This window comes from Dysgonomonas reticulitermitis, assembly GCF_054601275.1.
The window spans coordinates 115343-173013 of sequence record NZ_BAAHWU010000004.1 but is presented as its reverse complement, the minus strand read 5'-3'; the positions used below and the strand labels follow the sequence as shown (position 1 = coordinate 173013).

At 38.8% G+C, this 57671-nt stretch carries 49 protein-coding genes and 2 tRNA genes (2 of these 51 running past the window's edge); 16 read left to right on the top strand and 35 right to left on the bottom strand.

The features are described from left to right. The 17 genes from ACYPZI_RS03805 to ACYPZI_RS03725 form a co-directional block, all read right to left on the bottom strand. Positions 1-1633 carry the 5' portion of a CehA/McbA family metallohydrolase domain-containing protein gene (locus tag ACYPZI_RS03805; RefSeq protein WP_459598759.1) on the bottom strand. It extends 2 nt beyond the left edge of the window, so only the first 1633 of its 1635 coding nucleotides appear in the window; the start codon lies at positions 1631-1633; the stop codon is cut by the window's left edge — 1 of its three bases falls inside, at position 1. Positions 1634-1752: 119 nt separating this feature from the next. After that, positions 1753-3309, bottom strand: a complete 1557-nt coding sequence (locus ACYPZI_RS03800; protein ID WP_459598757.1) for a sulfatase family protein — start codon at positions 3307-3309, stop codon at positions 1753-1755. A 7-nt stretch (positions 3310-3316) separates the two neighbouring features. Beyond that, a complete protein-coding gene (locus ACYPZI_RS03795) occupies positions 3317-4717 on the bottom strand; it encodes a sulfatase family protein (RefSeq protein ID WP_459598755.1) in 1401 nt (466 codons plus the stop codon). After that, a complete protein-coding gene (hepC, locus tag ACYPZI_RS03790; protein ID WP_459598753.1) occupies positions 4714-6663 on the bottom strand; it encodes a heparin-sulfate lyase HepC in 1950 nt (649 codons plus the stop codon). The genes ACYPZI_RS03795 and hepC (ACYPZI_RS03790) overlap by 4 nt, the downstream gene beginning before the upstream one ends. A gap of 170 nt (positions 6664-6833) precedes the next feature. Beyond that, a complete protein-coding gene (locus ACYPZI_RS03785) occupies positions 6834-10904 on the bottom strand; it encodes a hybrid sensor histidine kinase/response regulator transcription factor (RefSeq protein ID WP_459598751.1) in 4071 nt (1356 codons plus the stop codon). Positions 10905-11046: 142 nt separating this feature from the next. Next, positions 11047-12213, bottom strand: coding sequence for a heparin lyase I family protein (locus ACYPZI_RS03780; RefSeq protein ID WP_459598749.1), 1167 nt, complete (start codon positions 12211-12213; stop codon positions 11047-11049). A gap of 44 nt (positions 12214-12257) precedes the next feature. Next, complete coding sequence (locus ACYPZI_RS03775) at positions 12258-14798, bottom strand: DUF4962 domain-containing protein (protein WP_459598747.1); 2541 nt, start codon at positions 14796-14798, stop codon at positions 12258-12260. Between the two features lie 18 nt (positions 14799-14816). After that, positions 14817-16100: a DUF4995 domain-containing protein gene (locus ACYPZI_RS03770; protein WP_459598745.1), complete on the bottom strand. Its 1284-nt coding sequence runs from the start codon at positions 16098-16100 to the stop codon at positions 14817-14819. Between the two features lie 33 nt (positions 16101-16133). Further along, positions 16134-17828 (bottom strand): RagB/SusD family nutrient uptake outer membrane protein, encoded by a 1695-nt coding sequence (locus ACYPZI_RS03765; RefSeq protein ID WP_459598743.1) that lies wholly within the window; start codon positions 17826-17828, stop codon positions 16134-16136. Positions 17829-17846: 18 nt separating this feature from the next. Continuing rightward, positions 17847-20996: a SusC/RagA family TonB-linked outer membrane protein gene (locus tag ACYPZI_RS03760; RefSeq protein ID WP_459598741.1), complete on the bottom strand. Its 3150-nt coding sequence runs from the start codon at positions 20994-20996 to the stop codon at positions 17847-17849. A gap of 14 nt (positions 20997-21010) precedes the next feature. Continuing rightward, entirely contained in the window at positions 21011-23170 is a 2160-nt protein-coding gene (locus tag ACYPZI_RS03755; RefSeq protein ID WP_459598739.1) for a surface glycan-binding family protein, read from the bottom strand. Positions 23171-23196: 26 nt separating this feature from the next. Then, positions 23197-25281 (bottom strand): heparin-sulfate lyase HepC, encoded by a 2085-nt coding sequence (hepC, locus tag ACYPZI_RS03750; protein ID WP_459598737.1) that lies wholly within the window; start codon positions 25279-25281, stop codon positions 23197-23199. A 663-nt stretch (positions 25282-25944) separates the two neighbouring features. Continuing rightward, positions 25945-26211 carry an energy transducer TonB gene (locus tag ACYPZI_RS03745; protein ID WP_459598735.1) on the bottom strand — a complete coding sequence of 89 codons (267 nt, stop codon included), beginning with the start codon at positions 26209-26211 and terminating at the stop codon, positions 25945-25947. Beyond that, positions 26166-26426, bottom strand: a complete 261-nt coding sequence (locus ACYPZI_RS03740; protein WP_459598733.1) for a hypothetical protein — start codon at positions 26424-26426, stop codon at positions 26166-26168. The genes ACYPZI_RS03745 and ACYPZI_RS03740 overlap by 46 nt, the downstream gene beginning before the upstream one ends. A gap of 516 nt (positions 26427-26942) precedes the next feature. Next, positions 26943-27125, bottom strand: coding sequence for a hypothetical protein (locus ACYPZI_RS03735; protein ID WP_459598731.1), 183 nt, complete (start codon positions 27123-27125; stop codon positions 26943-26945). Positions 27126-27147: 22 nt separating this feature from the next. Then, entirely contained in the window at positions 27148-28779 is a 1632-nt protein-coding gene (groL, locus tag ACYPZI_RS03730; protein ID WP_459598729.1) for a chaperonin GroEL, read from the bottom strand. A 103-nt stretch (positions 28780-28882) separates the two neighbouring features. Beyond that, on the bottom strand, positions 28883-29152 hold the full coding sequence (locus ACYPZI_RS03725) for a co-chaperone GroES (protein ID WP_459598727.1): 270 nt from the start codon (positions 29150-29152) through the stop codon (positions 28883-28885). A 151-nt stretch (positions 29153-29303) separates the two neighbouring features. Here ACYPZI_RS03725 and ACYPZI_RS03720 point away from each other — a divergent pair, with 151 nt between their 5' ends. Then, entirely contained in the window at positions 29304-29471 is a 168-nt protein-coding gene (locus ACYPZI_RS03720; protein WP_459598725.1) for a hypothetical protein, read from the top strand. Between the two features lie 40 nt (positions 29472-29511). On the opposite strand, the gene ACYPZI_RS03715 is transcribed toward ACYPZI_RS03720, so the two are convergent. The 4 genes from ACYPZI_RS03715 to ACYPZI_RS03700 form a co-directional block, all read right to left on the bottom strand. Continuing rightward, a complete protein-coding gene (locus ACYPZI_RS03715) occupies positions 29512-29736 on the bottom strand; it encodes a hypothetical protein (RefSeq protein ID WP_459598723.1) in 225 nt (74 codons plus the stop codon). Between the two features lie 102 nt (positions 29737-29838). Beyond that, entirely contained in the window at positions 29839-30066 is a 228-nt protein-coding gene (locus ACYPZI_RS03710) for a hypothetical protein (protein WP_459598721.1), read from the bottom strand. A gap of 166 nt (positions 30067-30232) precedes the next feature. Then, positions 30233-30397 carry a hypothetical protein gene (locus ACYPZI_RS03705; RefSeq protein ID WP_459598719.1) on the bottom strand — a complete coding sequence of 55 codons (165 nt, stop codon included), beginning with the start codon at positions 30395-30397 and terminating at the stop codon, positions 30233-30235. A gap of 336 nt (positions 30398-30733) precedes the next feature. Further along, positions 30734-31984, bottom strand: coding sequence for a DNA recombination protein RmuC (locus tag ACYPZI_RS03700; protein WP_459598717.1), 1251 nt, complete (start codon positions 31982-31984; stop codon positions 30734-30736). Positions 31985-32101: 117 nt separating this feature from the next. Here ACYPZI_RS03700 and ACYPZI_RS03695 point away from each other — a divergent pair, with 117 nt between their 5' ends. From ACYPZI_RS03695 to ACYPZI_RS03685, 3 genes are all read left to right on the top strand, one after another. Beyond that, the gene (locus tag ACYPZI_RS03695) at positions 32102-32437 is read left to right on the top strand and encodes a hypothetical protein (RefSeq protein WP_459598715.1); all 336 of its coding nucleotides are present in this window, start codon (positions 32102-32104) and stop codon (positions 32435-32437) included. Continuing rightward, positions 32434-33366 carry a bifunctional methionine sulfoxide reductase B/A protein gene (locus ACYPZI_RS03690; protein ID WP_459598713.1) on the top strand — a complete coding sequence of 311 codons (933 nt, stop codon included), beginning with the start codon at positions 32434-32436 and terminating at the stop codon, positions 33364-33366. The genes ACYPZI_RS03695 and ACYPZI_RS03690 overlap by 4 nt, the downstream gene beginning before the upstream one ends. 99 nt (positions 33367-33465) lie before the next feature. Then, positions 33466-33885 (top strand): DUF5606 family protein, encoded by a 420-nt coding sequence (locus ACYPZI_RS03685; RefSeq protein WP_459598711.1) that lies wholly within the window; start codon positions 33466-33468, stop codon positions 33883-33885. A gap of 111 nt (positions 33886-33996) precedes the next feature. On the opposite strand, the gene ACYPZI_RS03680 is transcribed toward ACYPZI_RS03685, so the two are convergent. The 7 genes from ACYPZI_RS03680 to ACYPZI_RS03650 form a co-directional block, all read right to left on the bottom strand. Then, positions 33997-35145 carry an OmpA family protein gene (locus ACYPZI_RS03680; RefSeq protein WP_459598709.1) on the bottom strand — a complete coding sequence of 383 codons (1149 nt, stop codon included), beginning with the start codon at positions 35143-35145 and terminating at the stop codon, positions 33997-33999. 40 nt (positions 35146-35185) lie between these two features. Beyond that, positions 35186-36280, bottom strand: coding sequence for a GDP-L-fucose synthase family protein (locus ACYPZI_RS03675; RefSeq protein ID WP_459598707.1), 1095 nt, complete (start codon positions 36278-36280; stop codon positions 35186-35188). 12 nt (positions 36281-36292) lie between these two features. Continuing rightward, on the bottom strand, positions 36293-37444 hold the full coding sequence (gene gmd / locus ACYPZI_RS03670) for a GDP-mannose 4,6-dehydratase (protein WP_459598705.1): 1152 nt from the start codon (positions 37442-37444) through the stop codon (positions 36293-36295). Positions 37445-37750: 306 nt separating this feature from the next. After that, positions 37751-39175, bottom strand: a complete 1425-nt coding sequence (gene cls, locus ACYPZI_RS03665) for a cardiolipin synthase (protein ID WP_459598703.1) — start codon at positions 39173-39175, stop codon at positions 37751-37753. Positions 39176-39293: 118 nt separating this feature from the next. Further along, positions 39294-39686, bottom strand: a complete 393-nt coding sequence (locus ACYPZI_RS03660; RefSeq protein ID WP_459598701.1) for a hypothetical protein — start codon at positions 39684-39686, stop codon at positions 39294-39296. A 12-nt stretch (positions 39687-39698) separates the two neighbouring features. Beyond that, complete coding sequence (gene holA / locus ACYPZI_RS03655; protein ID WP_459598699.1) at positions 39699-40703, bottom strand: DNA polymerase III subunit delta; 1005 nt, start codon at positions 40701-40703, stop codon at positions 39699-39701. Positions 40704-40706: 3 nt separating this feature from the next. Further along, the gene (locus ACYPZI_RS03650) at positions 40707-41477 is read right to left on the bottom strand and encodes an AMP nucleosidase (protein WP_459598697.1); all 771 of its coding nucleotides are present in this window, start codon (positions 41475-41477) and stop codon (positions 40707-40709) included. A gap of 71 nt (positions 41478-41548) precedes the next feature. Here ACYPZI_RS03650 and ACYPZI_RS03645 point away from each other — a divergent pair, with 71 nt between their 5' ends. From ACYPZI_RS03645 to ACYPZI_RS03630, 4 genes are all read left to right on the top strand, one after another. Continuing rightward, entirely contained in the window at positions 41549-42010 is a 462-nt protein-coding gene (locus tag ACYPZI_RS03645) for a type I restriction enzyme HsdR N-terminal domain-containing protein (RefSeq protein WP_459598695.1), read from the top strand. A gap of 256 nt (positions 42011-42266) precedes the next feature. Continuing rightward, positions 42267-42674 (top strand): putative quinol monooxygenase, encoded by a 408-nt coding sequence (locus ACYPZI_RS03640; RefSeq protein ID WP_459598693.1) that lies wholly within the window; start codon positions 42267-42269, stop codon positions 42672-42674. Positions 42675-43290: 616 nt separating this feature from the next. After that, positions 43291-43509 carry a helix-turn-helix domain-containing protein gene (locus ACYPZI_RS03635; protein WP_459598691.1) on the top strand — a complete coding sequence of 73 codons (219 nt, stop codon included), beginning with the start codon at positions 43291-43293 and terminating at the stop codon, positions 43507-43509. A gap of 3 nt (positions 43510-43512) precedes the next feature. Beyond that, positions 43513-44109 (top strand): endonuclease VII domain-containing protein, encoded by a 597-nt coding sequence (locus tag ACYPZI_RS03630; protein ID WP_459598689.1) that lies wholly within the window; start codon positions 43513-43515, stop codon positions 44107-44109. On the opposite strand, the gene ACYPZI_RS03625 is transcribed toward ACYPZI_RS03630, so the two are convergent. Then, a complete protein-coding gene (locus tag ACYPZI_RS03625) occupies positions 44106-44900 on the bottom strand; it encodes a DNA-methyltransferase (protein WP_459598687.1) in 795 nt (264 codons plus the stop codon). The two genes, ACYPZI_RS03630 and ACYPZI_RS03625, sit on opposite strands and share 4 nt — an antisense overlap. Positions 44901-45031: 131 nt before the next feature. On the opposite strand from ACYPZI_RS03625, the gene ACYPZI_RS03620 reads away from it, so the two are divergent. Next, the gene (locus ACYPZI_RS03620) at positions 45032-46126 is read left to right on the top strand and encodes an ISAs1 family transposase (protein ID WP_459598685.1); all 1095 of its coding nucleotides are present in this window, start codon (positions 45032-45034) and stop codon (positions 46124-46126) included. Between the two features lie 120 nt (positions 46127-46246). Here the strand turns inward: ACYPZI_RS03620 and ACYPZI_RS03615 are convergent. Next, positions 46247-46320 (bottom strand) — tRNA-Asn (locus ACYPZI_RS03615). A 31-nt stretch (positions 46321-46351) separates the two neighbouring features. Next, positions 46352-46425, bottom strand: a tRNA-Asn gene (locus tag ACYPZI_RS03610). An 80-nt stretch (positions 46426-46505) separates the two neighbouring features. Here ACYPZI_RS03610 and ACYPZI_RS03605 point away from each other — a divergent pair. Then, a complete protein-coding gene (locus tag ACYPZI_RS03605; RefSeq protein WP_459598683.1) occupies positions 46506-47483 on the top strand; it encodes an adenosine kinase in 978 nt (325 codons plus the stop codon). A gap of 90 nt (positions 47484-47573) precedes the next feature. On the opposite strand, the gene ACYPZI_RS03600 is transcribed toward ACYPZI_RS03605, so the two are convergent. The 3 genes from ACYPZI_RS03600 to ACYPZI_RS03590 all read right to left on the bottom strand — a co-directional run bounded on the left by ACYPZI_RS03600 (position 47574) and on the right by ACYPZI_RS03590 (position 52054). Further along, positions 47574-49166: a hypothetical protein gene (locus tag ACYPZI_RS03600; protein WP_459598681.1), complete on the bottom strand. Its 1593-nt coding sequence runs from the start codon at positions 49164-49166 to the stop codon at positions 47574-47576. Between the two features lie 595 nt (positions 49167-49761). After that, positions 49762-50862 carry a thioredoxin-like domain-containing protein gene (locus ACYPZI_RS03595; protein ID WP_459598679.1) on the bottom strand — a complete coding sequence of 367 codons (1101 nt, stop codon included), beginning with the start codon at positions 50860-50862 and terminating at the stop codon, positions 49762-49764. Positions 50863-50932: 70 nt separating this feature from the next. After that, entirely contained in the window at positions 50933-52054 is a 1122-nt protein-coding gene (locus tag ACYPZI_RS03590) for a redoxin domain-containing protein (RefSeq protein WP_459598677.1), read from the bottom strand. Between the two features lie 276 nt (positions 52055-52330). Here ACYPZI_RS03590 and ACYPZI_RS03585 point away from each other — a divergent pair, with 276 nt between their 5' ends. From ACYPZI_RS03585 to ACYPZI_RS03565, 5 genes are read left to right on the top strand one after another with little or no spacing between them, the layout of a single operon-like run. Beyond that, a complete protein-coding gene (locus ACYPZI_RS03585) occupies positions 52331-53104 on the top strand; it encodes a peptidylprolyl isomerase (RefSeq protein ID WP_459598795.1) in 774 nt (257 codons plus the stop codon). 7 nt (positions 53105-53111) lie between these two features. Next, on the top strand, positions 53112-53672 hold the full coding sequence (locus ACYPZI_RS03580) for an NUDIX hydrolase (RefSeq protein ID WP_459598675.1): 561 nt from the start codon (positions 53112-53114) through the stop codon (positions 53670-53672). A 42-nt stretch (positions 53673-53714) separates the two neighbouring features. Beyond that, complete coding sequence (locus tag ACYPZI_RS03575) at positions 53715-54437, top strand: DsbA family oxidoreductase (RefSeq protein WP_459598673.1); 723 nt, start codon at positions 53715-53717, stop codon at positions 54435-54437. A 13-nt stretch (positions 54438-54450) separates the two neighbouring features. Next, positions 54451-55848 (top strand): choice-of-anchor Q domain-containing protein, encoded by a 1398-nt coding sequence (locus ACYPZI_RS03570; protein ID WP_459598671.1) that lies wholly within the window; start codon positions 54451-54453, stop codon positions 55846-55848. After that, on the top strand, positions 55838-56857 hold the full coding sequence (locus ACYPZI_RS03565) for an endonuclease/exonuclease/phosphatase family protein (protein WP_459598669.1): 1020 nt from the start codon (positions 55838-55840) through the stop codon (positions 56855-56857). The genes ACYPZI_RS03570 and ACYPZI_RS03565 overlap by 11 nt, the downstream gene beginning before the upstream one ends. 4 nt (positions 56858-56861) lie before the next feature. Here the strand turns inward: ACYPZI_RS03565 and ACYPZI_RS03560 are convergent, their stop codons facing one another. Beyond that, a complete protein-coding gene (locus ACYPZI_RS03560) occupies positions 56862-57332 on the bottom strand; it encodes a MarR family winged helix-turn-helix transcriptional regulator (RefSeq protein WP_459598667.1) in 471 nt (156 codons plus the stop codon). A gap of 155 nt (positions 57333-57487) precedes the next feature. On the opposite strand from ACYPZI_RS03560, the gene rpsF reads away from it, so the two are divergent. Next, positions 57488-57671: the 5' portion of a 30S ribosomal protein S6 gene (gene rpsF, locus ACYPZI_RS03555; RefSeq protein WP_459598665.1), read on the top strand. 173 nt of this gene lie beyond the right edge of the window; the window shows 184 of its 357 coding nt (coding positions 1-184); the start codon lies at positions 57488-57490; the stop codon falls past the right edge of the window.

The following is a 57671-nucleotide window of genomic DNA, read 5'->3' as shown; positions in this document are numbered from 1 at the left end:
AGGCTTTCTCTACCCAGATAGGAGAACTCCACGCCCATTGGTTATCTCTTTGCCGAACCCGGATATAATAGTAATCCGTATCTTTTTCAGGCTTATCATCTGTCATAAAATGTTCAAATACAAATGCCGAGACGGGAATTGCCCTGTGGGACTGGATAGCTTCGCTCAGCCATCCATTCATAAAATGGGTTTTTGTACCTACAAACAACTCATTGAGTGTGTATTCAAGACGCTGACCGTTGAAGTCGAGCATCAGTTTACCCCATTTTGGCATCGTTATATCCATTATTACTGCCTGGGTAGATGCAGTGGTGGTATTTGGGTTTTTGGTTGAATACATTTCCAGTTGCACACCTTTTTCATTTTTCTGAAGTATGCGGTTAACCAATGTCGGGCTTTCTTTGATGCCTTTCATCGGGGCTGTATAAGGTGCTCCCCTAAAACAAGGAGTAACTTCGTTTACTGTGCCTTCGCTTACTTTGATAGTTCCTTCCCATTTCACAGGTTCGTCAAAACGGTTCCATCCGAATTCGAACTTAACCTTAGCCCTCACCATATCCTCTGACGGCATTAACGGAATAAGTGGTCCGCTGATACGCCCAATTGTTTGTCCGTTTTTTACGATATCAATGTAGTCAATCGCACTTTCTCCTATCACATTTAAGTAGATATGGCGTTTGTTTCCTCTGATTACATCTCCCATCGTCGCATCATTGATACGGAAATCAATTATTATCTTGTCGCCTGTGGCACAACAGACTTTCCTGTTCTTAAGAGCATTCCAGATGGCCTCCCGTGTCAGTTCAGTAGCCAATATCCCGATACGGCCGTCACCATAACTGCCCGGATAACCTGCATGCTGGTCGGTAGAGCCCATTATTCCGAATTTGTGTCCCTGATTCAGTCCGTACATAATAGTTCCTTCCCAGTGACGGGGTCCCATATCATGCAGATAAGGATAATCTCCAAGATCACTTTCTGCTAATCCGTGACGTGAATACATTTCCACAAAAGGAGTTTGGTCTCCTTCCGAAAAATGTTTCCAATTATACCCTCTATACCCTTCCTGGTACCCCATGTGATGCGGAGTGATGAAGGTCTTCGTCTCTTTCAGTTTCTGTTTAAGGTCTTCCACAGAAGTACATTCTACCAGTGGAGCATTCAGGTCGTAATTCAATACCACATGATCTCCATGTTCCATACTGTGGCATTCGTATGTGAGGAATGTAAGGAACTCCCTTTCCTTATTATAATCATTGGTCATTTTCACATATTTATCCCATCCTCCGGCACGCAAACGGCGGAATGCACTTTCGTGATATTCAATAACCCATTCGAGGCGCAGGTCGTTCTTTCCCGGAATATCTGGCCACATGGCATGCGGGGTAACTGACACAAAATCCAGTTGCTGTCTGGCTGCTTCGAAGGCTTCCTGCATTCCACCATGACCATAAGTAAGGTTACAATGGTTATGAATGTCGCCCCAATATACTTTTAGTTTACTATCATTAGCTAAGGTTTGTCTGAAATTCTTATTGGACATCGCTTTTGCTGTATTTTGTAAAACACTACCTCCAGCGGCTATTCCTGCCAGGGTAATCCCTGCACTTCCTATGAATCTACGTCTGTTCATAATTATATTGGTATTAATTTTTTATTGTTATTGGGGTACATCAACTTTAAAAGCTGACAAACTTTATGCATTTTATATGTTTTATTTACTTACCACCAATTAATCCAATGAGTTATCGGCTATTGGCTGATGTTGTCTTTATATAATTTACGGTTATGGATCAGAATATCCGTTAGTTCCTGTTGCAGTTCCGCATACTCGGCCTGTCCATAGAGATTGTTCATCTCTTTCGGATCGTTTTGCAGGTCATACATCTCCCATTCGTCTATATCGTTGTAGAAATGGATTAATTTATACCTGTCTGTCCGTATTCCATAATGCCTTTTCACACTATGTTCGGCGGGATATTCAAAATAATGATAGTAAACCGATTTTCTCCAGTCCTCTGGCGCCTGTCCCCTATGTGACAAAACAGGTAATAGCGACTTGCCTTGTATCCCTGAAGGGATGCCGACACCTGCAATCTCAAGAAACGTAGGCGCAAAATCCACATTCATGCTCATTGCCGAAGTAGCGCTTCCTGCTTCTATTATTTTAGGATAGCGCATGACGAGAGGCATTCGCTGACATTCTTCGTACATGAAACGCTTATCGAAAAAACCGTGTTCGCCTAAGAAGAATCCCTGATCGGATGTGTAAATTATGATTGTATTATCCAGCTCTCCTATTTCTTCCAAGTATTTCAATATTCTGCCAATGCTTTCATCTACCGCTAAGGTAGTCGCCAGATAGTCGCGCATATATTGCTGGTATTTCCAACAGGTAAGTTCCTTGCCTGTCATATTCCGGCTACGGTACTCCGCTATCCTTCCGGCATACACTTTATTCCATTTATCCTTTGCCGACTGCGGCATACGGTCATATACAGCTTTGAAACGCTTATCCGGAAAATCTTCTTTTTCTAGTTCTTTCGCAGTGCCCAATTTCAGATCCCAATAATTCGTCAAAGTTTTGGCAATCGACATATCTTGTTCTTTAGGAGCCACGCTACGGGTTTTATAATCGTCGAAAAGATTATCTGGTTCGGAAAATACAGAATCGTTAAAAACACCCAAATGTCTTTCCGCCGGCATCCAGTTGCGGTGTGGCGCCTTATGATGTACCATCAAAACAAAAGGCTTGGAAGTATCCCTGTCTTTGATATAATGAATCGCCTTGTCAGTAATTATATCGGTTACATATCCTTGTTCCTGAATGGACTGCCCGTTCTCTATAAAATCCGGATTGTAATAATCGCCTTGTTCGTGTTGTCCTGAGAGGATACTCCAGAAATCGAAACCTCGCGGTTCGGAAATCAAATGCCACTTGCCGATGATAGCTGTCTGATACCCGTTTTGTTGTAATAACATAGGGAAAGTCTCCTGGCTACCGTCAAAAGTTTTGGCATTATCGGTAAATCCGTTTATATGACCGAATTTTCCGGTCAGTATGCATGCCCGTGAAGGACCGGATAATGCATTTGTAGCGTAGCAGTTATCGAAACGGATTCCTTCATTGGCAATGCGATCGATATTCGGAGTCTCAACAAGTTTTCCACCATATACGCTAATCGCCTGTGTCGTATGGTCGTCCGTCATTATGAACAAGATATTCGGCTTTTTTTGTTCCTGTGGTTTTTCTTTACAGGCGACAAAAGCTAAGGGAACAAATAAAAGAAATGGATTATATGGTTTCATAAATAGATTATTTATTGTCCAGTTCATTTTTCAGCAATCTGGTTAACATCTTGTCATTCATCTTTATCCCCCAATCGTAAAGTTTTTTACGCATAGCCAGAAGTGTTTCATCATATCTCTTATCTACAGCCAGATTTTGCATTTCACAAGGGTCTTTTGTGAGGTCGGAGAGTTGCTCTTTATTCTTATAATACCGGTAAAGCGTGTATTTAAAGTCCTTGCACACAACGCTCCAGCCTCTGGTGTCAATACCATCCAGCATTGTCTCTACGTAAATTTCATCGTGATGGATATTGGTATCGCCATCAATCAGGTGGCGCAGGCTCTTGCCTCGCAGTTCCTTATTTTCTCCGGCTCCGGCATAATCACAAATTGTCTGGTAAATATCCAGATTGATACTAACGAGGGCATCATCATTCACCATTCCTTTCGTTTTTCCATTGGGTGGTTTTATAATAAACGGCACTTTGATAATTTCTTCCTGCAATACCCGTTTCTGGTTTCCCCTGTGGGCTGCTGCCCCATCGCCGTGGTCGCTTACAAAGAGGATAAGGCTGTTTTCGTATAAACCATTCTTTTTCAATTCATCAATAAGCCTGACAATTTCCTTATCTACCCTTTCCACAAGACGGTAATAAGCATATAAGTAGTACCGCCAATCGTTATCGGAGTATAATCCGGTGGGGTAAGACTTGGGAACCCACTGCCGGTGCAAAGTTATAGCTTCCGGATAATAGGCGGGAATCACCGCATTATAAGGTAACGGAGGACATTCGGATATATCGGGTTTAGGCAAACGACCATAGTGTAATGCTTCGTCGCGGGCATACTCACATATCTCATGGGGATTTAGAAAAGAAGCTATCAGAAACAGCGGTTTTTCTCTCTTTTTTTCAATATATGGTATACAACTGTCTACCAGTGCAGGATCGTTCATCTCGCAAATTTTTTTAAACCCTGTTCCGGTTTCGGGTATATTCACTTCGTCGGGGGCATGCCACTTGCCGGCATACAAACAATCGTATCCTGACTGTGATATGACAAAGCCCAGGCTATTCTGCATATCCCTCTCCGGAATGCTGCCGCCATTATCCTTCACTCCTATTTCGACGGGCATGCGCCCTGTTATCAGACTTGCTCGTGAGGGACCGCTAAGCGGATATGTAACATAAGAACGGCTAAAGCGGATACCATCCTGTGCCAGCATATCCATTCCGGGAGTATTCACATCGGGATTACCTGCGCAACTCATAGCTGATGCGGTTTGCTGATCGGTAACGATCAGTATAATGTCCGGCTTATCTTTTGCCTGCTTTTTGTAAGACAAAGCATGGGCCGGTTGTGCAGACATGATGCCCAGCCCCCCGGCCAACAGGGACGAAGCAATGGCCAGGTTGTTTTTTTTCATAGAGTATAATTCAGATTATATTTCTTTTTGTCTACTTCTACTTTTATTTTCAGTCCTTTATTATCGAATTTTTCATTTTCGAATGAGGCTTTTATACGGGGTGCCGATTTTTGTGATTCTATAGGCATTATGACAGTAATGAAGCGGACAGGGTTGTTATCCTGTTTGGCGGAAACAAATGCATATGCTTCGCGTTTAGCCTTATGGCGATATGCGTATGATACCCATCCTTCCTCTTCTGTCATTTTTGTCTGTTGTGCAGGAAAACATTGTACCAGCACATTGTTTTTATCGTCGAATTCCGTTGCCGCAGATAGTTGTTCTTTTATTATGTTGATTTTTCCTTCGCACATTTGATAATGTATGGCTACATCTCCTGTCGTATCGCCATAGGCTTCATCTACTATTACGAAAAACTTCTGACCGACAAAAAATACCGAACGTCGGTGCGTAAGCCCTTTATAACCAGGATTTTCAAGAACCAGCTTGTCTAAATCCGGATTTGGTTGCCACAACAGGCATTTGGTATCTGTGCTATCCAGATTTGCATTATTCAATGTTAATGTCTTATGCACCATTGTCTGACGAAACCAATCGCGCTCTTCCAATACTTCTTTATCCCCGCCATATACAAAACTTCCTGCATCGGGGAAGAAATTGCGTCCTTTAATATACAATTCGAAAGTTCCGTTATCCGGCTGGCAATGCCAGAAGGCAGGAGGACCGGCTTTGAGTGTCATTTGGGTTGCATCTTCTGTCCAGCCATTGCGGAAAACATAAAAGCCTGAAGGCCTGAAAGCGATGGACAGATTATCGGGAGTCGTTCCTTTTTTACGATCAGATGCCATATACCTTATAGCCTTATTAGCCGGGAATATCTTTGCCCAGGCCTTATAGTTTATGATCATGGATTTTTTATCGTCGAGTTTGGCATCGCTGAACATAGGGTTGGTATAATCAGGAAAATATGTGTTGAACACTACCATAATCATTTTTTCCACTGTGTCGAGATAAGACTGAGGAAATTCATTCCTGAATCCGTTGGCATCGGCAATGCTGATGGCTTTGGCAAAAATATTGATTGCCGCCAGATGGTAATGAGGGTCAAGCTCGTATTGCATGCCATCTTCATACACCTGTAGTTTAATTTCACGGTTAAGGATATCTATTCCGCTTTTTCTCCATACAGCCGCATTCTTCATTTCGGGAAAAAGTACGCCTGCATACAGTTCGCGTTGGGCTTCGAACAAAAGATGATTTCCCTGGCCGGAATAATTATTGAGGATATGTTCGGCATGTTTGTTATAATTAACAAGAAATTCGGAAAGAAATTCCGGGGTGAAGCCGGGCGAATTGAGAAACAGGAGGAACTGGATTGTCTGATCCTGCAAACGATGACTTACTTCGAGCGGACGCCACGCATATATTACATTTTCATCTGTTTTTCCATCCGTCAATGGATTTTTCTTTATCCAGTCCATATACTGATGTATCCATTCCTCAGCATATTTTTCGTCTTTCGACAGGTAATAGGCTTTGCCCATCGGTTGCCACCATTTGGTGCGGTGCAATTGCCAGCGCAGTTCATTGTCCTTTACGGGCCAGTATTTCCAGTCGATATCGTCGCCGTAGAAGAAAGAAGGCTGGTATCCTTTGTGTACAAAAAAAACATGTTTGAGGCCATCGTCAGCCCATTTCTGCTCTTCTTTCGAGATTTTCACTTTGTCAAGATCGATATCCGGATGGTTGATCCCTTTGCGGTTATGATAATAATCTAATAAAGCTGAAAGGGCTTCTTTATCTTTTCCTTTATTATGCAAGTCTTTGACTGTTTCCAGTCCGGGATAATTGAGGTTAACGACATTAAATACTTCCTTATTTAGTTCCTGAGCTTTTGAAAAACAAGTAATGAAAATAAGGAGGAGAATAAGAGACAGTTTTTTCATATATTTTTAATTTTAGGTATAAATTCATATTGCAGATATTATCCCTTCACGGCAGGAATGGGATTATTCAGCATAGCAATATTACACAATATATACCGGATGGACTTTCATATATGTTTTATAATATAGGAATACAGTGCCAGCAGATATTAATTTTATCTCAAAAAAGATTAATATTGTTTATTCATCGGTTTTTTTATGTCTTTCACATATTCCGTAGGCAATATTCCAAAATACTTCTTAAAGCTGGAAGTAAAATATGAAGGTGTATTAAAACCGACCATCATGCTGATTTCGGCGATGGAATACCGTCCTTCTTTCAGTAGATTACAGGCGTGACTGAACCTTATCTTCTTAATGAATTCGATAGTTGATTCGCCTGTTATTGCTTTCATTTTCAGATGAAGGTTTGAGCGGCTCATTGCCATTTGAACACAAAAATCATCGACGGAAAAATCTATATTATCAAGGTTTTGTTCAACTATCGATTTGGCTTTTTCCAGAAAGCCCTTATCCATTTCATTGAATGTAATCATTTGTGGGTCAACATCCAGCGAATTGGAATAATGTTCGAGCGTACGTACCCTGGATTTAATCATATTATGCACTTTCATTTTCAATATAGAGATATTGAACGGTTTGTATACATAATCGTCGGCACCTACAGACAGCCCTTCCATCTGGTCCTGCTGGTTAGTCTTTGCCGTAAGCATAATGACGGGAATATGGCTGGTACGTATATTCTGTTTGATACTTTTACATACCTTCAGTCCGTCGATACCCGGCAACATGAGGTCAGTTATAACAAGATCGATTTTATTCTCCTTGATCAGTTTCAGCCCTTCTTCGCCATCGGGGACAACGAGTACATTAGCCGATGGACGGAAGCTGTCAACGAGGTAATTTCTGACATCGGGATCGTCTTCTATTATCAGCAGAGATGGCTTATTCTCGCTTATTTCTTCATGTAAATCAACTTCCCGATCATTTTCTTTCAGGAGACGCACAATATCTACATCGTCTCTGAAAGTGTTTTTGAGCACATCGTCCTTATGGATATCTGATAGTTCATTTTGCGAATAAAGTTCTTTATTTTGAGGAAAAAAGACGGTGAATTCAGAACTTTTTCCCGGTACACTTTCTACTGTAATATGCCCATGGTGCAAATCTACAAGACGTTTTACTAAAGAAAGCCCGATTCCCGTGCCGATATTATCGGAATTTATTTGGTAAAAACGCTCGAATATCCGTGCCTGATACTCAGGGGATATACCTATTCCGGTATCTTTTACAGACAGGACAAAGTTGTTATCGGCAAATTTCAGGTTGATAATAATCGATCCGTTATCCGGTGTGAATTTAAACGCATTGGATAATAAATTGGACAGGATAAGGTCGAGATAATGAGGGTCGTACAAAACAGGTTTGTTCCTTAGTTCATCTTCTAATATGAAGTCTATATTTTTTTGTTTAGAAAGGCGTTCAAACAAGTTCATGGAATTTTCTACTTGCGGTAAAAGGTTTTGTTCTACGACCTTCAATTCAAATACTCCCAGTTCGGCACGCCTGTAATCCATCAGTTGATTGACAAGGTATAACAGTTTATTAGAATTCCGCTGTATTGTTTTCACCTGATTTAATATCCGCTTGTCGTTTGTCATGCTTTGTATTTCCTGCAATGGCGAAACAATCAGGGTAAGCGGAGTCCTGAATTCGTGCGATATGTTGATAAAGAAACGTAGCTTCATCTGATTCACTTCTTCTATTTTCTCTTTTTCTAAACGCTCTAGCGCCAACTGGTTTTTCAGTAATTGACGGTTATAGAAAAACTTGAATGAGAAGAACAGGGCTGTAAGCCCTATCAGGATAAATAATATTTTGGCCCAAATGGTTTCCCACCAGTAAGGAAGGATTTCGATTTCCAGTATGGTCGGCTCATTATTCCATTTGCCGGCATTGTTTGCCGCTTTTACATAAAAGGTATATTTCCCGTGTTCCAGATTGGAATAGGAAATCATGCGCCTATCGTCCGTATAGTTCCAGTCGCTGTCGAAACCATCGAGCCTATAGGCAAAAGTATTGTGCTGGGCTGATAAATAATTGGGTACGGTAAACAACAATCCAAGTGAGGCCTGATTGGGTTTCAGGGTAATTTTTTTTGTCTCACTTATATCTTCAGACAGGATGTCGGTATTATCTCCGGGTATAACCGGTTTGTTAAACAATAACAGCTGGGTAATTATTACTGGCGGGGTGAACGGATTATCTGTCAGGTGTTCGGGAGAGAAAGCAGTTATACCATTTATTCCTCCAAAAAACATTTCACCTAATGATGTTTTGCAATAGGCGTAATTATTGAATTGTTCGCCTTGCAATCCGTCCAGCATTGTATATGTTCTTATTTCTCCATTCTTGGGGTTGTAACATGCTAATCCGCAGTTTGTACTAAGCCAGAGCCTGTCAAAACTATCTTGTAATATCCCATATATATTATTGTTAGGCAATCCATCGGCGGTAGTGATGGTTTTGAAACTCTGCGAAATGTTGTCAAACTGGTTTAGTCCAAGATTTGTGCCTATCCAGACTCTGTTCTGGCGGTCTTCGGCAATACAGTATATACGGTTTTTGGTAATGGGGTGGTCTGTAATCCCTGTGTTATATTCTTTTATATCCTTAGTAAGGAATGAGTATGTATATACTCCGTTTTCCGTACCAAGCCACATTTGCTGTTTGCTGTCGAGATACAGTACATATATATGCGATTTATTCAGCTTCTTCAGAAGTTCTTTATTGTTTTTGTTTTCTTGCAAAAAAGAATCGAATGCCGAGAATGTGTCGTTCTGAGGGTTATAAATGGTCAATCCTTCGAGAGTTCCTATCCAGACATTTCCGCGTGTGTCTTTCGACAAAGAGTAGACATTGTCGCTCCCTACTGCACTGTTCTGATTTGTATAGTTTCTTATTCTGTTAGTCCTTTTATCCAGCTTGCCCATTCCTCCGCCATGTGAACCTATATAAACAAAATCACCATCTACCAGAACAGCTTTTATATTGTTCGACAAGATCGCATTATTGCCGTTCGCATTCTTTGTATAATAGGTGAATTTTTTTGTCGACAGATTATACAGATTCAATCCATTGTCGTTCGTGCCGATCCATAGCTCAGAAGGACTGTCTTCTACTATACAACTGACAACATTATCACTCAGGGAATTCATATGAGGAATATGATATATCCTTTCAAACTGGTTTTGCAGTGAATGATGATAATTCAATCCACCATAGAATGTGCCAAGCCACATTGCTCCCTGATTATCAACACATAAGGCACGAACTGAATTCTGGTTAATAGACCTTCTCTCAATTTCATTACTGTAATAGCGGCTGAATGTATCTTCAACTTCATCGTAAATGTTGAGTCCGGTAAACGTCCCTACCCACAATCGTTGCTGATTGTCGAAGCACAGGCTACGGACAAAGTCGGAAGAAATACTGTTCGGTTTGTTTTTGTCGTTCCTGTAATTCTTCAGGTTTCCGTAGTTTGATATATAATATAGCCCGTCTCCTTCGGTGGCTATCCATATTCCCTTTAGTCCTGTACAAATATCTATTATGTTTTTTCCGGCTAATTCTTTTCTGTATAAGACGATGTTTTCGTCTTTAGGATTCATCATGTACAAGCCTCTGTCTGTTCCTATCAGTACAAGGTCAGTATATTTGGCCAGTATATGGAAATTTTCGCATAATGCACCTTTCGGAGAAAGTACCCTATACGTTTTTTGTTCGATATTATAAGATAACAGCCCTTCGCTCGTAGCCAGATACAAATCTGAAGCAGATGACTGTATAATACTGTTTATCTGCGCCTTATATGGATACGTGCTGAATATATCTTTTTTTGCATCGTACAATGCGATTCCGGCATCGGTTCCTATCCATAGTTGCCCCCCTTCGTTGATGAAGAGGCTACGGGTAAAGTCGGACTGGATGGAATTCGGATTGTTATTTTCGTGCCTGTATACAGTGAATGTATATCCGTCGTATCTGTTGAGTCCATCGGCTGTCGCTATCCAGAGAAATCCTTTTTTATCTTGTATAATGTCAAATACAGTACTTTGCGATAACCCGTTTTCTACAGATAATGACGAAAATTTGATGGGTGGAGTTCGTTTATTTGTATAGGCATTTCCTGTTAATACTATCAAAAGAAGTAAAAGAACAGATAGTTTTCTTTTTGTCATTTTTCTTGTCCCGGTTATATTATGTGCGATCCGTGCTTATTATAATCGTACAGGTTTTTATCTATGTAAATACGATACAACTCGCTGTATTTATTGATATTAGATATAAAGATACATTCAATAAAAATAACAGTACAGGCTTTTAATTATTTATCGGAATATTTAACTTTTCCTCCTTGTATCCTGCTAGATTGTAGCAAACAGGAATAGTGCTATTCTCTACTCTGTAGATGCCAAATTTGAAATAATAGCCATCGTCGTCATTTCGCCCTATAAGTATTGTTTCGTTTTTTACCAGATGTTTGGTTATAAGTTGATTATCCTGATTGTAGGACATTTTAACGTCCAATTTTCCGGGAACTTTTATTTCTTCAGACTCACCACCGTATTTAGTCCATTCAATATCTACTATAAAAGTGATCCAGCGATCTTTTGGAAAATCATCGAAGGACATCTTGTATGCAATGGTAGAGGCTTTGTATTCCGATGTCAATGGCTGCATAATGTTGGCTTTAGCCGGACTGGCATTACAGCGGTCGGATTTATCAGTCAACCATTTCCGGTCAGAATTGGCCTTGATGTAAAAGTAGCCGTTTGAAAAACCAAATGCCAGCGGGGGATATCCACCTTGCTCTATCAGCCAACCATTAGGCTTGCCGGCTTTATAGCTTGTCGAGCCATCTTTGTTCACTGTTTTTACTATATCGTGGGCAATATTCTTCCTGAATATCATCTGGTCGTATAACTCGAGGAATTCGGCGACCGTAAGTTTTTTCACTATTCCTTCAGGTGTGGAAACCAATGTTCGGTCAGGCATGCCGTGCCATTGGGCGAAAATTGTGGAAACATCTCTCTGTAATGCTGAAGGCACAAATATCGAAAATGTATACCTCCAATAACTGCCTTGCTCACAAATACCTTTGCCGTAGTGATATACAGTTTTCATCTTCCCTGCATTCAGAAATACATCTTCCGTAAACCCTTTAAAGTCTTGCGCTGTAGCGTAACAATAAGATAATTCGGCTCTCCCTTTTGTTTCTCCTTCACTATATCCGGCGAGGGTGTTGTCGCTTTCTTTCAGTTCGAAGCGGAATGATGGTTTTCCATTAAATGGCAGTGTATAATCGTAACTGATAGCATGTTTCTTTTTAGTTCCCACTGCTACCCATTCATTGTTTATAATCTGGTCTGCCCGGGCGGTATCGGCTTGTACATTTACCCGTTCGGCAATTGTGATCAACTCTTTATTCTGGGGGGAAACAAGTTGGCAGGTAAGCAAGAATAAGATAGCTACAATTATTCTAAACATGGTATGTGATTATGATATTGACTTAAACAATAAAGGTATGAACATTATTTTACAATATCAGGCAATTCGTCTGTCAGTTGATCTATTATTTTACCTTTTTCACGAATGATAGTTTTACCCTGATTTATATATTCTACCGCATCTCCTTTTCCATTTTTTATTTTCAGGGAAGGTTTTTTTTGCCCGTCCATCTCAGCTTCTATAATCCATCCGTTGACTTTCCACAGCCCGTTCTGTCCGGATTTAGGTGAACCGATTTTTTTAGACGTTCCTTTTTTATCCAATTGGATTATTGTCAGAAATCTGTTTGATTCGGATTTATCTAATGTCGAAAATTCCAGATGCCAGTGTTTAACATACTCATATGGCTGGCCATTATCAGCCCCTCCCCGGTTTTTCCAGTTAATTGCAGGAGAGAAGAATTCATCGGTTATGTAACTTCTTGACGGTCGTTGACAAAAGACATCGACTCTGCTGTCGGCGACTTCATTTTGTCCCCAAATTACATTCTCTTTGTCTCCTTTCTCCATTTTATTATAGGAATGTAGCAGCCACGTCCATTCAACAGGTCTTTTTGCTTTCAATTCATCGTATATAACAATAATATTCGGCCTGAGAAATATAAAATGCCTGCGGAAACGGGTAATTCCCGGATCTCCGAACCCGTTTTGTTTTGTATATTTTACCTCAAATTGTTTCATCCTGTCTATCCAGAAAGGAGTAGTCATCGGGCCATAAGCATGACAGGCATCTCCCAAGACGTAGGTGAACGCAGGGGTATCCCTGAAACGGGCTATCCAGCCATAGCCGTTTTCTCCTATTACCTGTGCCATGCCATCTGCCAGAATGGTATTATGCCCCCGGGTGCGGTAATGCATCAGTGTATGCTTATCTGTGAAGTTGCTGTAATGTCCCGATCCTCCAAACATTTGCTTCCCTCCCACATTGATTCCAAAACTGTTATGTGCAGCATGTGCATGACCTGTCGATCCGAAGGGAAGATCCATGAAGGAAATCATCACATCATTGGGCGTATTGGTTACATCGTTATGCATCAACGCGAAACCGGCATCTCTGAATAATAAGCTTTGAGGTAAGTGTTCCGGCGAACACGGAGCTATATCTCCATATCCATTTTTGGTCATTAACCTGTAAAAGGCAAAATTGGCGCTTTCATTTACTATTTCTTTTTGTCCTTCGTTTATCTCGTCCGCATACCACAGAGCATAAGGATCATGTAGCTCACGTGCCAGTGCATCTGCAAATCCCCAGTAACTTTTTCCCGGTTTGTTCTGGTTTTCGGCATTATCTCCGAATCCAGTGGAATAAGAGTCCTTCGGATAAGAGTAGATAAGGAATTTGGAAAGGTTACGATAATAAGGTATATCAAAAAAGTCGGTACCGGTAAACCGTTTAAACATGAACGGCATATAGATGAATGTTTCAAAGTTGACCTGAAAATAGCTTGTCCCGTCATGCCATCCACCGTCGTGTCCTCCCAGTATGGGAAACCGGCAACACCAGACTTCGTAGCAATAGGATAGCCATTGCTGTGCTTCGGGCAGGTCGTTCAATGTGGCAATAGCTGTGAAACACAACCGGCGCAATGTATGTTGCCACACGTGATTATCCATCGAGTGTGTTTCAAACTCATTGACATATTTGTTGAAGAATTTATTTCCCCGTATACTGATAGCTTTCAGAAGTGTTTGCTTTTCTTCGGGTGTCGCCATATCATATGCGACATCATATGCTACGGCCATAGCCAGCATGACACTTGCCGAATTGAAATCTTCCCGCGTAGCATATCCTTCCGGATTCATTTTTGCTAGATGCAAAGCTTGTTTTAATGCTGTTTCCGCATATTTTTTATCTCCTGTCAGCAGATACGCCATCGCGAGATTCTTAACAGGCTCTTTTACCTTATCGCCAAAACGGTGATACATAAAAGTCATCATAACATTTTTCTGCGATACGGTCATATCGGTTGTGTCACGCGGGCGTGTAGGTACTTCTTCCGGTAAGGGGGCTTTTAGTTGCCTTTCAGCCTTTTTTATAATATTTTCAGCCTCCGGATTATTTCTGTTCCTCTCTTTGAAGTCGCTCTGTTCCGATGGAGATACGTATAACCGGGGGTGGGAAAGACTGCAATCCGTTAGAAAATTTTCGATGGAAGGAGTCTCAAACTCCGGTATATTCTCCTGTACCTCAAAATCGTATACGTCAGACCATTCTACACCGCCTGATGTAACAGCACCATACTGCCAATACCATTTACCAACATTAACCTTTCTGTGAGTACTGTACATTGCCCATTGTATCTCGTTACTTTCTATTGTGTTTTCTTTGGGGAACGTCTTATCCTGTGACAGTCTTACCTTGTATATCTTACCTTTGGTTGCAGGCCAGAGCAAAGCCGGAGGATTCATATTCACTACCTTCCCACCCGCAGGAGCCGCCCACTCACGATAACGCAAGTAAAGCGCCTTCTGGCCGGGCTGTTTTTCTATATCTGTATTTTGAGCAAATAAAGAAGAAAACAGGAAGACTGAGAAAAAAACTGTAACGAGATATTTTGCTGACATATACGGATTTTTATCTTATTATAAATCTTTGTATTCTATATTCTTCAGTTTCATATATCTGTCCAGACCTTCGAGAAAATAATAATCAGCATAATTTAGAGGGACGTCTATCTCCGAGCCATTTGGTAATGAACCTGTCGAGTGTTTTAATATAAAGCCCTGATTGGATCCTATAGCAGCAAGGTAATTATCACCGGAGAGGCTTTTAAGAATCTTTTCGGCATAATCGAAATATTTACTACCATCCTCAACCATAGTACTTAGCTCGATGAACGCGGAAGCCGTGATAGATGCGGCAGATGCATCGCGGGGAGTTTCCGGTGTATCGGGTGCGTCGTAATCCCATAACGGAATAAGATCAGCCGTTTTAACTCTGTTCATTATTAACTTCGCTATATTGATTGCCTGGTCCAGATAGGCTTTATCCTTAGTTTCCCTATAACATGAAACATAGCCATATACGGCCCAGGCTTGTCCGCGGGACCATGAAGATTCATCGTTTTTTCCCTGATACGTCTGCCTGCGCTCTACTGTACCGTCGTTATTGTAACTTATTACATGGTATGAAGAATAATCGGGACGGAAATGGTTTGCCATTGTTTTATTTGCATGGATCATGGCAATATCCTTGTACCTGTTATCACTTGTAAGATGGGATACATAGAATAGTAAATCCAGATTCATCATATTGTCTATGATAACGGGGAAATTCCACGTTCCGAAATCCCAGGAACGAATCGCTCCTATAGTGGGATCGAATCTTGAAATAAGGTTATCAGCCGTGCGGATAAGTACAGAGGCAATCGTATCGTTAGGGGCAAAACGCTCTGCATTTCCGTAACTGCAATTGATCATAAAACCAAGATCGTGGGTTTTAGTGTAATTGCTGACAGGATATAGCAGATTGGTAAATCCGGTCGCTTGCTCCTTCATCGAATTATCCCCTGTAATGTGGTATGCATACCATAAACTGCCAGGAAAGAATCCACTTGTCCAGTCGTAAACGTCGGCTAATCTTCTCTCTCCAATTCTATTGCTGTTCGGATTGAGATATAACGAATCTTTAAATGCCGAATAGTCTTTCTCTAATTGTTTACATAGGAACTCGGCATCATATCCTGCCCATATGGAACGGGGTATTTTTGCTGAATCGGCGATTTCTCTGGCAGTCATATCCAACTGAGCGACTGATACATCAATACTTTTCTTTATCCAACTATAATCTTCCTTCGATTTGTTGTTGCACGATACCATTGCCAGCAGGCAAATACAAATAGCTAGTCTTGTTTTCAAGTTATTCATCTTTACTTTAGTACTTATATCTCATTAATATTATTACCATCCAAGGTTTTGTTTAAACTGGGTCATCAAGTCCATATCCCGCTGTGGTATAGGGAATAGTTCGTGCTTACCTTTTGTTGTATATCCCGGCTTTGTAACGGCATAATTCGGAGAACCTGAAGAATCCCACCAGGTACCCAATGCTCCAGCCGTTTCCTTTACAGTTTCATAATAGATGCCCCAACGTACAAGGTCGAGTCTTCTGTGCCCTTCAAAAGCCAGTTCAAATGCCCGCTCTTTGTGTATAGCTTGTCGGAATCCGTCTTCATTCAGTCCGCTTGGAAGATCGGCCACACTACTGGTTGTATTTGTTGGCAAACCATATCCGCGGCGGCGAACCATATTTACTGCGGTATATGCTTCTGCTGTAGGACTTTTCTTCCATTCATTGAGGGCTTCTGCATATATCAGCAACACATCGGCGTAGCGGAGTATATACCAGTTTACATTCGATTTGTCGTTGTTAATGAGCTTGTTGCTTTGAGGTACATATTTTTCGGTATCCCATTTACCCGGAGTGTAATTTTGCTTTTCTTTCTGTTTTTTTAGAGGATCTGCATCATTGGCAACGGCAATATCTTCCGTATCGCTTGCGCCTTTTACCCAAAGTGTTTTTTGGGGTTCATATCTGTAATTAGCAACGGCGATGTCCCTGCGCTTGTCTCCTTCATAGTTCCTCCAGTCGAGAACAAAAGTATGCACTACTTTTACATTTCCGGCATTACTTCCCCGCTCTCCGGCGATTGCTGTTGCTTTCACCCCATTCCATTTTCCTATACGGCCCACAGGGTCTGTTGCTGCTCCTGTAGTAGTGGGAGAATAGAAAGATACTTCAATCAGGCTCTCTTTAGAGTTCCAAACCCCTGCTCCTGAGTTTTTCCACAGTTGCTCATAATCATCCAACAAGTCATGCTTTCCCGATTCTATCAGAATCTGTGCTGTTTTAGCAGCTTTTTCCCATTTAGATTCATCCTTTATGGGATAACCGGCCCAAGTAGCGTATACTTTGGCAAGAAGCCCGATCGCAGAGCCTTTTGAAAGACGGAAGCTGCTGTTTTTTCGCGAAGAGTCATCTATTGCATATGGGAGATTCTCAATAGCATATAATAAGTCCTGTTCGATAAACTCATAGACTTTTACAGGATCTTCCTGCACAAAGAAAGAAGGATGCTGGTTAGACATGGCTTTACTGGTCATCAACGCGATGTACCCGTATCTGCGTACCAATTCGAAATTGTATAATGCCCGTAATCCCCGTACTTCGGCAATGTAAATAGTGGCGAGGCTCTTGTCGGCATCCGTGTAGTTTACCATTTTGCGCTGTATCTCTTCTATAAAATCGTTTGCGTTATATATAGAATTATACAATGTAGCCCAGGTGTTTTGTATCTCAGCCTGGTTGGCTGAAAACGAGTTCGTGGGAATGATGCGGAAATTCTCATTGGTACTACCTTCCACTTGCGAAATATCCGTGCCCATAGTGAATAATATAGACATATGATATCCGTACATGGCATCAGTCACCATATTACGATAAACTCCAAGTAATACGGTTTCTGCTTCGGAGGCATTGAGCATATACTTACCTTTGTCTATGTCTGTTTTTGATTCTTCATCCAGCAAGTCTGAACAAGCGGCATTTAGCATTAACATTGCCGGAATGAGTATATAATATATTATCTTTTTCATTTGTTCTTCATTTGTTGATTAAAATTGAATTTCCAGCCCGAAAGTAAAGACTCTGCTCTTAGGATAAGCACCCCAATCGAGTCCGGGAGTCATTGGATTATTTCCTGCAGTACTCACCTCCGGATCATATCCGCTATATCCTGATATACAGAATAGATTCTGGCCGGAAGCATAAGCTCTTAATTTGGATATATATGCTTTTTTTGTCCATTTAGCAGGGAATGTATATCCCAAAGTAATGTTTTTCAGACGGAGGAATGAACCGTCTTCTACAAATCGGGAATAAACATCGTTCGTTACATATCCCTGAGTAGAAGGGACTTTGTTAGATGCATTAGTCGGAGTCCATCTGTCGGCAACTTCGGCCAGCATATTGGTACGTCCTTTGCGCGACTGAGTAGCATATAATCTGGTAGCATTATAAACATCGTTGCCATAATTGAATTGTAGCAGGACACTCAGGTCGATGCCTTTATAGTTGAATGTATTTGTGATACCTCCATACCATTTAGGAATGGCATTCCCTATAGCTGTACGGTCGTTGGTAGTAATAATACCATCACCATCCTTGTCTTTATATTTTACTCCACCCGGAAATGCTCCGCCTGTAAGCCTGCGGTTATCGGTTACTCCATCTTTAAGGATAAGACTCCCGTCAGGGGTAGCATTAAAATCGGAATGCTGATAAACACCGTCGAATTCGTAACCGTAAATAAGACCTAAGGAAGAACCTACCATTGCGACATAATCGTTCTCAGTAAAGTTACTGTCGAAATCTGAACGGGTATACATCGCATTTACGCCTGACTGCAATGATCTCAACTCATTTTTAATGAATGATATATTGAGATTAGTCTCCCATTGAAAATTTTTATTCTGGATGTTTATGCTGTTAAGACTCAGTTCCACGCCTTTATTACGGATCTTTCCGATATTCTGATATTGCGATGAGAAACCTGTTACATGTGCAAGTGATTGTGCTAATAACAGGTCTTTAGTATCTTTTACAAACAAATCGGCTGTAAAATTCAATCTGCTGTTGAATAATCCCAGATCGACACCTAAATTGACTGTAGAAGACCCTTCCCATTTCAGATTTTCATTTCTCAGTTGTTTTGGCATCAATACTGTATTGGTGGTACTGCCTATGCCGTATTTGCTTATTTCATACAGGTCTAATGAAAGGTAATTCGAAATGCGGTCGTTACCTACAACACCCCATCCTAATCTGAACTTAAGATTTGATACAGCCTTGATATCTTTCATAAATGCCTCTTCTGAAACACGCCATGCTGCAGAAAAAGAAGGGAAATATCCCCATTTGTTGTTTTTTGAAAATACGCTGGATGCATCGGTACGCATGGTTGCAGTCAGCAGATACCTGTTATCATAGTTATAATTAGCCCGAGCAAAAAACGATAACATCTTCTTGTTATAAAAATCAGTTTCTACTTTACTGGGAGTAGCTCCAATCCCTAAGTTATCATTTCCCAGATTATCGAATGGGAAGTCCATTGCCTGCCCCAATAAATATTCCGAACTGTTATAAGATACCTCGTGTCCTAGCATAACGTCATACTTATGCTTTTTATTGATTGTTTGTTTCCATGTAAGGTTATTGTAATTGGTAAATCTTACATTACGCGCCATCTGTGTCTGCCCATAAGGTTTTTGTCCGTTACGGTAAGCTTCTTTCGATCCGTCTTTATAAAAAATATCGTTGCGATTATAGGTTGTATTATACGTAGCCGCCGTTTTGAATGACAACCCTTTTATTATTTCCCAGGTAACGGCAAAGTTTCCTGACCATAGTTCGGACCGTCTTTTGTTGGTAACAGATTGGGTTTGTACCACCGGATTTACCTGTGCCAGGCTTGTTCCGTCTTCCAGCATTTCCGGGTCGATAGCTGATGTTAATAAGGTCTCATTATCAATTTTCAATCCACCTGTAGGACGTGCGCTTAATATTTGAGCCAGCATATTGAAACGTCCGGCATCGGCGGTTGTGCCCACACCTTTTCTGTTAGTTACAGCATAGTTTATAGTAGCATCGAATTTCAGATTTTTGAATAGTTTCTGATCGATTCTCATTTTGGCAGATGTTTTATCGAAGCCGCTATTGTTAAAAATTCCGTTTTCATCATACCGGGCAAAAGAAACATTGTATTTCGATTCTTCAGAACCTCCGTATATTGATACACTGTGATCCTGCGACCATGTAGGACGGAATGTTTCGTCTTGCCAATTGATTCCGTTTACACCAATATAATCTTCTGCTGATTGGTATTTGTAAGGGATACCGTCATTATCATTGCCTTCTTTGTAATATGTATCGGCATATTTACTGTTTACCTCTGTTTGAAGCTTTATGAATTCGAAAGTATTGAGCATATCTAGCTTTTTATAGATTCTGCGGTAACTGGCCGAACCGTTATAAGTGATTATCGGACGGCCTGCCTTTCCTGATTTGGTTGTAACCAGCACAACACCATTCGCTGCACGGGCACCATATATGGCTGCGGCAGATGCATCTTTCAGTATTTCTATAGATTCTATATCGGAATTAGCCAGATAGTCCAGATTACCGACTTCAAATCCATCAACTATATATAACGGTGAAGCATCGCCTGTCAGGGTCCCCACTCCGCGTATATTTACATTGAACCCTGAACCCGGAGTGCCATCAAATTGGGTGATTTGCACACCTGCCACTTGTCCACCCAGTGCCCCGAGAACTGAACTTGTTTTAAAACCTTCTATATTTTCGGAACTGACAGATGCCACAGAACCGGTAAGGTCGCTGCGTTTCATCGAACCGTAGCCAATAACCACAACCTCATCCAGAGATGATGAAGTTGGCTCCATCCTTATTATCAGCGAGTTCTGGCCTGCTACTTTTATAGTTTGTGTAATGTACCCTACATAGCTGACCTGTAACGTTTCGCCTTTAGAGGCTTTTATGGAGAATTCACCATTCACATCGGCAGATACCCCTACTGTTTTTCCTACTATCGAAACAGTTGCCCCAATAAGGGGCTCGTTTGTTTCGTCTATTATCTTACCTTTAATCGTAAGTTGTTGCGCATATAGACCAACTGACAGTATAAATGCCAGAAACATCGTGATGCTCTTACGAAAGCTTATATTTTTCATTATATTATATATCATAGTATTTATTGTAATTAGAAATTAGTACCAAACCATAAAACAATAGGGAATACTTGTCCTCCGCTCTGAGGGTCTTTTCCATTGGTTTCGAATGTTATCTGACCTATCATTGCTCCATTTGCAGGTTCACCGTTATAGATCCATTTATTTGGATTAACTACTAGTTCGTAGGAGTTAGGATCGACATAGGCCAGTGTTTTATCGATGTTTGCAAGATTGGCATAATATGAAAGTGGGTTTCTTGATCCGTAATTCGGATTTGTACCTGTACTTTCGGCATAGTTATTCCAAAGATTCTGTAAAAATGATCCTGATGCATTAGGCTGGCCATCCTGATGAGTTCCGAAGAAGTTGTAATAATTGAATGTCCTTCTGTAGTCCATAGTAAACAATGTCATATTGTTTACGCCAGTAACGGCAGGTTTGGTTGACCGTCCTCCTGAATTCGGATTTACCTGTAAGACGAAAGGCGTGTATTCTATAAGTACATTTTCAGCAGCGTTGCTGGCCGAACTGACCAAATCTGAATAATGGAAGAATACCGGTGTCTGGACAGAATATTCGGCTGGAGTTCCTTTTCCGGCTACAGCTGTGACCATTACGATTGCACATTGTTTCTTTGCAAGGCCTGCCAGGGTTATTTTTCCGGAATTAGTATTTATAGTAGTACCCGCTGATTGATGTATAGACCGGATTTCGTAAGTAAGGCCTACTTTTGCGTCTGTTTGCGGAACAGGGCTTACATCCGACAATGAGCCACCTACCGCAATGCGGAACTGGTTCGCATAATTACTTTCAGGTGTCAATCCGAGATTATTGCCATAACGTACATATGTAAAATAGTTAGGGTTTTCTTTTACTGTCAGAGAGAAAGATGCTATGGATGGTAGCTCCGGATCACTTTTCGGGTTTGTGGCTTTGACTTTTACCGTATAGCTACCCAAAGGAATTGTATTTCCTTTCAGACCACTGACTTTTCCTTCATGATCTATCGATATTTTACCTTGTAATGCTGCCGGCAGATCTGTAAATTCGAAGCGAACTTCATCTCCTTTGAACTCAGCCGCCGGACTGTTTTCGAAAGCAACGGCTTGTATAACTTCCAGATTTTCATAGCTAAAGTTTTGGATTGGTTCTATGTATTCCACGACTTCCAGTTCGAAAACATTATTGAAATCGACACCGTTTTCAGAATATGCATTTTTTACAGTTACATTCACGGAATATTTTTGACCGACAGTGAATCCGTGTTTTTCTTTTACAGAAAGAATGCCTGTTTGAGGATTTATTTCGATCTTACTAGTGGCAGGTGTCACGCTTTTTATAGAGTATGTCAGATCGTCCGGTGAACCCTTGAGTACAGGCGCATTACTTTCAAACGTAGTACTTCCACTCAGTACCGACTCTTCTTCTATTTTACCACTGGATGGAGTATATTCCAATGCGAGAGGTCTTGATGTAATGTCTATTTCAACAGCATTTTCAAAGATACCTTCATCTTCGGCAGAAGCACCTGTAGTCAGTTTCAGCGAGAGAATATACTTGCCCGGCAGTAAACCTGCATCTCCCCTTACAATGGATATCAATCCTGTGGATGATATTTCAAAGTATTTAGAAAAGTCGCTTTTCGCTATTTCATATTTTCTAATGGAAACGTGGTTTCCATCAGTATTTACTTGTGCGGTAGGTAATTCAATCTCACTGGATGCGTCTATAACATCAGCATAATCCGCTTTTAATTTATTTGGTTCTACTGTAATACCATCAGGTACAGGTTTCATCATATTCACTTCAACAATGTCTCTAAACTCATACATTTTTCCGTTCGAGAAGCATTTGATTGTAAGCTTGTAATGTCCTACGGAAATACCAGCTGTTTTAGAGATGGTTATGTTTCCGTTTTCTTTGTCAATTTCGAAACTTTCACCGGAATATGTCTCATCATTGAGCGTTGTTCTGACTATTTCAAAATCGTAAGGCGTACCTCCTATATATGAAGGCGAACTGATTATACCAGTCATCGACGGTCCAATGTCGGTCATGCCGGTATAGTAAATTGCGAAGTCTGTTTTGTCAACTGTTTCAGTATCATCACATGCGGTAAAAACTCCGAATGAGAATAAAACTATCAACAAAAAGAACAGTAATCTAAGTTGAATGTTAATTTGATTCATTGTACAATTTTTTTTATTATAGCATATTATAAATTACAATTAAGATCGTAAGTAGTTCTATTGATAATGACTTGCAGACTTACGCCTGTTTCCAAGAAATCGTTATTCTTAAATATAGCGTTTATTTGTGCAGAACCAGCGTTATCAACCGGATATAATACAGTGATATATCTGGATGTTTGTTCTGCTGTTTTCGTCATATTCACAGAAAAGGCCTTTCTTACAGCTTCTATTCCCGGAGTATAAGATACTTTTCCGTTCGAAGAGGAGGTCGTTATCGCATTGTTGCTAAATGTCTGTATAAGCATATTATTACCATCGGCGAAAGCTGTATAAGCCTTGTTTTGATTGGTATCTATTACGACTTCATTGTCATTGCCTTCACATAAATTGAAGTTTAGATTGATCGTGCCGCTTGCCGGTCCGATACCCTCGTCTACAAGTACAAAAAAAGATTTGTCGACAAAGAAGACATACCGTCTGTGCTTCAAATTGTTGTAGCCTTGATTCTCGAATGCAATGATTTCCATATTATTTGCTGCTGTTGCTGTAAGGTTTCTCCCTTTAGCTTCTGTGATGTTTTTGCCATCCAAAGTCATTGTATTATGCACTTTTGTCTGTCTGTACCATTCCCGGCTGCTGTTGTCTCCTCCCGATGTATAGTAGGAGTAAACACCTGTATCAGGGAAGAAATTCCGGCCGTTGTGATATAGTTCGAAAGTACCGTTATCTGGTTGTTTGTGACTCCATACTTTTATAGCCTCTTCCGAGTAATTATTGCTGAGGATCATCATGGTTGACGATTTATTCCAGCCGTTCCTTAATATATAATATCCTGACGAGATAAACGATTTTGGATTAAGATCCGGCTGTTTACCTTGTTTACCGGCAGTTCCCATATATAATAGTTCCTGGTCGTCGGGGAACATTTCTACATAACGGTTGAAGTTCCTTGTGAGAACCGACCTTGTCCATGATGATTGCCGTGTGTCATTGAATCCCGGGACAAGATACCCTCCCGATTTAGAATCGAAGAAATTAGGAAAAGTAAAGTGCATTACTATCTGTGCTGCTTTATGTAAGGACGTATTAAAATCAGCGGGAAAATTTCCAGTTATAGAAGGGTTTGCTTCGGAAAGCTTTATTGTTTCATAAAAATCAGCAATTGCGCTGATATGATAGCTAAAATCCAGCTCATAATGCATACCGTCATCAAGGAACTGCTTTTTTACTTCTTCATCCAAAATACTATAACCTGCGTTCATCCATACAGATGCGTTCCTAAATTCGGGAAACAATACTCCGGCAAATGCGAGAGCATTAGCTTGCGATATGAGTATATTTCCTCCTTGTGTATAAGGATACTTAACAAGGAAATCAGCGTGTTCTGCAAAATGGCACATAAATTCAGAAAACCATTCAGGAGTGAAGTTAACTGAGTTTTTATAGTAATCAAACAATTGAGTCTGACCTACAGTTCGTTCGGCTACCTGAAGTTGCCACCATGTAGTATTGTTTGTTCCTGATTCGGGCATTGGATTACTTATCAACCAGTCTTTATAGACAGATATCCAAGATTGGATATATTTTTCATCGTTTGTAGTCCGGTAAACTTTAGCCTGGGGAACAAACCACTGATGTCTGTGTAATTGTTTCTGATATTCATCATCTGCGCCATCAGGTTTGAAAGTCCAGTCAATTTCTCCTTCTTTATTCAGAGAATATGGTTTTTTTGTTGATGCATCTTCATAATAATTATTTACAAAAAAACGATTGTTATCCAATGCAAAATTGGCCTTCAGTTTGTCGTCTTCACTAACAGTTATATTAATGAGTGAAATACTCGGGTTTTTTATATCTGTCCGTTGCCTGTAATATTCGAGAATAGCCTCCGCTGCATCGTAATATAATTCTGCTTCGTAAAGTTCTTTTGCTTTCTCCAGTCCCAGATAGTTCAAGTCAATAATATCGAAAAGTTTTGCGTTGATAGCACTGTTAGGTTTTGATGGACTGACCCGGCCATTTTCGGGATCTCCTGATTGCTCGGGAATATCGTCGCTGCAACTGCATGTAAGGAAGAGCATTGCCAGAGCAAGAATGTGATGTTTCATGTTTTTATTTTCGTTAGATTTAAGGAAAATTATGTAAGGCAAAGATAAATTCTTCATCAGAAAGATGTAGTTAAATTCATTCATACTAATGTTGAAATTACTCATATTATATTAATTTTATTCAATATAATATCATTTTTATCCAAACGAAATTAGGGGGTAAAACAAAAAAGACAATTTAATAATGTTTGAAAATTAGCTTATCAGAGAAATGGCGACCGGAAGATTTGGCGGAGGATTTGTATTTAAGTCGTTTATATACATTAATTTACCGGATGATCGGCGGATGATGCAGTCCTCTGGCCGGGTATGTGTCGGACAGGGAATATGATAACATAAATTGCATATTTTACATTATAATGGAATTTGTTTTTTTGTTTTGCCGGATGATAAAAAGTTAAATGTGAGGTCAATCCGAATCGAATATACAAAAATGAGGCTGTCTCCTTTGGAGAAATAACCTCTATACATTTAGCATAAGCTTAATTTGAGTATAAGCTACGCCTTCTTATTAAAAGGTTAGAGGTTATTCACATTATGGATGACCTCTACTTTTTATATGTATGTGGATTACATATTCTTTCCGAAATGTAATCGGGCCATTCGTCTAAAGTAATGTTTGTATCCTTATAACTAAGCCTTTTAACAATATCATAATCTTTATTACCAAAATAAATACCGATTGTCTGATAAGCGGGAACAGGAAGGCCTCCTGCCTCCTATTATATACGGAGTCCGTGCAGGCATTTTTCGTACTAAGCGTAATGCTTCTTTATCACAAACTTCAGTAACGGATTTCAATATATCCACTTTCTTCATATCAATGCTGCCATTCTTTAAAGTTACGAATCTGACAACAACAATACCTTCAGTTTCACCATTCTTTACTTTTTTAGGGTATCTGATATTCTTATGAAAGAAAGCAACCATAGTACTATCACCTCCGATAAAACAGGAAACCCTTTCGGAATATATATAAAAGGACGTTCACTTTTAATAGTATCAATACTTCTCAATTCTTCCAATAGGATTGTATCTTTATTCCTGACGGAATCCACTTGGTAAGGAATAATCTTTTTATCTATTTGCGGGTAGGTATACATTGAATATGATATAAGTATGGCTAAAATGAAATATGCTCTCATGGGAATACATTTTTGATACTACATAAAGATAGAAAAATTTAAGCAGATATTAGATGTATACTTATTTTGCATACATTTTATCATGTATATTTATATGAATAGGAAAATGCCGTAAAATATCATTGTAAAATATAAACGACTGAAATCATCAATATTTTATGAATGAAATAAGAAAAAAAAACATATACTTTTGAGTAAATAAATATATAGTATTTAACCCTTCATAAATACACTATTACGTACAGCACTTTAAGAATTAGGGGATATTTCAAGAAAAGAGGGTTTGTGTATTGCTGAATTTCAATCATTTATACGTAAGGTCTTAAAAAAAGAAAAGGTTGTCATCACGACAACCAATCTTCATTGTTAACCTTAAATCTAATACCATGAAAAACACAGTACAAAGATAAGTGATTTTTATGTTATAAAACATGTTTTGCCGTTTTTCTTCTATATCTTAATATTATTTAACCAAATAACGTCTGAAAATAAAATGAGGCTGCCTCAAAAGTAAAATTACACTATCAAAGTGTTATCCTCTTTGTCATCCTGAGTGCAACGAAGGATCTCATTCCTCAGGAAAGGAGATGTTTCACTCCTGTTGGCTCCGCCGATTTGCAATTCAACATGACAACCAACGGTCACAGGAGCGTAGCGTATGTAAATAGATATAAGAAAATACTTTTGAGACAGCCTCATCCATTATATAATCAGCACGATATTACATCATGCCACCCATACCGCCGCCCATTGGAGGCATTGGAGCTGGATTATCTTCTTTCTTATCAGCGATGATGCATTCTGTAGTAAGGAACATACCTGCGATAGATGCCGCGTTTTCGAGAGCTACACGAACAACCTTAGCAGGATCGATAACACCTGAAGCATTCAGATTTTCGTAGACATCTGTACGTGCATTATAACCGAAATCATCTTTTCCTTCACGTACTTTTTGAACGACTACCGCACCTTCTTTTCCGCTGTTAGCAACTATTTGGCGAAGAGGTTCTTCGATAGCACGTTTTACGATTTCAACACCTGTAGTCTCATCTTCGTTCTCACCCTTCAGATTTTCGAGAACGCTGATAGCGCGGATATATGCTACACCACCTCCGGGAACTGTACCTTCTTCGATAGCAGCGCGAGTAGCGGAAAGGGCATCATCCACACGGTCTTTTTTCTCTTTCATTTCTACTTCCGACGGAGCGCCTACATAAAGAACAGCTACACCACCTGCCAATTTAGCAAGACGTTCCTGCAACTTTTCTTTATCATAGTCAGATGTAGTCTTTTCCATCTGAGTTCTGATTTGGCCAACACGAGCGGCAATAGCATCTTTAGCGCCGGCGCCGTTCACGATGGTTGTGTTGTCTTTATTGATTGTAACTTTGTCTGCTGTACCGAGCATGTCGATCGTAGCGGCTTCCAGTTTAAGACCCCTTTCTTCAGAAATTACAGTACCTCCTGTAAGGATAGCGATGTCTTCCAACATTTCTTTGCGGCGGTCGCCGAATCCGGGAGCTTTCACCGCAGCGATTTTAAGACCCGCGCGAAGACGGTTAACCACAAGTGTAGTCAATGCTTCCGAATCGATATCTTCCGCGATGATAAGTAATGAGCGTCCCGATTTAAGAGCAGATTCCAGGATTGGAAGAATATCTTTCAACACAGAGATTTTCTTATCATGGATCAAGATATATGGATTTTCCAGATCTGCTTCCATTTTTTCTGTATCAGTTACAAAATAGGGAGAGATATACCCTCTGTCGAATTGCATACCTTCTACTACATCTACGTAAGTATCAGTACCTTTAGCTTCTTCAACTGTGATTACGCCTTCTTTTTTCACTTTACCCATAGCCTCCGCGATCAGTTTACCGATAGTTTCGTCGCCATTTGCAGATATTTTAGCTACGTGTTCTATTTTTTGCAAGTCGTCACCCACAGCTATCGACTGAGATTTGATATTTTCCACAACTTTAGCCACAGCTTTGTCGATACCACGTTTCAAATCCATTGGGTTTGCGCCGGCAGTAACGTTTTTAAGACCTACGCTAACGATAGACTGAGCCAATACAGTAGCGGTAGTTGTTCCGTCACCGGCATCATCATTTGTTTTCGAAGCTACTTCTTTTACAAGCTGAGCTCCCATGTTCTGAAAAGCTTCTTCCAATTCTATTTCTTTAGCCACTGTCACACCGTCTTTAGTGATGTGAGGTGCACCGAATTTCTTTTCGATGATCACATTACGGCCTTTTGGCCCAAGTGTCACCTTTACTGCATTAGCCAATGCATCAACACCTTTTTTTAGCTCGTCGCGAGCATCTATGTTAAATTTAATTTCTTTTGCCATAATATTTTTGAGTTTATATGTTTTTTAGATTTCTAGTTTACTAGTAATTTATTTAGTAAAATTATGACTAGTAGACCAGTATACTTTCAACTAGTACACTGAATTAGATAATTGCAAGAATGTCAGACTGACGCATGATGAGGTAAACCTCGCCCTCAAGTTCGATTTCTGTTCCGGCATATTTACCATAAAGAACCTGATCTTTCGGTTTTACGACCATTTCTTCGTCCTTTGTTCCGTTTCCTACTGCAACAACTTCACCCTTTAGAGGTTTCTCTTTAGCTGTATCCGGGATAATAATTCCTCCTACACTTTTTTCTTCAGCAGCGGCAGGTTTAATAAGCACTCTGTCTGCCAGTGGTTTAATACTCATGATTTTTAATTTTTAAAATTGTTATATTATAATTTTGACATATTCTGCTTTGAAAGCAGCGAAATGTGTGCCAAAAACGGTTTCTGCTTTTTTGACAGTGTTCAAACTATTCCATGCTGACAAGTAGTCATTTTTGACATAAAAAAAAGAAATGGAGAACAAAGATAATGAAGATAGGCAGAATAGAATATTATATAGGGCAACCGCATCAAAATTTATTTCTTTTTCCGGATTGCTTCACTATCTTTGGGGATTTCGGGTTGAAATGTTCGGAAATAGCCTGTTTGGCTATGCGGTACTGGAGAAAATACAGGGATGATTATCACTGTTTTACGCGGTCAATATATCAATTACAAATTTTAAAGCTTATGGGCTGTAACATGATTATTGCTTATATAGCGTATCAGATACACGATTTCTTCTTTTTCTTTATATCTTGTGAAAAAGACATACCATTGCGTCCTTTTACTTTTTCGGAAAACGGCATAATACATCCCTTTCCCATACCGGCTGAAATATTCCGGAGCAGGCTTCTTTGTCCTTGTATGCAAGGTTGTTTTTATGTCGCCCAATAAATCATCCACATATCTTTAGCGCATCCTCCTCAAAACCGAAGTATTCCTTTTCATACAGGATTGTAGATAATTCGTTAAAGTAACCGAGAACTTCCGGAAGAAATATTATCCTCATTTCTTATCCTGTCCGTATAGTTTCCGTATATGTTTTTTAGCTCCGTCAGAAAATTCTTCCATGGTGATTGCCCGGCGAAAGTCTTCGTCCGGTTCCAGATATTCCTGCTTTGTTAAAACAAAAGTCTCATTCCTTCCCCTTTGGATAACTATTTGTTCCTTGGATGCCAGATCAAGGTATTTTTTCATATTGTTGCGTAATTCCGCCGAACTGATTACCCTCATAACTTTATTTTTTAGATGTACATCATAGTGTACAAATATAGATATATTTTTCCGGAAAAAATATAAGCAAGGTCAAAATATACTTGTCCGTTCGCTGATTTCATCGGAAAAGAGCTGGCTATGTAAAAGGGCTGAATGCGGATTATTACCGGACCAAAACATCCACTTACATAAAAGTTTTATTCATTTTATCCCTTGTATCCGATTCTTCTATCACCTTGAAATAGTGTTTATATATAATTGGCTCGCTATTACCTGCATATGATGCCACAACAGCCGGGTGATAACCATCGTAAATCATTTTAGTAATAAAAGAACCACGGGTATTCATACTCCTTGGATTTTATAACCAAAAAGGCACTAAAATCGCTACACATGTTTACTACACATTAGAGAGGGGTATTTTTCCAACTACGGTCTATTTTAAGAAAAGAACACCGTTTTAACGGTAACATAAACCAATATTTTTCGAGTGAATATCAACAACTTACGAAATCAATTACTATAAAGTATAAAAAAGAAAAGGTTGTCTCACGACAACCAATCTTCATTGTTAACCTTAAATCTAATACCATGAAAAACACAGTACAAAGATAAGTGATTTTTATGTTATAAAACATGTTTTGCCGTTTTTCTTCTATATTTTGACATTATTTAACTAAATATTTCATTCCGAAAGTTCTTTAGGAGACTTAACTCCCAATTCTTTAAGCATTTCGGCTTGTCTTATTAAATTCCCATTGCCTTCTTTTAGCTGAGAGAATGCCTTATCATAAGAACCCTGAGCCTTTTCTATATTCTTACCAACTTCTTGCAGGGTCTCTACGAAACGAACAAATTTCTCATAGAGAATTGCTCCTCTACGGGCTATCTCCTGAGCATTACGACTTTGACTTTCCCGTTTCCATAAGTCAGCGACTACCTTCAATGAAGCTACCAGATTTGTAGGATTAATGAGCAATATTCGTTTACGATAAGCATAATCCCACAACGCGGAATCTAGCTGCATGGCCAATATATACGCCGGTTCGTTAGGAATAAACATCATTACAAAATCCAGCGACTCCACATAATCCTGATATGCCTTATTGCTCAACTCATCAATATGCTGGCGAACTGAAATTATATGCTCTTTTTCTGCAATAAGTTTGTCTTTGTCTTCATCTGCCTCAACATATTTCACGTAAGCCGTCAAGGAAACCTTCGAATCTATTATAATCTTACGCCCACCCGGATATACAACAATCACATCCGGTTGCATATATTTATGCTGATTGTTTTGTATCCTTTCGCCCTTTTCATTTGCGATAAATTCCTGAGTAAAATATTCCGCGCCTTTTTTCAATCCCGACTTTTCTAAAATAGATTCCAGGATCATTTCACCCCAATTGCCTTGAATCTTACTACTGCCCTTCAACGCCTTCGTCAGATTATTGGCATCTTCACTGATCTGATTATTTAAAGCGACCAATTCTTTAATACGCTCCTCCAAAGAAAAACGCTGCTTAGATTCCTTATCGTAAGTTTCCTCTACTTTGGTCTTAAATTCAGCCAATTTTTCATTTAAAGGCTTCAGTATCGCTTCCATATTCAATTTGTTGACATCAGTAAACCGCGATGACTTTTCTTCGAGAATTTGATTTGCTAATAACTGAAAATCTTTGTTTAACTGGTTACGTGTATTTACCAATTCCTCTTGCTGAATCCGCAGTTGGTCTTCTTTCGATTGCAACAGTCCTTTTAATTCGGTAATTTCCCGAACATAATCGAGTTGTTCATTCTTTAAGTGATCTTTAGCTTGCAATAAGCGAGTTACCTCATTTTTCAAATCAATTTCCCGCGATTTATTACTTCTTTGGAGAAAGAAAATAAAGATAATTGACAGTACTAATACTATTGACGCATAAACTAATTCCATATCTAAGGTGTTATTTTAAAAGGCGAAAGTTATTTAAAATATAAGCTTTAACAAAATTTGCCTGAAAAAACTTGTGAACAATGCCTTGCTGAGATATTTTTGCTTCTTATTTTATAGATGAAAATAATATACAATAAACATTTTCCACCAAAAGGGTTTGGCGCAATAAACTTATTCGGTTTAATTATAGCGCGTAAAGGATACGGCGTATTAAATGATATTGAAAAAAATCATGAAAGGATACATACGCGGCAAATGCTGGAACTTATTATCATCTTTTTTTACATAGCTTACATATTCGAATGGATTATAAGATTAATTCAATATAGAGATAAAATAAAAGCATATCAGAATATTTCATTCGAAAGAGAAGCTTATGCTCATATGTATGATCCCGATTATCCCAAAAAAAGGAAGTTATTTGCTTTTATTAAATATTACAGAACAATATGAACCGGCTTTTATACATGCTTTTCATTGCCATAACAGGAATATCATGTATTCAAGGCCAAAATAAAACAGAAGAAAAAAGTATGCAATATAACAAACTAACCCCCGAAGAAGAGCGGATCATTATTCATAAAGGGACAGAAGCCCCATATACGGGAGAATATATCAACAATAAGCGAAAAGGTGTATACGTATGCAGAAAATGTAACGCTCCACTATACAATTCTTCAGATAAATTCGACTCACACTGTGGTTGGCCTTCTTTCGACGATGAAATCAAAGGCGCAGTTACACGAGTTCCTGATCCGGATGGTATGCGTACAGAAATTATCTGCAACAACTGCAAAGCCCATTTGGGGCACGTTTTCCTTAATGAAGGATTCACAGCAAAAAATACCAGGCATTGTGTTAATTCAATATCGTTAAAATTTATAGCAGAAGAAAATAAAATGATAAGAAAAGCTTATTTTGCCTCAGGATGCTTCTGGGGAACAGAATACTATTTTATGAAAGCTAAAGGGGTGTCTCATACGGCCGTTGGATTTATGGGTGGACATGTAGAGAATCCGAGCTACGAACAGGTTTGTCAGAAAAATACCGGACATTTGGAAACAACAGAGGTTGAATATGACATAACTAAAACCTCTTATGAGGAATTGGTCAAGTTGTTTTTCGAAACTCACGATTTTACTCAAATTAATGGACAAGGGCCAGACATAGGGCCACAATATTTGTCATGCGTTTTTTATACTGATAATGAAGAAAAAGAAGTGGCGGAGAGATATATTAAAATACTGGAAAATAAAGGTTATAAAGTAGCAACTATGCTAAAACAAGCTTCGATATTCTGGAAAGCAGAGGATTATCATCAGCAATACTATGAGCACAAGGGAACAAAGCCTTACTGCCATGTATATAAACAAATATTCTGATTGTAAAATTTTGTCACTTTATTCTCTATATTCAAACGATTCGCATTATTTTTGCCGATCAACTAAATCGAACTTAACTGAATTATAAAAATAATTATTATGCTTAAAACAATTTTATCTGTTTCCGGTAAACCAGGACTTTACAAATTACTATCTAACAGTAAAAATATGATTATTGTAGAGTCATTGATAGATAAGAAAAAAATCCCTGTACATCCACGGGACAAGGTTGTGTCTCTTGGCGATATATCAATTTATACGGAAACGGATGATGTACCTCTGAAGAATATACTTCTTTCGATGAAACAAAAGGAAAACGGAGAAAAGGCTTCTATGGCTCCAAATTCAAAACCTGAAGAATTAAAAAAATATTTTGAAGAAGTATTACCCGAATTCGATAAAGACAGAGTATATCCTACCGATATAAAAAAAATGATAAGTTGGTATAATATTTTAATTGAATCCGGTATTGATTTCGAGGCTGAGGAAAAGATAGCCGGCGAAGAAACAAAGGAATAAGACAGGCTTATGCAAGATAAATAACTTCAGAAAACTGAAATCGTTCTTGATATATAAAAAAAGAGTGGAAAATTTCCACTCTTTTTTATTTGTATTTTACTCTTTACCAAATTACTCAGCAAAGAAAATTGCAACACGGTTCCATGCATTTTCAGCATATGGTTGTTCTGTATCGCCTTTCCACTCAACTGTCACACGGTTGCTAGCAATGTTGTATTTGTTTATCAACGCATTAGCTACATTTTTAGCACGTTTTTCAGAAAGTTTCATATTGATAGAAGCTGTTCCAGTTTTCTTGTCAGCATAACCTACAATTTTCACTTTTTTGCTAGAGTTATCTTGTAGATATTTAGCTGTGTTGAAAATGCTAACTTCTTGGTTTTTGTCGATAACTGCGCTACCAAGACGGAAGAATACTACGTTAGAAACGAAAGAACCTTCTTTTTTGTCAGAATCTCTGTAAACAATTTTTTCTTTCTCTACGATCTTCTCAATCGGAGCACGATTTTTTAGTTGTTCGTTTTCTTGACGAAGTCTGTTGATTTGGTTGTTCAAATCATCGATTTGCCCTTGATCACTAAGCAATGCTTCAGAAAAGTCACCTTTACCAAGTTTGAATACCAAGCTAGCAGAAGCACCAACAAGACCATCATAAGATTTACCACCAGCGCCATTAAAAGATTCTTTAAGCAACGCAGCTGATAGATCGATATCTAAAGCTACCCTATTAGACAATCTGAATTTGTTGATAATACCACCATTGATAGTAAAGTTTCTTTGCTTACCCTGATATTTTTTATCATGTAATTTATAATCCCAACCGTAACCAAAACCTACTCCTAAATAAGGAATAAAGCTATAAAAACGGTTTTCGTTATATTTTCCAAGATAATTAGAAACATTCCACAAAAAGTCAACTTCTCCAGCTACATATTTGCTGTGAATCATAGATTTTGCATCATTGATGAAATTATGCAAAGCCCCACCCTGAACTTTCAAACGGCCTCCGATAAACGGATTGTACCATTTTCCAACCTGAATAGTAGGAGCCACAGTAAAACGGTTCAAAAAGTCCGCGTCAGCATTGCTATCACCCAATACAAAATTTGCGCCAGCACCAACACCGACAAACCAATTATCCCAAAAACCATTATCAGCAAAAGTCGTCATACGACCAGGTTTAGTACTAAATCCACTGTCCTGAGCAGATATAGTAATAGCCGCAAAAACCAAAACTAAAAGTAAACTTACTTTTTTCATAATCAATCTTTTTAATTATAATTAAACACTCTTTTTTCTCTTAATTATCTTTTGTATACCAAGTATACAACATATTCAGACCCATCTCAATGTCAACTTTATGCCGCCATCCTAACGAATTGAGTTTTGACACATCTGACAATTTCCTCATTGTACCGTCAGGTTTTTCTGTGTTAAACCATAAATCACCTGAGAAACCAACTATATTTTTTATAAGTTCCGCAACATCTTTTATAGATATTTCAACTCCAGTACCTATGTTGATATGAGTATTTTTAACTTCTTTATCCTTTATAACGTTGTTTAAGTCTAAAAAGTTTACAGACTCCATCACAAAAACCGTTGCATCACCCATTTCCTGACTCCACAGGAATTCTCTCATTGGAGTTCCAGATCCCCATAATTCGACTTGAACTTTATCACCCAATTTTCTCACACCATATTTTTCGAGAACTCTCAATACATCTTTTTCTTGCGAATTACCGGTAACATCTTCAATCGGACGCATATCCAAATCTTTCCGAATAAGATCCCACGCATTGTTTTCAATACACTTTCCTAAATGTACCTTTCGTAGAATAGCCGGTAACACATGAGATGTTTCCAGATTAAAATTATCATTCGGGCCATACAGGTTAGTCGGCATCACTGCGATGAAATTAGTACCATATTGAATATTATAACTCTCGCACATTTTTAGACCTGCTATCTTAGCTATGGCATATGGTTCATTCGTATATTCCAGCGGTCCGGTCAACAGATACTCTTCTTTTATTGGCTGACCGGCCTCTTTGGGATAGATACAAGAACTCCCCAAAAATACTAATTTTTTTACACTATTTACATATGACTGATGAATAACGTTATTTTGAATCATCAGATTTTCATATATAAACTGTCCTCGATATGTATTATTTGCAATAATTCCGCCGACCTTTGCCGCAGCTAAGAATACATATTCAGGCTTTTCTTTTGCAAAAAATTCATCAACAGCTTTTTGATCTGTAAGGTCTAATTCCGCATGGGTTCTCAATACAAAATTTGAATATCCTTTATTCTTAAGACTTCTAAGAATTGCAGATCCAACGAGCCCACGATGACCGGCTATATATATTTTAGCATTCTTTTCAATCATCAATCTCTCCTCTTATTCAAAATAATTAAGAATTCTGTATCCCCCATTTTTGAGATATTCTTCTTTTTTCATCAACTCAACATCATGAACAACCATATCTTGGCACAATGTCTCGAGATTATATAGCGGTTCCCAACCTAATTTAGTCCGTGATTTTGTATTATCACCTATAAGTATGTCAACCTCTGTTGGTCTGAAGTAAGCGGGATCAACACCAACAACAGCTTCACCTATTCTTTTCTTAAAACCGTCGAGATAGTCTGCTCCGACCACTTCAGAAAATTTTTGTTCATTTACTTCGGTCACATAACCTTGTTCATTTTCGTTTTCACCACGAAAATCAACTTTCACACCAACTTCAAGAAAAGACATCCGAATGAAATCTCTAATTGTTGTTGTTATTCCTGTTGATATAACATAGTCGTCCGGTGTATCTTGTTGCAAAATCAGATACATGGCCTTGATGTAATCTTTAGCATGTCCCCAATCCCTCTTGCTTGATAAATTACCCATATAAACCTTCTTCTGAAGGCCCAATGCTATACGAGCAACTGCCCGTGTAACTTTCCGGGTGACAAATGTCTCTCCTCTTAAGGGAGACTCATGATTAAAAAGAATACCATTACTGGCATGCATCCCGTAAGCTTCCCTATAATTGACAGTTATCCAATAAGCATATAGTTTTGCTACCGCATAAGGACTCCTTGGATAAAACGGGGTTGTTTCTTTTTGAGGGATCTCCTGTACCAAACCATAAAGTTCAGATGTCGAAGCCTGATAGATTCTGGTTTTATGAGTTAAGTTCAATAAACGAACGGCTTCAAGAACACGAAGGGTGCCTATACCGTCTGCATTCGCAGTATATTCAGGAACATCGAAACTAACTTTAACATGACTCATCGCTGCTAGATTGTATATCTCGTCCGGCTGAATATCCCCTATTATACGTGTCAAATTCATACTATCAGTCATATCTCCATAATGAAGAATCATATTACGATTCTCATCATGCGGATCTTGATAAAGATGATCGATCCTGTCTGTATTAAACATAGAGGATCTTCTCTTAAGTCCATGGACTGTATAACCTTTCTTTATCAAAAATTCTGATAAATATGCTCCGTCTTGTCCCGTAACGCCTGTGATAAATGCTACTTTACTCATTATTTACTTAATAAAATTTTATTAAGATATGTTTCTATATAAATTCAATATTCTAAACCCTTTTCCTGTTCCTCTAAACCTAGTGGAAAAGACTAATTCAAGGCACAAAGATAGTTTTTTTTTAACTAAAACAAATAAAACAGTCTTTATTTTCCTTTCTCTTTACATTTTCTCTTACATATTTGCTTAACAAAGATTAATTATAGAATCCATCATAAAACATTTCATCGTGATATTAAACTAGTTAAGGAGGTATATTTTATCAGAATAATCTATGTTTCCTTTTCTATGAGAAAGAAAATATGATTATAATAAAGGAGAAAATAAGCGCATCACAGATTCTTTAAACTTTGCAAAACGAGATCTTTTGTCCCATTCTTCAGCCGGCAACAGTGTGGATTGCTCCATATCTTTAAAGAATATTTCCTGTGCCTTTCGGCATGTATCTTCACTATAAATAAACGCATCAATCTCAAAATTGTGCTCAAAACTACGTATGTCCATATTTGCAGAACCTGTTATAGTCAACGAATTATCTATGGTCATCAGTTTTGAATGCAGAAATCCTGCTTCAAAGAAATAAACATTAACCTTGGCGTCTAACACTTCTTTTAAGAAAGACATAGTAGCTATATGTACAAATGTTGTATCCGAATGACGGGGAAGCATAAGCCTTACATCTACCCCGCGCATAGCAGCCATTTGCATAGCTTGCAAAAGAGAATCGGTAGGTACAAAATAAGGAGTTTGTATATAAACACTTTCTTTAGCGTTTGATATGGCCTGCAAAATACCCAAGTGAATGTCTTTATATCTTCCGACCGGCCCACTGGTAACTAGTTGCATCATATTATCACCTTTATTTGCCAGTACCGGGTAGTATGTATCCGAAGCTAAAAATTCTTTCCGGGAAGAATACCAATCTATAAGGAATGATGTTTGCAATCCTGCTACAGCTTTTCCTTCGATCTTAATATGGCTATCACGCCATATCCCGGATTTAATACCTCGCACATACCGGTCTGCAATATTCATACCTCCTACAAAGCCAACCTTTCCATCTATAACAACTATTTTACGATGATTCCGATAATTAACTCTACTTGTCAATATCTTAAAGGCAACTTTTAGAAATGGCTGAACCTCTACTCCTCTGGCTTGCATATCTTTAAAAAAGTCACGCTTAGCCTTCCATGAGCCTACATCATCATATATTAAACGCACTTCAACGCCCTCCGATGCCTTCCGCACCAGAATATCCCGTGTTTTGCGCCCGACCTCATCATCTAAAAAGATATAGTATTGAATATGGATATGTTTCTCTGCTTTTTCGAGCTCAGCAAACAAGTCTTCGAATTTGGATACCCCATCAGAATAAAACTTAACACTGCTTCCGCCATATAAAGGAGAGCTTTTCAACCGATTCAATAAATTCACCAAACCCTTATATTCATTCGGTGGATTAAGTGCTTCCAATAACTCTTTACGGCCGATGGAACGGCGATTCAGTTTTTTATACATTTTATGGGAGATAAGGCGCTGTTTGCGGCTATCCTCCCCAAAAAAATAATATATAATAAGCCCGACAAGAGGCAGCAACAGCAAAATCAATACCCATGAAATCGTTTTCAGGGGATTCCTGTTTTCCGAGATAACAACAATCATGGTGCCTAACGCGGTGGCAATATAGAGTATCTGGAATATAAGAATTAAATGATTTGCAGCTTCCACTATCTGATAATTGATTTATTCAAAGGTAAAATATATTTCATGATATTCATTTATAATGAAGACTTTGGCTACAGAAATATTTCTGTCTTGGCACAGAAAAAAATCTCCTCATCAGCATTTAAGATCCATCATCCAGCCTGCGTAGTATGTCTTCTTTCAGAATCGTTCTTTCCCATGAGAAAGTTTTATCCGTACTTTCTAAATATTCGATTATAGACAAGGACTTCAACAATCCTTCCCTATCTTTAATTTCGGAAAGATCGTATTCTGTCATTAAAAGTTTTGCATATTGCTCAAGCAAATCATAGTCTGAAATCTTTTCGACTAAATCTACCAAGCTATCATTCTTTTCAGCTTGTAAATTTTCGGAAAAGAAATTAAAACACTCATTCAAAAGCACTTCTTTTTCGGAAGTTTCCAATACAGCTTCTCCACTTACCAATTGTTCGAGTTTCTTAAAAAACTCTTCGATAAGACGCTGTAAAAAATCTTTCTTTCGCTGTTGCAACATTAGCCAATATTCTTAGTGTGTAATTTTATACAGTAACTCTTTTAGCAATTCGCCATCAGAAGCAGAAATATTCCCTACTCCTTTCGATTTACCGTCATACGTGCGAAGCAGACTAATTATCTCCATACTTTTAAAAGCTTTATAATTCTTCAATGCTTGCACATAATCTTTTGCCTGATAAGGATTTCTGAATCCCAGTTCAGCGGCAATACCTTGTTCTGTCTTATTTTTAGCCCAATAACAAACCATCAGGTTGCTGAAAAAATTGAACAAAACAGACATAGTCATTACCAAAGGGTTGTTTTTAGGGTTTTTAGCAAAATAATCCGCGATTTGATTAATCTTAAAAATATCCTTTTCAACAATCGCTTTCAACAGTTCAAAATTATTGAAATCCTTACTGATCCCAATATTTTCTTCTATCAATTCGGCTGTTATCCTCTTCTGACCGGGTGGAATCGCGATTAACAATTTGGCTATTTCATTGGTAAGCTTACTTAAGTCGTTACCTAAATAATCCGATAACATTTGGGCGGATTTCTGATCTATCCCTAATCCTTTGGTTTGCACATAGGAGGAAATGAATCCTGGAATTTTATATTCGGGTATTTTTTTCGATTCGAAAACCACACCATGCTTTTCTATTTCCGCATATAGCTTTTTACGCTTATCGAGACTCCCGTTTTTATAGTTCAAGATAAGAATTGTAGTATGCAAAGGATTTTTAGCATACACCTCCAATTCTTCTATTTTACTTAGGTTTTGAGCCTCCTTGACCACAACCAGCTGGTAATCCGACATCATAGGAAAACTACGGGCCAGAGTTATTACCGACTTTACATCAGTCTCCATCCCGTAAAGAATAGTTTGGTTAAAATCTCGTTCCTCCTCAGGCAATACCGTATCGATAAAGAGACTCGTCAGTTCATCTATATAGTAAGGCTCATCCCCCATCAATAAATAAATGGGTTTGAAGTCCCGTGATTTTATACCGGTTATAATCTGCTCGAAAGTCATATTTTAGAAACGCAAATGACGTACAGTTTGCCCGTTATTAATCAATGTAGTCAAAGCTTTAATACCGATCATCACATGCTCTTCCACGAAGTTTTGAGTCACAACATTATCGCTCTTCTCTGTTTTTACTCCGTCCGAAATCATCGGCTGGTCAGAGACCAACAACAAAGCCCCTGTCGGAATCTGGTTAGCAAATCCGCAAGTAAATAATGTGGCCGTTTCCATATCTACCGCCATTGTGCGTATCCTGCGAAGATATTCTTTAAATGTTTCGTCATACTCCCATACCCGGCGGTTAGTCGTATAAACCGTACCTGTCCAATAATCTTTCTTAAAGTCACGAATATTGGAAGATACCGCTCTCAACAGGCTAAACGCAGGCAAAGATGGTACTTCCGGCGGAAAATAGTCGTTCGATGTTCCTTCACCCCTGATAGCGGCAATAGGAAGTATATAATCTCCGAGATTGTTCTGTTTCTTAATCCCTCCGCATTTACCAAGAAATAGTACAGCTTCCGGATCTACCGCGCTAAGAAGATCCATTATTGTAGCCGCGTTCGCGCTACCCATACCAAAGTTGATAATGGTGATGCCTCCGGCCGAAGCGTTTGGCATATTTCCATCCAAACCCAGGATAGGCACATCAAAATGCTTTGCAAAAACTTCTACGTACTTGGCGAAGTTAGTTAGTAATATATGTTTGGTGAACTCGTTTAAAGGCCTCTTGGTATAGCGTGGCAGCCAATTATCCACTATTTCTTGTTTCGTTTTCATATTAATTTTACATTTGTTCGAGTTAAAACAAGTATCTTTTATTTTTTGTTGAGAATTAACAAAGATAGCAAATGTTGAAGTTAAATTTACCGCCGTTCGATATAAATGTAAAAAAAGTTAATGGAAAGGCTTCGGTTTTCGATCCTATCCGCCGGAAATTTGTGACACTAACTCCCGAAGAATGGGTTCGTCAACATTTTGTGAATTTTTTGTTAACCGAAAAAGGATACCCGCAAACTCTAATTGCAAACGAAATACAAATTGATCTGAACGGACAAAAAAAACGCTGCGATTCAGTTATATATGACCGTGGACTGTCTCCGGCAATGATAATAGAGTATAAGTCTCCCGACGTAAATATAACCCAGACTGTTTTTGACCAGATAGTGAGATACAACATTGTGCTCAAGGTTAAATACCTGATTGTCTCGAACGGGCTGAATCATTATTGCTGCCAAATGGACTATCAAAAACAGACATATGAGTATCTGCCTGAAATTCCATCATACAACAATTTACTAATCAAAGATTAGGCATAACAATAGAATGCGCTATTGTAACAGCTGTCGTTTCAATCAAAAATAGGATCATTCTCTACATTAGGTTATGCAGGTATTGGTGGCGGGGTATTTTATCACAACTTGGGTCTGGAATACCAGTATCAAGAGTGTTTAAGGGTTAAGAGATCGAATCTGTAGATATATATTAATAAAATAAGACACTTCAGTCAAATAAAATTATATCTTTAAAGACTATTAATATACTATCAAATTTTATATTATGAATATTATGAAATATCTAATTATTACAGGATGTGTTTTGGCGCTAATTAGTTGCGCGAATACAACCACTAAAACAGAAGATTGTTGTAGCGCGGACAAAGACTCGTATGAAATTGTGATGAATATTCCACAAAAGATCAAACCCGAATTTGTGTCAGCATACAAAGCGGCCTTTGAAGAATGTAGATCTGAAACATTGAAAGAAGAAACATGCCTTGCCTATGAGTTATTTGAATCCTACAAGGATAGTACTGAATTTCACTTGTTTGAAAGATGGGGAAACAAACCCGGACATCAGGCTCATATGAAGACTCCCCACATTGCCGTTTTTTTCGAAAAGACTAAAGATATGCGTGATAAGTCTGGAACAGAAAAGGTAATTACTACTGTATGTCCTCATGTAAACGCTAAATAATAATGGAAGAAGAATCTTATCTTGTGATCAAATATGACTAAGTAAATACAGAAGTATTGTATTTTCTTTCTTTCGAAAGTTGATATTCAAGGTATGGATTTAAGGTTAATCGAGCCGTCCGTCTGGGAAGATAGGCGGTTTTACTTGCGGAAATGAAGTATAATTTTCCAAATCCATCTGGAATTCTATGTTATAGAGAAAAAAAAAGAGTCACATTTCCGCGACTCTTTTGCTCTTCCTCTTGGACTTGAACCAAGGACCCTCTGATTAACAGGTGCAATCTATTCATTTTCGGTCATTTATATGTATTTTCATAGGATGTCATAGGACTTCTTTTAGACCCGTTATGACGCTTTTATTTATCTCCTAATACCATCGGCTATCTTTCAATCTCCGAATGTGTGCAAAACGTGTGCAAGACTGATAAAGGGCAAACTATCAGCACCGAAACGAAAATGCAAGCCTAAGGATTGCCAAAACGGCAAAAAATACCTTAAAACTACTCCAATCTTGATTTATTATTGACTGTAGTATATTCATTAAAAAACCACATCTATACTTATAGTCCGTTGTATGAAAATCTACAATAAAGTAACTTCACGCTTTTATTTTTGATATGGATATTAAGGAAAAAATCGGTAAAAGACTACGCGAATTACGTGTTGCCAAAGGGTTAAGTCAAGAAAAATTTTCATTTGAATGCAATTTAGACCGAACTTACATTGCAAGTATTGAGCAAGGAAGAAGAAATGTTTCTATTGCAAACATTGAAAAAATTGCCAATACTTGTAAAATCTCCGTTTCAGAATTTTTCAACTCAAATTTATTTCAATAAAACATGATAAATGTAAATGATTATGTAATTTTAACTGAAACGGTCAATGAGTTAGAAAAAAATTCTGTAGGTTTTGTAAAAGAGGTTACAATAACAAAAGCGAAAGTATTTTTTATTGGAAAACTAAAAGAAGTTGAGATTGAATTATCAAAACTTGAATTTCTTGATACATCAAAAACAGGCAGACCCAAAGGAACAGAAACAGAATATGAAACAAAAATTTGCAATGTTTGTCATATTCTCAAACCAATAGACAAATTTGATATAAATCAAAATGCAAAAGCGGGACAAACTAGACGACCTTCTTGTAAAGAATGTAGGAAAATTATTGACGGAGCTTCTTTGAAAACTTCTGAAAAGAAAAAAATGAAAGTAAAAGAAGTAGAGATTACAAAAGAAGGCTATTTTATTTGTCCAATTTGTAAAAAAGCTTCAATTCCGAATATTACAGCAAGTTTAGTAATTGACCACGACCATGAAACAGGGAATGCGAGAGATTTAATTTGCGATAGTTGTAATACAGGCTTAGGGCGTTTCAAAGACAATATTGAGTTAATGAAAGAAGCAATAGAATACCTAAAAAAACATCAAGAAAGTTAGAAAAGTTGCGGCAACATCATTTCCAATCTTTTAACAGATAAGTCGGTATATTCTTTTGATATTTCCATTCCTAAATAATTGCGTTTGTTTAATTTTGCCATTTTACAAGTCGTTCCTGAACCACTAAAAGGGTCAAATACTAAATCTCCCTCATTTGTCCAAGATAAAATATGGTCATGAGCTAATTTTTCGGGAAAAATTGCAGTATGTTGAAATGCGATTTTATCGTTTGTTGAGCCACCAAGGCCAACTGCATAACTCCAAATATTTGTTAGCGTTTTTTCTTCTTTTAATTCCGCCACAACTTTATTGTTAACTCCGTCTGCTTTTTTATTAGCAACCAATTTTTCTATTCCGTGCCGCACTGTTTTTGTTCTTAATGGATTGAATGTATAAACTTTTTCTTTCGAAAATACAAACATAAATTCATAACAATTAGTATAGGCGTTGGAGCGCATAAAAGGCGTATTTTTCTTTTGATAAATCATTACATCGTGAACATTAAAGCCAATCTCCTGAAAATATAGGCATTGTTTGAAACTTGTTAATGTGCGGTCTCCATTTTTGATTTTGTCTCCAACTACCCACACTACAACACCGCCTTTTTTTATAACTCTAAACAATTCTTTTGCAATATTCTCAAAATCAAAAGAGTATCCATTGTAATTTCGCAAGTCATCATAAGGTGGCGAAGTTACAACTAAATCAATGCACTCACTTGGCAAGCCTTTCATACCGGCCAAACAATCAACATTGTAAATATTGTTTACCTCATATTTTCCTAAATCCATAATACGTAATATTTGAGTTTACGAAGGTAATAATAATTTTTAAATTGATACCTATAATCTACCAGGGCAAACGCATCTAATATTTGTTATTAATTCCGGAATAAGTACTATCTTTCCGAAGAAAACGCTTTATGGAAAGTCCCCTTCGCTATTTTTCAACCCTTACCGACCCTCGTGTAGAAAGAACTCGCGAGCATGATCTTGAAGATATATTATTTATCGCCATAGCCTCTATAATTTGTGGAGCAGAAGGCTGGAATGAGATTGAAGAATTCGGCAAGTCTAAAGAAGACTGGCTCAAAACGTTTCTGCACCTGCCCGGAGGTATTCCTTCTCACGACACATTCAATCGTGTATTCTCAGCATTGGATCCTCAGGAATTGGAGCAGTGTTTTATGGACTGGACACGTTCGGTCGCCGATTTATGCGCGAATGAAGTGGTAGCCATAGATGGTAAGAGTATGTGCGGTAGTCGTACTTCAGATAAAAAGTCTATCGTTCACATGGTCAGTGCTTGGGCTGAAAAGAATCACATCGTATTGGGTCAAACAAAAGTTGATGAAAAGAGTAATGAAATAACAGCTATTCCCAAACTATTGGAACTACTGGTACTTAAAGGTTGTATCGTAACGATAGACGCCATGGGATGCCAAAAGGACATAGCCTCTAAAATCATAGAGAAAGAAGCTGATTACCTGTTAGCCCTCAAGGGCAATCAAGGAAACCTTTTGAAACAAGTAGAGGATTCTTTTCGTTTCCTGCCGATTCGTGATTCCAACGAAGAGTTGGATAGTGGACATGGGAGGGTGGAAACCCGCAGATGCCTGGTTATAGATGACCTTTCCCTGATTGAATCAAAGAAAGAATGGGAAGGACTAAGGACTTTGGTAAAGATAGAATCGGAACGTTATATCAAATCCAGTGGTAAGACAGAGAAGGAAATCCGGCTTTATATCAGTAGTCTTGTGGCTGATGCTAAACTCATAAACCAATCCATACGCGCTCACTGGAGTGTTGAAAACTCGTTGCATTGGGTACTTGATGTTGGTTTCAATGAAGATAGCAGTCGCAAAAGAAACGGATTTGCAGCTCAAAACTACTCTTTATTAAACCGGATAGCTTTAAACCTGTTGAAAAACGACAAAATAACAAAAGTTGGTGTCAGAGGGAAAAGACTCAAAGCAGGATGGGACAACAACTACCTAATCAATCTGATTAAAAATTAGATGCGTTTGCCCTGTATAATCTACAACGAATTATATGCCTGATTTTTAAAGTCCAAAATGAAAGAGTAAAACTATAGGAAAACGAGAAAAAAAAAGAGTCACATTTCCGCGACTCTTTTGCTCTTCCTCTTGGACTTGAACCAAGGACCCTCTGATTAACAGTCAGATGCTCTAACCGACTGAGCTAAGGAAGAATTTACTTTCGAGAGTCTTTTATTTCTTTTGCTCTTCCTCTTGGACTTGAACCAAGGACCCTCTGATTAACAGTCAGATGCTCTAACCGACTGAGCTAAGGAAGAATTATTTCTCTCAAAAGTGACGCAAAAATAGACCTTATTTCTGAAATATGCAATATCTTTACGCAAAAAAATAAGAACAGATGACGAAAGTACTAGGAATGGGTAATGCTTTGGTAGATGTATTAGCCATCATTGACAACGACAAAACGCTTGAAATTCTGGAACTTCCGAAAGGTAGCATGCAGCTTATCGACGATAAAAAATTTGAAGTATTAACGAAAGAAATAAATAAGCTGGAAACAAATATTGTTTCGGGAGGTTCGGCAGCCAACACAATTATCGGGTTAGCCCAACTAGGCATAGAAACCGGTTTTTTGGGTCGAATAGGTAAAGATTCTTATGGCGAGGTCTTCAAAAGCGATCTCATTAAATATCAGGTGAATTCTCACCTCACAGAAGCGGAAGAAGCCTCCGGAGTAGCTTCTACCTTTATATCAAAGGATGGGGAACGCACATTCGGAACATATTTGGGAACAGCTGCTAAACTGAGCGCGACCGACTTACAAGCCGGGGACTTTGAGGGATATAAATATTTTTACGTAGAGGGGTATCTGGTACAAAGCCACGAACTGATACGTAAAGCCATAATTCTGGCAAAAGAGGCCGGGGCAAAAGTTATACTTGATCTGGCCAGTTACAATGTAGTAGAAGAAAACCGCGACTTCCTGCTGGAGATTATTCCTAAATACGCGGATATTGTCTTTGCCAACGAAGAAGAAGCCCGGTCGTTACTTGGTTTGGACCCCGGAGAGGCTGTTTCTGCCCTGGCTAAAAGCGCGGAGATCGCAATCGTAAAAATGGGGGCTAAAGGCTCATGGATACAACAAGGAGAAGAAAAGGTGCTTGTGCCTGCTTATTCCGTAAACTGTGTCGACACCACCGGTGCAGGTGATCTTTACGCCGCGGGATTCATATACGGACTAATCCATCACCGTTCACTTACTGTTAGCGGACAAATAGGGACAACATTAGCAGCCCGTGTTATACAATATATAGGAGCCAAAGTTCATTATAATGAATGGGAAGAGATAGCCGCCACAATAGAAAAGATAAAATAAAACAAGAGGCTGTCCATTAAGCACGAGAGGCCGGAAGAAAAATCTTCCGGCCTCTTGTATGATCTGCTCTGTCACGCGCCCTACGGTTGCTTATTCTGCTATACAACGAATAGAGTAGCCATAATAAGAACTGCTGGTGTAGGGGTCCGTATAAGTGCCACCTTCGTGTTCGTATATACACAGTCTGCCCGTTTGTGTGACGCTGGCTTTATGAGTGCTCCAGTAGAATCCGACGTTGCCTCGGAAGCCCCCAGCTCCGTTCCCTTCGAAGCGATGGCCGGCAGCCGGCAAGTACAGCGCGGGCCCGAAGAAACGTCCACTACTAAAGTTGGTCTCGTCGTTGGTCCAAGAAGCATCGGATGGATCTGTATAAGGATTTAGTCTTAGGGTGTTGTCATATTCGTCTTCATCGATAACACCAGACCACTCTGCTAGTGTTGGCACACGATAACCTCGAGGACAAGGATCATTACTCGTTTTTGGAGTACCCCATAAGTTGTAACCTATCCCGCTAGTAGACCAACCGGAGATAGCTGCTGAGTACGGAGTGTCGACGGTAGCCACAGGGTCTTTTTGTCCCCACTGGTAGTAATCTCCATTCAGTCCTTTAGCAGGAGAGAAAGGGTTGAGCCCCTGGTTCGCGCCCAGATTGTGGCACATAAATTCTTTCCACACGCCGACGGCTACATAAGCCCCGCAACAAATGCAGTCCTGAATATTTACCAGCAACGGAATAGATACCTCTTGTACACCGTCGTTATAAATAGCGTAGATGGTTACATGGGCGGCCGCGTCGCGGCGACGTTTGTAGATTTTACCCGATACATCACTCAAATCAGTCGCGTAATTTACAGTCAGTTCGATTTCTTCACCACCAGCTATCGTACCCAGTTTACCGCCCAAATAAGAGGTGACACAATCTTCGGGGTCCACAATCTGGAAACGCAGGTCACTTATTGTTCCGTTTTTCGGTGCGGTAAAGACGTAGGTTACAGGACCCAGGGTCGCAAAATCGACCGCGACAGATGCCCGGGATTCCTGTGTACCGCATTCGGGGTCCCAATTCGACTTGTTTATGTCAAAGCAGGTTTTTCCGTAGAGCGTACCTGTTCCGAGAGGTATAGATGCGGGGTTAGAGGCTACCGTAACGGTATAGATGCCTGTCCGCACCGAATTGCCGGTACAGTCCGCGTTTGTCATCTCACAGAAATAATAATATGTACCGGCGGGTTTATTGTCCGTCAGGGTATGGGATGTCTCGCTTGCCAGTGGCGTAGGAGTGACGTAGTCGTTCGTATCATTAATGTACCACAGGTAAGCAGTCTGCGGCGAACCCGATGTATAGCCCACCGATACCGGTCCCAGCGTAAAGTCCCCCCCTGCTATGGCATTGACAGTCTGGTCTACTAAAGGATCCACGGTGGCCGGGTCGGGTTCGGCACAAGGCTGGTCACAGAATGAAACCCATTTCTGTTTGTTCCAGTATTCCACACAGTTGGTCGTTGTATTGTAAATCATTAGCCCGCTCGCTTTCTCGGACTCGGCCTGGAAAGAACTACTGCCGGTCAGGGCAATTCGCTCGTCGGTGGTCAGTCGCGGCAGGCGAAGCCCACCCTTCGTCAGATTGGTGGAAATCTCCAGTACGGAAAAACTCTCGGGCTTTTTGCTTTCGCCGACAGTCACCTGCGCGGAAACTGCCCCGGCATAAGCTGCGAGCAGCAGTACAATAATCGTAAGTTTGATTTTGTTCATGTTTTATTATATTAAGTAATCTAAAATATTTTAACTAAAATGTAACAAACTCCAGTAAACAGTAGTCAGTAGTTAGTAGTCAGTAGTTAGTAGTCAGTCAACAGTCAACCTTTTCGTCATTGCGAATTCGAAGAATCGTCATTGCGAACAGAGTGAAGCAATCCAGAGTATTGACTATTAATGGATTGCTTCGGGCGAACCCTCGCAATGACGTGCGACAGTCAACAGTCGGTCTTTTCGTCATTGCGAACAGAGTGAAGCAATCCAGAGTATTGACTATTAATGGATTGCTTCGGGCGAACCCTCGCAATGACGTGCGACAGTCAACAGTCAACAACTTGTATCTCGTATCTCGTCTACTCATAATATTTTAACTAAAATGTAACAAACTCCACAGTCATTTTTAAATTTTCAAATTTTCAAATTCGCTAATTTTCAAATTTTCAAATTACCACTGTATTTATAGATAAAAAAAAGCTGTACGGCTAAAGGATAAGCTCCCTTTATTCTCAATATATTGTTATCGTTATTTAAGCAATTCGCCAAGCTTTTCAATAACTTCATATGCGCTCAGTCCACGGGCGATAATCTTACCTTCCTTATCCAACAAAACCGAATGAGGAATTGAAGAAACCCCATAATCAGCAACCGGCTTACTATCCCAATATTTGATCTCAGATATTTGAGGCCATGTAATATTCAGATCCTTTATACCCTTTACCCAATCTTCATTGGTTCTGTCCAATGAGAACCCGACAATTTCAAAGCCTTTGTCTTTATACAGCTTATAAGCCTCTACCAATGTTGGCATCTCGGCACGGCAAGGAGGGCACCATGAAGCCCAAAAGTCAACCAGCACATATTTACCTTTCCCTGCATATTCAGACAGTGCAATATCTTTTCCATCAGGTGTTTTACCTTTTATATCGGTAAAAGTTTTACCTACCGCGGTATTTTCCAATGGAATGATACGCGCTTCTACTTTTGCCAGCTTATCTTTAAACTCAGGCTTCACCGCTGCCAACAATTCTCTGGTCTGCTCTACATCAAATCTATAAGAGTTTCTGACAAAGAAATATGTCCCAACCTGATTTTGGATATTTGCCTTTACAAAATCGTATACAGCCTGATTTTGTTGATTTTCCTTTTCTCTCAACAGCTTATCCAATGCTGCTTTATCGTGGTTAGTGGTATCGCTCTCTAACTTACCGGCTTCATCGGAAATTGCTATCAAATTAGACATCAGCGATTGATAACTGTTATTTAAAGGGGTTCCACCTACAGTAGAAACAGAATCTAAAGTAACATTGATTTGTCCCGGCTCAACAATTACGGCTACCGGAGCTTTCATATTCTCAGGAGCATCATCCAAAACAAGGAAATACATAACAGGTCCGTCTTTTGCAATGCCGTTAAAAACAAATTCACCGTTTAGGACACTGGCTGTATCAATAGTTACATATGTTTTTGGACTTCTCGACCATGTTGAATCCAGAGTCTGTAAATATACAGTCTGCCCGTCATATTCACCACCCGGCAATTTCCCCTTTATAGTGAACGCATCTTTTTCGCCACATGATGTAGCCAATGTAGCTACAACCGCAAGAAATAAAATAATCTTCTTCATTTAAATAGAATTTTAATAAAAATATAGTACTTCGAACGTCTATCAAATAACAAATATATCAACTCTTTGTCTATTTTGCATCAAATATCCCAGATATTTTATTCTCCAGAACACTTCCATTCAAATCTTTTGCGATAATTGTACCACTTTGATCGATCAAAATGGTATATGGCAACTTCTCTATGCCGTATCTGTCTATGGCAAAAGTTGTAGTATCTGCCAATTGAGGCCAACGCATTTTATATTTAGCAACGCTTTCTGTCCATTCTTTCTTATCCAAATCCTGAGGAATACCAATTATTTCAAGTCCTTTTTCTTTATATTTATTATATATCTTTATCAAAGTTGGAACCTCATCAAAGCTCGATTTTTCAGAACCCCAGAAATCTAAAAGCACATACTTGCTTTTACCGACATAATCCGACAAAGGAACCGGCTTATCATCTTTATCATAAAGCTCTACATTTGCATAAGTCATACCAACATCGGGCACAACCCGCGTGAGTTCCTCTATAAAAGTTTTTAATTGAGGACGGCTGCGAAACGATTCCGACGCCATATTGTACAGTTCAAGAATCTGATCACGGCTCAACATTTCAAGAGATTCTCTTAAGTAAAACTCCCCTGCCCTGTTTGTTATATTATTACGGGTAAAGAGATATATAGCGCTCTGCAAATCAGCATTGATAGGAGTTGTCCTTTGCTGATACTCGTTATTGGCAAGCCATCCTGTTTTCCCCGAATCGATTATTTCATTCCTTACTGTCAATATCCGGCTTATCTGCTCATACATTTTGTTCAGCTCATCATTCTTTTCTGTACCTCCGATAGATATTGCCGACCTGGAATAAGAAAATTTAATTGTACCGGGTTCTAAAACAAAATTGACCGGATTAAAAGCTTTATCATCATATCCATCTGTAATGTGAAACTCACCAACAGTTATAATCCCCATACCCGGATCATCTGTCAGATTTCCTTTTATAGAAAATTTACTGTCTTTGATTACATCCGACCCTATAATTGTACGAGTCACCTGCCCTAAGCTATCTTCTGTCTCGGAATATATATACGCTGTTTGCCCGTCATAGATATTCGTATCGAAAGAGCCTTCAACCGTATAAGATTTTTTGTCCTGACAAGATGACAAAACGAACAACAAAACAGACAGGAATAAAATTACTTTTTTCATTTAAATAACCGGATAAGTGATATGCAAAGATAAATAAATCATTCGATTATTGATCTTTACAATTTTGTTTTTGTCTCCGGATTTAACAGAATGTAATAATAATTTCTATTTTTGTCTCCGAGTATAACGCAGAATTTCTAATCTTAAAAGATTCTGAAAGCTGACAGGGCAAGAACGATTTTTCACCTTAAAATAATTACCTTTGCTCCTATTCATAAAAACGATAAAGTCATGAAGACTATATGCTTTTCAATTCTAATCTTATTCTCAGTAACGATGTGTAGCAACAAACCCAAAGAACCGGTTGTATTAATTCAAACTACCTATGGTAATATAAAAGTAAAATTGTACAACGAAACGCCTATCCATAGAGACAATTTTTTGAAACTGGCAAAAGAAGGATTCTATAAAAACCTGATTTTTCATCGAATAATAGATGGATTCATGATACAAGGCGGTGATCCTAAGACCAGAAATATGGCAGAGAAGGATACCATCGCCGAAGACAAAACAATGGGAAGCACAATCCCTGCTGAAATAAAATTTCCAATGTATTTCCATAAAAGAGGGGCTTTGGCCGCCGCTCGATGGGGAGACGCGGAAAATCCGGAAAAAGCATCTGACCCTTCCCAGTTTTATATTGTAACAGGAGTAATCCGTTCCGACAACAAGCTGGATGAAATAGAAAAGCAACGTTTCGAGCGATTGAAACAAAAAATATATTCTGACTTACAATCTCAAAATATGGATTCCATAAAGAGCATGTATAAAGATGGGAGGAAAGAGGCTATCGCTGAATTAAGAGCCAAACTTCTCGGACAAGCAGAAAAAGAAGCCGAGTCCAGAAAACCGGAAATCACATACACGGAAGAGCAGCGTGAATTTTACAAGGTAAGGGGAGGAACACCTCACCTTGATAATGAATACACTGTTTTCGGTGAAGTGATAGAAGGAATGGATGTGGTAGACAAAATACAAAAAGTAAAAACAAACGAGAAAGATAAACCATTTAAAAATATTTTCATGAACGTTGTTGTTCTGGAAGAATAAAAAAGTGATGGATAATACAGATGATAAGAAATGGACGGTACTGAGCAGTGAATACTTATCACGGGTGCCTTGGTTCACTGTCCGTCGCGATCACGTCAAATTACCCAATGGGAACGAAATACCCAACTATTATATATATGAATATCCGGATTGGGTTTGTACGTTAGCCATAACCAAAGAGAATAAGTTCTTATTGATACGTCAATACAGACACGGACATGGAAAGACTTCGCTGGAGTTATGCGCCGGAGTATGTGACGAAGACGACGCGTCCCCACTCATTTCAGCACAACGTGAACTGTTGGAAGAAACAGGTTACGGAAACGGAAAGTGGGAAGAAATAATGACAACATCCGCCAATCCCGGCACACATACCAATACCACCTACTGTTATCTGGCGACGGATGTAGAAAAAATATCGGAACAGCATCTGGAACCTTCTGAAGATATTACCGTATATTTGTTATCTTTAGACGAATTAAAAGAGATATTACTGAAGGATGAAATAAGACAATCGATGCATGTGGCAACTATTTGGAAATACCTGGCCACAAACCATTTGATGTGATTGCTTGTTTATATAATTCAATAATCTGTAAAATTAGGAATAATGAAAAAAATGAAAATCGCGATATGGTCCGACATAGCTTGCCCGTATTGCTATATAGGAAAACGAAAACTGGAAATAGCGCTCGATAAGTTTCCTCATAAGGAAAATATTGAATTGGAATGGCATAGCTATGAGTTAAACCCGGATCTACCTAAAAAGGCCACAGATCAGACAATCTACAATTATTTTGCCAAAAAGTTTGATATGAGCGAGGAAGAAGCCCGCGTATCGGAAGGAAAAGTTGCAGAACTGGCAAAAGAAGTCGGATTGAATTACGATTTCGACAAATTGATCGTAGCCAACACATCAGATGCCCTTCGTTTGGTCAAGCTGGCCCATGAATCAGGCCTGGCTACCGAAGCGGAAGAAATATTATTTGATGCCTATTTTGTAAAAGGCCTGGACATTAGCAGTCAGGATATTTTGGTACAATTGGGAACTCAGATCGGGCTAAAAGAAGCCGGTATATTATCTCTCCTGTCAAGTGATAAATATATCGCGGATATTAAAAAAGATATTGAATACAGTGAAAATGAATATGATCTGGAATACATTCCTTTTTATATCTTCAACAATAAACAAATTGTACAAGGCTCCATCGCGTCCGAAAAATATCTTGAGGTATTGAATGAAGCATATAAGGAATGGGAAAGCGGGATTTCTTCCGGAAACGGAGAGATAATAAGCGGGCAGTCTTGCTCGATAGACGGAGTTTGCAGCTAAATTATATTTACCGGTGAAAAAACAGATCAGCCTTATCACAATCTTTTTATTCATTGCGTTCTACGCCTGTAAAGACGGGGACGATTTTTCTACGGATAAAAATCTGACATTGGCTTTTTCGGAAAACACGATTAGCTTCGACACCGTTTTTTCCTCTATAGGTTCAGCTACAAGGCATTTCAAGATTTACAACCGGAATGAAAATTCTTTAAGAATCGAATCCATCGAATTGGTGAATGCCTCGAAAAGCGGATTCAGGATGAATATAGACGGCGAAAAAGGTACAAAACTGACGAATATAGAAATACTTAAAAAAGACAGTCTTTACGGCTTTGTAGAAATAACTGTCGATCCCGCAGACTCAAAAAATCCGCTTCTGATAAGAGATTCCATCCGTTTTGTAGTAAACGGCAATACTCAATATCTCCAGTTGGAGGCAGTGGGACAAGACGTATATATATGGAAGAATAAAGTAATAAAAGAAGATACTACCCTGACCGGCAAAAAGCCCTTCCTTATATATGATTCGTTAGTTGTAAATAAAGATGTAACTCTTAATATTGAGGAAGGAGCTATTTTCTTTATGAAGAACAATGCTTCTATAAAGATAAACGGAATCCTCGATACCAAAGGGACAGCACAAGCCCCTGTTACTTTCAGAGGTAGCCGTTTCGATAACATTGAAGCAGATATCCCATACGACAATGTACCCGGACAATGGGACGGGATTACTTTTCATTCCGGTAGCTATAATAATTCTCTGGAATATGTAGTAATAAAAAATGCGACAAAAGGTATAACTTTTTCTGAGTCGGATGCCGGCGACAAAAAAGCTATATTGAAAAATATTATAGTACAAAACACATCTGAGTACGGACTACAGGCGATAAATTGTAATATAGATATAGAGAACGGATTGTTTGCAAATTCCGGAAAGTATGTCGTATCTCTGTCAGGTGGCGAATATTCTTTTTTGCATTGTACACTGGCTAATTATTACAGATGGTCGGCACGTCAAACCGAAAGCCTTTTGCTAACCAATACATACGGAAACGAATTATATCCTCTCACTAAATGTGACTTCACCAATTCGATCATATACGGATCAGTATCAAACGAAATCCTATTAAAGGGGATAAGCAGTATTCCTTTTGTTTATGAGTTCCGTAACTGCCTGATCAAAGGAACTCAAATCTCAGACAACCATTTTATAAATGCCATATGGAATTCCGATCCTCAATTCAAAGACCTGAATAGCGCGGGCATTTATTCTTATAATTTTGAATTACAATCTTCATCTCCGGCAATAGGCAAAGCCGATAAAACCTATTCTTATTTTGTTCCTCTCGACTTGAAGGGAAAATCACGGCTCTACGATTCAGGTCCGGACATTGGATGTTATGAAAATTAAGATAACGCTATTCATTTTACTACTTTCTTTTTCAAGTGCTTATATTGTAGCTCAGGAAAAGTTTCGTATCATGTTTTATAATCCGGAAAACCTTTATGACACCCAAAATAATCCCGACACAAATGATGATGATCTCACACCCGAAGGAAATCTGCATTGGTCCGGGCAACGTTATTGGGATAAACTGAAAAATGTAAGCAAGGTTATTCATGCTGTGGGAGAAAATTATCCTCCTACCCTGATTGGCATTTGTGAAATAGAAAATAAATCCATCCTGCATCATCTGACAACACAAACTCCATTACGAAAAGATAAGTATGAATATGTAATTACAGGCTCGAAAGATCACCGGGGTTCAAATATAGCCCTGTTATATCAGCGCGACCAGATGAGACTGATAAGCAGAAGATCATACAGACCCGTTATTGATTCGGTAAAAACCACACGAGACATATTGCATGTAACAGGACGAGTTGTAAATGGCGATCTGCTCGATATTTTCGTTTGCCATTTCCCTTCCCGAAGCGAAGGTATAAAAAAGACCACCCCATACAGAATCATCTGCGCGCAATTGCTTAAACAAAAAACAGACAGCCTTTTCCGAATTCGAAAAAAAGCGAATATCATCATTATGGGAGACTTTAACGATTATCCCGATAATGCGAGCTTACACGAAGTATTGGGTGCAAAAGGACTTGAAGATAACATTCCGCCTAAAGCTTTGTACAATCTGTTTTATCACCGGCTAAAAGAAAAAGATGCCGGTTCATACAAGTACAGGGGAAAATGGAATTTTATCGATCAGTTTATAGTCAGCGGTAATTTACTGAACAAAGTGAACAGAACTTCAATAAAAAATAAAGCCGCTTCTATTTTCAAGGATGATTTTCTGATGGAAGAAGATACAAAATATGGAGGCCAAAAGCCTTTCAGAACTTATTCCGGATGGAAATACTTAGGCGGATATAGCGACCATTTACCTATTTATTTAGATTTGATAATAAAATAATTATCTATCTCTCCAATGCCTCTCGGATATTTCCAAAAACAGCCATTAGCAAAATACGCACTTGCTTTAGCCCTTCCACATCAATACCTGCAAGTGCAGAATCCATTGTTTGCTGCACAGCTTTCTGAGCCTTTTCTCTTATCGATTTCCCAAAATCGGTCAGGTAAATATAATTAGAGCGCCTATCCTTAGCAGAAGTACTGCGATAAACCAGATTTTGCTTGGACAAATTGTCTATAAGACGGGTCATACTGGGCTTATCTTTGAACGTGGAATTACATAGAGTTTGTTGGGTAACGCCGTCTTCATGCCATAAGAACGCCAGCACAGTCCATTGCTCAGGCGTTATTTCCAATCCCTCTTTCCTGAAATTGCGGTACATCATCCTGTTAATAGCCATCGACACCTTCCCATTAATAATAGGAAAGATAAGATCCAAGTCCTGATCCAAATCTAATATTTCTTTATTTTCCATGCGTCCTGGCTTTGTTTTATTGTACAAATGTAACATAAGAAGTCTGTATATCAAAGATTTTTTTTATGGCTTTAGCGTTTGTAGTCTAAAGAAAAAAAACTATCTTTGCGGCTCATTTGTAAAAATGACATGTTTAATTTATAATTATTTAATTTATGAACAATTACGAAACCGTTTTCATTTTGACTCCCGTTTTGTCTGATGTACAGATGAAGGAAGCGGTAGAAAAATTCAAAACTATTTTGACTAATGAAGGAGCCAAAATAGTGAATGAAGAAAACTGGGGACTTCGCAAATTGGCTTATCCAATTCAGAAGAAATCCACCGGTTTTTATGCTC

What these genes read in the sequence shown, in the direction of transcription:
- ACYPZI_RS03770 (WP_459598745.1), bottom strand. Translation starts at nt 16,100, where the DNA reads ATGAATAACTTGAAAACAAGACTAGCTATTTGTATTTGCCTGCTGGCA.
- ACYPZI_RS03800 (WP_459598757.1), bottom strand. Translation starts at nt 3,309, where the DNA reads ATGAAACCATATAATCCATTTCTTTTATTTGTTCCCTTAGCTTTTGTC.
- ACYPZI_RS03625 (WP_459598687.1), bottom strand. Translation starts at nt 44,900, where the DNA reads ATGGATTTAGGAAAATATGAGGTAAACAATATTTACAATGTTGATTGT.
- ACYPZI_RS03630 (WP_459598689.1), top strand. Translation starts at nt 43,513, where the DNA reads ATGATAAATGTAAATGATTATGTAATTTTAACTGAAACGGTCAATGAG.
- ACYPZI_RS03635 (WP_459598691.1), top strand. Translation starts at nt 43,291, where the DNA reads ATGGATATTAAGGAAAAAATCGGTAAAAGACTACGCGAATTACGTGTT.
- ACYPZI_RS03705 (WP_459598719.1), bottom strand. Translation starts at nt 30,397, where the DNA reads ATGAATACCCGTGGTTCTTTTATTACTAAAATGATTTACGATGGTTAT.
- ACYPZI_RS03710 (WP_459598721.1), bottom strand. Translation starts at nt 30,066, where the DNA reads ATGAGGGTAATCAGTTCGGCGGAATTACGCAACAATATGAAAAAATAC.
- hepC (WP_459598737.1), bottom strand. Translation starts at nt 25,281, where the DNA reads ATGAAACATCACATTCTTGCTCTGGCAATGCTCTTCCTTACATGCAGT.
- ACYPZI_RS03680 (WP_459598709.1), bottom strand. Translation starts at nt 35,145, where the DNA reads ATGAAAAAAGTAAGTTTACTTTTAGTTTTGGTTTTTGCGGCTATTACT.
- ACYPZI_RS03575 (WP_459598673.1), top strand. Translation starts at nt 53,715, where the DNA reads ATGAAAAAAATGAAAATCGCGATATGGTCCGACATAGCTTGCCCGTAT.
- ACYPZI_RS03660 (WP_459598701.1), bottom strand. Translation starts at nt 39,686, where the DNA reads ATGTTGCAACAGCGAAAGAAAGATTTTTTACAGCGTCTTATCGAAGAG.
- ACYPZI_RS03560 (WP_459598667.1), bottom strand. Translation starts at nt 57,332, where the DNA reads ATGGAAAATAAAGAAATATTAGATTTGGATCAGGACTTGGATCTTATC.
- ACYPZI_RS03595 (WP_459598679.1), bottom strand. Translation starts at nt 50,862, where the DNA reads ATGAAGAAGATTATTTTATTTCTTGCGGTTGTAGCTACATTGGCTACA.
- hepC (WP_459598753.1), bottom strand. Translation starts at nt 6,663, where the DNA reads ATGAAAAAACTGTCTCTTATTCTCCTCCTTATTTTCATTACTTGTTTT.
- gmd (WP_459598705.1), bottom strand. Translation starts at nt 37,444, where the DNA reads ATGAGTAAAGTAGCATTTATCACAGGCGTTACGGGACAAGACGGAGCA.
- ACYPZI_RS03755 (WP_459598739.1), bottom strand. Translation starts at nt 23,170, where the DNA reads ATGAATCAAATTAACATTCAACTTAGATTACTGTTCTTTTTGTTGATA.
- ACYPZI_RS03740 (WP_459598733.1), bottom strand. Translation starts at nt 26,426, where the DNA reads ATGAGAGCATATTTCATTTTAGCCATACTTATATCATATTCAATGTAT.
- ACYPZI_RS03645 (WP_459598695.1), top strand. Translation starts at nt 41,549, where the DNA reads ATGTTGAAGTTAAATTTACCGCCGTTCGATATAAATGTAAAAAAAGTT.
- ACYPZI_RS03605 (WP_459598683.1), top strand. Translation starts at nt 46,506, where the DNA reads ATGACGAAAGTACTAGGAATGGGTAATGCTTTGGTAGATGTATTAGCC.
- ACYPZI_RS03725 (WP_459598727.1), bottom strand. Translation starts at nt 29,152, where the DNA reads ATGAGTATTAAACCACTGGCAGACAGAGTGCTTATTAAACCTGCCGCT.
- ACYPZI_RS03765 (WP_459598743.1), bottom strand. Translation starts at nt 17,828, where the DNA reads ATGAAAAAGATAATATATTATATACTCATTCCGGCAATGTTAATGCTA.
- ACYPZI_RS03760 (WP_459598741.1), bottom strand. Translation starts at nt 20,996, where the DNA reads ATGATATATAATATAATGAAAAATATAAGCTTTCGTAAGAGCATCACG.
- ACYPZI_RS03690 (WP_459598713.1), top strand. Translation starts at nt 32,434, where the DNA reads ATGAACCGGCTTTTATACATGCTTTTCATTGCCATAACAGGAATATCA.
- ACYPZI_RS03735 (WP_459598731.1), bottom strand. Translation starts at nt 27,125, where the DNA reads ATGAGGCTGTCTCAAAAGTATTTTCTTATATCTATTTACATACGCTAC.
- ACYPZI_RS03700 (WP_459598717.1), bottom strand. Translation starts at nt 31,984, where the DNA reads ATGGAATTAGTTTATGCGTCAATAGTATTAGTACTGTCAATTATCTTT.
- ACYPZI_RS03795 (WP_459598755.1), bottom strand. Translation starts at nt 4,717, where the DNA reads ATGAAAAAAAACAACCTGGCCATTGCTTCGTCCCTGTTGGCCGGGGGG.
- ACYPZI_RS03585 (WP_459598795.1), top strand. Translation starts at nt 52,331, where the DNA reads ATGTGTAGCAACAAACCCAAAGAACCGGTTGTATTAATTCAAACTACC.
- holA (WP_459598699.1), bottom strand. Translation starts at nt 40,703, where the DNA reads ATGACTTTCGAGCAGATTATAACCGGTATAAAATCACGGGACTTCAAA.
- ACYPZI_RS03580 (WP_459598675.1), top strand. Translation starts at nt 53,112, where the DNA reads ATGGATAATACAGATGATAAGAAATGGACGGTACTGAGCAGTGAATAC.
- ACYPZI_RS03565 (WP_459598669.1), top strand. Translation starts at nt 55,838, where the DNA reads ATGAAAATTAAGATAACGCTATTCATTTTACTACTTTCTTTTTCAAGT.
- ACYPZI_RS03640 (WP_459598693.1), top strand. Translation starts at nt 42,267, where the DNA reads ATGAAATATCTAATTATTACAGGATGTGTTTTGGCGCTAATTAGTTGC.
- ACYPZI_RS03590 (WP_459598677.1), bottom strand. Translation starts at nt 52,054, where the DNA reads ATGAAAAAAGTAATTTTATTCCTGTCTGTTTTGTTGTTCGTTTTGTCA.
- ACYPZI_RS03695 (WP_459598715.1), top strand. Translation starts at nt 32,102, where the DNA reads ATGAAAATAATATACAATAAACATTTTCCACCAAAAGGGTTTGGCGCA.
- ACYPZI_RS03675 (WP_459598707.1), bottom strand. Translation starts at nt 36,280, where the DNA reads ATGATTGAAAAGAATGCTAAAATATATATAGCCGGTCATCGTGGGCTC.
- ACYPZI_RS03785 (WP_459598751.1), bottom strand. Translation starts at nt 10,904, where the DNA reads ATGACAAAAAGAAAACTATCTGTTCTTTTACTTCTTTTGATAGTATTA.
- groL (WP_459598729.1), bottom strand. Translation starts at nt 28,779, where the DNA reads ATGGCAAAAGAAATTAAATTTAACATAGATGCTCGCGACGAGCTAAAA.
- ACYPZI_RS03685 (WP_459598711.1), top strand. Translation starts at nt 33,466, where the DNA reads ATGCTTAAAACAATTTTATCTGTTTCCGGTAAACCAGGACTTTACAAA.
- ACYPZI_RS03650 (WP_459598697.1), bottom strand. Translation starts at nt 41,477, where the DNA reads ATGAAAACGAAACAAGAAATAGTGGATAATTGGCTGCCACGCTATACC.
- ACYPZI_RS03775 (WP_459598747.1), bottom strand. Translation starts at nt 14,798, where the DNA reads ATGTCAGCAAAATATCTCGTTACAGTTTTTTTCTCAGTCTTCCTGTTT.
- ACYPZI_RS03745 (WP_459598735.1), bottom strand. Translation starts at nt 26,211, where the DNA reads ATGGTTGCTTTCTTTCATAAGAATATCAGATACCCTAAAAAAGTAAAG.
- ACYPZI_RS03720 (WP_459598725.1), top strand. Translation starts at nt 29,304, where the DNA reads ATGGAGAACAAAGATAATGAAGATAGGCAGAATAGAATATTATATAGG.
- ACYPZI_RS03620 (WP_459598685.1), top strand. Translation starts at nt 45,032, where the DNA reads ATGGAAAGTCCCCTTCGCTATTTTTCAACCCTTACCGACCCTCGTGTA.
- ACYPZI_RS03780 (WP_459598749.1), bottom strand. Translation starts at nt 12,213, where the DNA reads ATGTTTAGAATAATTGTAGCTATCTTATTCTTGCTTACCTGCCAACTT.